The organism is Ruegeria sp. AJ12 (assembly GCF_056536245.1).
In genome coordinates, this window is sequence record NZ_JBQFJJ010000002.1 from 346,030 (window position 1) to 403,700 (window position 57,671).

A 57,671-nucleotide genomic window follows, 5' to 3' on the forward strand; every position below is an offset into this window, starting at 1 on the left:
GGGTGGAGACCAGCTGAGCTTCACCCTGTCGGACAACGTGCATCGGATCTCCGCCACCCGGATCGAAACACTGCCCGAAAATTGCGCCACGGAACAGACCCAGGAGCCGCAAGCCGTGTTCGACGCGTTCAGCGGCTTTCTGTCAGAACATTACAAGCTCTTTGATCTCTATGGCGTCGACTGGAACAGCGCCGTCGAAGACGCGCGGGCCGCCGTAACATCCGATATGAAACAGTCCGAATTGTTTGACCTGTTCACCGGTATGATCGCGGATATCGAAGACGCGCGATTGACGTTAAGAGGCAATGTCGATGGAAGCTATCGGGTGTTCATCTCGCGCGACTACGCATTGGGGGACGCTGTAGAGCGCGCCAAATCAGAGGGTCGAATTCCACCCGACTTTGATTTTGCCGCTGCGCACTGGCAGGACAACGTCATCGCCTCCGTACTGGATAACAAAGGCGCGGCGGTCGGCAACGACCTGATCCGGTACGGCATGGTGTCGGACACAACCGGTTACGTGGCCATCCGGTACCTGTTCGGATTTGCCGGCAGCGGGATCACAGGTGCCTTTCGCGACGCCGAGCCACTGAACGCCGCGCTCGATCAGGTCATCGCGGACCTGCAGGAGGCCGGTGCCGAGACTCTGATCCTGGATCTCAGCACCAATACAGGCGGGACCGATGCGGCCGCGTCCATCATTGCAGGCAGGTTTGCGGCGCAAGATTTCCCGGCATACTCCAAACAGGCGTTGGATTTTCCAGGCGACGTCAGAACAAACGTGACAGTTCCCGCATCCGACCGAACCCGATTTGAAGGCCCGGTTTACGTGCTGACATCCGAACTGACGCGAGGTTCGGCAGAGGTCCTGACAATGGCCCTGCGTGCCCTTCCGAATGTCACACATGTCGGGACGTCCACAAATGGAGCGGTCGCCGGTGTGTTGGAAAAGACCCTGCCGAATGGCTGGATTCTCGGTCTGTCCAACGAGATGTATTTCGATCACAACGGCAATACGTGGGACGGAATCGGGATCGAACCGGATGTCACAGTGGATGTCTTCCCCGTTAAAAAGCTGACCGCAGGGCACCCGCTTGCAGTGGCCACCGTTGTTGATCTGATCGCCGACCGGTCGCGGTTCAAACAATAGCGAGTTCACAAACCCAATGCGGCCCTTGCCAGGGCGATCCCTCAGATCGCCGCAAGGGCCCCTTGCGGGTCTGGCTCTGGAATTCGACGCCGGGCGTCGCGCATGACGGCCAAGGCCAATCCGCTCACGTTCTGAGGAGACTTCGGAACCGTAGAGCCACCAGACTCCAAAGGCCATATATCGAAACAGGCGCGCAAGTACTGCGCGCGCTGTTTAGGAAACCCGAGGTCACCTTGCCCGTAAAAAAAGGCGCTGTACCCCGCCAGATAAACCCACCACACACTCATAACCGCACCACCGTATCGCGCCGCCTCAGCGATCCAAAGGTTTGATCAGCAACAATACGTCGCCCGTGTAGTAAGGCTGACAGGGATGTTCGCGGACCGGTGCCTTGGCCACCTGTTCATATCCCAGCCGCTGGTAGAGGCGGACCGCGCCGGTGTTCTGGCCATAGACCTGAATGCTCATCGCTGCCGACCCGTTCGACACAGCCAGATCCTCGGCGGCTTGCAAAAGGCGGGTACCGGTTCCGGTGCCGCGCTGGCCCGCGAAGACGGCAAGGGCGTTGATGTACCACGTATCGACGGACAGCTTTTCCAACGCGACAAAGGGCGCAATCGGCGCGGGCAGATCGTCAGGATCATCCTCCGACACCGCGTCGATGGCATAGCTCAACACCATGCCCAACGGCGTGTCGTCTTTCTCGGCGATCAGCGCATTGGTGTAGGAAAACCCGCCTTCGGACCTCTGCGCTCTTTCGACACCGACATCCAGAGCTGTTTGCCCGGCACTGCATTGTCGGCTCCACAACCAATTGGGGATGCCTTCCCCTGCAATGTCGATCAGTTTGGCCAAGGATCGGGCGTCCTGCGCAGCGGCCTGCCGGATGGTCGGCATCGAACGAATGTTCATGTTTGATATCCTTTAGGGTTGGAGAATTCCAAAGGCGCGGTCAGGCGGAACACCGCCTGACGCTGACCTTGATCACTTACATTGACGACTTGGGATCGATATCGAAAATCGGACCGACCGGAACGCCGGAGTCCCATTCCAGATGGTCAAACTCATCTGTCACAGGGCGGGCGGACGCAGAAGTACCCGGTGCGGTGTCGCCCCCCAAACCCATCCCATTGGGCTCGAACGCAGCCTGATCCAGCGCCTCGTCCTGAATGCGAAACGAGACATTGACCGTCATCTGATCGCTGAACCCAAGCAGGGTCTGGACCATAGCACTTGTGTGCCCAGAATAGGCTCCGGTCGCCCCCGTGATCGCACGCAGGTTGCCGACATCGGTATCGACGATTTCGGTGCCCTGCGTGATGATCGTATCGCCCGCGTCAAAGGCAAAGACCTGTCGGCTGATGATCCACGCACCCGTCGTCGCATTTGCTCCATCGCCCACGAAATACCCGTCACAGGTCCAGGTGCCTATCACAAGGTCCGGAAATGCCGGGCGCCCGTCTTCCAGAACACCGGCGGTGTCGGCTTTCAGCGTACCCGCCGGATAGATGTAGCCCTGACTGACAAAGGCGTTGCCATGGGCCGGCATCCCGTTCTCGTGCAGCGGTTTGTCGGCCATGAAAATGCGTGTGTGATCCTCGGCCACGTCAAAGGCCATTGGCGCATCGGCCTGCGCGAGACCGGCCAGTGACAGTAACAGCGCAGAGGACGTCAAAAGAGATTTGAACATATGAGTCATCCTTTCAAATAAGACTTTGGTGCCTAAAGTATCAGGCTGCAGACCGGGCATGATCGTGCCCGGCCATGCAGTGCACATGCCGATGATCGGTGCCACAGCAGCCGCCGATCACACGGATGTTCGGAAGGAGCGTCAGAAGCTCTGCGTTCAATTGGCCCAGCTCGACCGGATCGCCATCATCGAGCACTTCGGCCTCATCCAGTTCGGCGTGGCTCATCCGAGACGCGTTTGATCGGATACCACCGATCCGCAGGACCCAGTCCGCGTTCGTGTCCAGCACATCGCGGAAATGATCCGGATGCGCGCAATTGATCATGTAGTAGATCGGGCCGCCGTTTGTGGCCGCGTCAACCTCAGCAATCGCATCGCCCAGTGACTGGCCGGACGGCAGGCACCCATCGGTTTCCAGGGTGAAGGCGATCACTACGGGAATATCGATCTCCTGCGCGGCCCGAACGATGCCGATCGCTTCGCTCGCATGGGTCAGTGTCATGGCGCTGATCATGTCCACACCGGCATTGCCCAAGGCGTGAATTTGCGGCGCATGAATCAGCAAGGCATCCTGCGGGGAAATCAGAGTGTCGGGGGCATATGCATCACCGGCCGGACCCACCAACCCGTTGATCAGGATGGGCAGATCTTCGGTTTCATGCTGGCGGCGCAGATCCAAGACGAATTCGACCGCCTGTTTGTTCGTTTCCATAACCTCCAGAACGGTTTGACCCAGCGGACCGGCCCATGCCGTGCCGGCCCGCCAGGTCGGCGCATCCATGACAAAGCCGCGGCCGGATTGCCGGGCGATACCGATGAATCTCTCAAAATACGCCTTGAGGTCGGCCCGCCCCTGAGCGGTGTCCAAAAGCACGGCCGCCGAAAAACAGGGCAGGTCGTAGCCCTTGTCAAAGATCAAAAATGTCTCGAGCCCTCCGTCCGACAGGAAGAAACGGCGCGTGTCTGTAAGCTGTTGAATTCGCATCAAACCAATCCTTTTCAGTTGATGCCAGTGGAATAACCGCAGACCGCACTCGGCAGATAGTTGCCGCGTGGTCCGGTTGTGTGGAATCCTTTTTTGGCGTATTTTCAGCGGCTAAGCTTGTACGTCGCGCGATTGCAGATCGGCCGGAGGCCGCCTACTGGACTCGCAGTACAGTCAGGAACAGACCATGGATCAGAAAGTGGATACCCGCAGCCGAATCCTCGATATTGCCGAGGCGGCCGTGTTGGAAAAGGGGTTCGAGGCAACGTCGATTGATGAAATCGTTGCCGGGGCGGAAATCTCGCGCGGCGGGTTTTTCTATCACTTCAAGGACAAGAACGCTTTGGCCCGGGCAATGCTGGAGCGTTACATCGAGGTCGAAAACGCGCTGTACGACGATCTGTTTGCCCGGGCGCGGGAACTGAATGACGATCCGTTGCACTGCATGCTGATCGGCCTGAAGCTTCTCGCTGAAATGCTGGAAGAGATGCCTACCGGCCATCCCGGGTGCGTGATCGCCTCAACCGCTTATCAGGATCGTCTCTTCGATGAAGGGGTGCGGGAACTGAACCGGCAGGCCATTCTTGGGTGGCGCAAGCGGTTTCGCGGCATGTTCGAAGAAATCGCCGAGATTTACGAACCCAGAGAGCCGGTGAACATGGACGCATTGGGGGACATGGTGTCCGGTGTGGTGGAAGGCGGTCTGGTTCTGCAGCGCGCCTTGCGGGAACACAACAGTGCCTCGGAACAGATCATGCTGTTCCGCACCTACCTGAAGTTGCTGTTCAGTTCGAAACCCAACTGACGCTCAATCGCTTTCCGCGATCAGCGCTGAACTATTGGAACCTGGGACCTCAGGCGCAGGATCAGAGGCAGAATCGCCGCGACCAGCACGGCGCCCAACAGGAACGGCGCACCGGGAAGGTAGACACCGTCGCCGCTGACAAAATGTTCGAAGACACCCGTCAGGACCAGAGGCGCCGCAACGGCGGCGACGGCGGACAGGGACGCGATCACACCCTGAACCAGCCCCTGCTGGTCCTCGCCCACCCGATTGGCCGCAAATGCGGTCATCAGCGGCGGCGCCATGTCCGAAAGGGCCGCAACCGGCAGGAAAATGGCCACCGCCAGGACCGTGGTAGAGACGCCATAACCGACCATGCCGACAATGCCCGCGAGTATGGCAAAAAGCAGGGTTCGGTAATCTCCAAAATGCCGGGTCAGTTGCGGAAGAACACCGGCCTGAACCACGGCAATCAGGACCCCGTAAGCTGACAGGGTCAACCCGATGGTGAACCCGTCCCAGCCAAAAACCTCGCGACCCCAAAAGGCCCAGAGGGTCGGATAGACCATGTTGGCGAACTCAAAGACAAAGATGCAGACCAGTGGGATCGCAAGACCTGGAACCACAAAGGCGCGTATTATGCTGCCAAACGGATTCAGATCCCTTCTCCCAAAGGGTCGCCGACTTTCATTTTTCAGCGATTCCGGCAGAACAAAGATACCAAAGGCCACGTTCAGCGCTGACAAGAGGGCCGCGATCCAGAAGGGCGCCGTGATGTGCCAGCCCGACGCGACGCCGCCCAGGGCCGGCCCCAGGACAAATCCGATGCCAAAGGCCGCACCGATCATGCCAAACCGTGCCCCACGCTCCTCGGGTTCGGAAATGTCGGCGATATATGCCGTTGCGGTGATGTAAGTGGCCCCTGCCATACCGGCGAGGATCCGGCCCGCAAGCAAGACCCAATAGGTCTGCGCCATCGCCATGATGACATAGTCGATCGTCAGGGTGACCAGTGCTGCAATCAGGATCGGTCGGCGCCCATACGCATCCGACAGGCTGCCGACGATGGGGCCAAACAGGAACATGGCCGCCGCATAGGCCGACATCATGATGCCGCCCCACAATGCCCCTTCGGCGGTGCTGTGGGCGCCGACCCGATCCATCAGATCGGGCATGATGGGAAACACGATGCCGATGCCGATAGCGTCGATCATCAGGGTTGCCAGAATAAAGAGATATGGGCCGCTCAGCTTCATGCGGCCAACCGACACCTGAATTGCCCGACTGGCAAGTCTAAATTCGACGGGTGCCTGAATTCACTTGTCAGCCGCCAGCAAGTCGCTGGCTTTTTCCCCGATCATGATCGCAGGTGCGTTGGTGTTTCCGCTGACGATCTCGGGCATGATCGAACAATCGGCGACCCGCAGGTTCTGGATGCCGTGCACCCTGAGATGAGGGTCAACAACCGCTCCGTTTGACGTCCCCATCGCACAGGTTCCGGTCGGATGGTATATCGAAACCGAGTTGGACCTAGCCCAGTCCAGCGTCCCTTCGTAGTCATCGCAGGACAGATCAGAGGTGGGCCGGAATTCTGTCGAAATCTTCGACGCCAACGGGTTATGCGTGGCGATCTTTCGAGCGATGTTCACCCCGTCAACAAGGGTTCGGCAATCCGCCTCCGTCGACAGGTAGTTGGGAATGATCCTGACGTATTCCGAAGGGTCCGGACCGTTCAAACGCAACTCGCCCCGGCTTTCCGGTCGCAATTGGCAGACCGACATGGTGAAGGCGGAAAACGGATGCACGCCTTCACCCGGGCTGTCTGCGGACCAGGGCTGAACGTGAAACTGGATGTCTGGCGTGTCCGCGTCGGGCCGGGTTTTCAGAAACCCGGTCGCCAGACTGGCCGCCATCGTCATGGGGCCTGCACGGAACAGCGCGTATTTCAGGGCGATCCGCGCCTGGTTGAACAGGCTGCGCACCTCGTCATTCAATGTCGGTTCGTTACATTTGAAGACAAGCCGCGCCTGCAGATGGTCCTGTAAACCCTTGCCGACTCCGGACAGCGCGTGGACCGGCTCGATGCCGTTTTCCTTCAGATGATCCGGGTCTCCGATTCCCGACAGCATCAGGATGTGCGGGGAGTTGATCGCACCACCTGACAGGATGATCTCACGGCGAACCGTCAGTGTTTTCTCGGCACCGGACCGGTCGCGATAGACCAGTCCCGTCGCCTTTTTCCCGTCCATCGCCACCCGCGTCACCAGCGCGTTGGTGATGATATTCAGGTTCTGACGGTTGCGGATCGGCTTGAGGTAGGCAACGGCGGAACTGCACCGGCGTCCGTTTCGCGTGGTGAGCTGAAAATACCCCACCCCTTCCTGATCTGCCCCATTATAATCGGGATTGAACGGATAGCCCGCCGCCTGTGCGGCAGCGACCCAGGCGTCACAGATCGGGCGTTGAATGCGCATGTTTGAAACGGAAAGCGGGCCGCCAACGCCGTGAAATTCGTCCTCGCCCCGTTCCTGATCTTCGCTGCGTTTGAACAATGGCAGGACATCGTCCCAGCCCCAACCGACATTCCCCATCTGCCGCCACCGGTCATAGTCCTCTTTCTGACCCCGGACATAGAGAAGCCCGTTCAGGGACGAAGACCCGCCCAGAACCTTGCCACGCGGCCAATCGATCGACCGTCCGTTCAGCCCCGGGTCCGGTTCCGTGCGATAGCACCAGTCCACCGTCGGATTGTGCATTGTCTTGAAATACCCGACGGGGATGTGAATCCACGGGTTGGTATCGCGCCCACCGGCTTCGAGCAGTGCAACGGATGTATTGGGATCGGCGCTCAGCCGATTGGCGATGACACAGCCCGAAGAACCGGCTCCGACAACTGCATAATCTACCTCCATGACTGTCTCCTCCCAAACGCATTGAAAAAAACTCTATGCAAATTGCCAGAACTATACTAGCCTTTTTTGATACAAAACGTCTCAATAATTGCGAAACGGGAGGTAAGCGATGGAGATCGGTCGAAAACTGAGTGGTATTTCAAGACGGGATTTCTTCCGCGTGGCAGGCCGGTACGGCATTAGTTCCACGCTGTTGGCCGCAGGCGGATTCGGGGGCGCGATGAGCCTCGCCAATCTGGCGCAAGCCGCAGAATCCACTTATGAAAAACGGTTCACGAAAGAACCGAAACACACGCTGAAATTTGGCGCATCCGGGTTCAACACAAGAAACCTTTTGATCGAGCGGGCCGGTGCAATCGAATTTGCGCGCGACCTCGAAGAGCGCACGGATGGCGAGATTCGCATTGAGTTCATCGGCGACAATCAGATCTGCGGACAGCTGAGCTGTGTTGAAAAAACCCAGCAGGGAATCGTGGATATCTATGCCGCGTCGACGCAGAACTCTGCGGGCGGGGCACCTTATCTGAATGTGCTGGACTATGCGTACATGTTCCCCAGCCGGGCAGCACAGTACTACTTCTTCTATCACCCCGCGAGCCAGCGGATCCTGCGTGAGCCGCTCGAAAAGCGGCATGGTCTCAAGTTCCTGTTCACCCATTGTGAGCTGCGCGGCCTGCAAATGGGCTCAACATTCCAGGACAAGCCGACCGTCACCAAACTGGAAGAGCTGTTTGGCACCAAAAACCGTGTGACAGGCACCCAGCTTGGCCGGATCGCGATGCAGCTGCTGAACCTGAACCCGGTTCCGGTTGCCTGGGAAGAAACCCTCGACGCCTTGAAAACGGGCCTGATCGACGGTGCCGAAACCTGGGCCTCGGCAGTGGCCTACGCCAACATGTCGCCTGTCGTGTCGCAGTCCGTGGACCTCAAGTTCTTCTGCGGAACCGAGCATACGTCGATGTCGGCCAAGGTCTTCGACGGGCTTGGCGGCGATTTGCAGGATGCCGTGATGGAGTCGTCTTACTTCACGCAGGCGCTGATTCAGGGTGCCAACGAAGCGGCGCTGCTGAACACCGTCGGCTTCTCTGACCCGCAATTGCCCAACACGATCTTTGCCGAAAACGGGGTGCGCCCGGCCTTCCTGCCGGATGACCAGATCAAGCTGGCCGAAGAGATGTGCGCCCCGAACTACAATCCGGAGCCCTGGGCGGAATGGCGCGAGCGGCTCAACAAATGGGCTGGCGGCATCGACACTTATCAGGAGATCTACGACATCGCGCGCGAGATCCCTGCAGACACCCTGCCGGAAAATGTCGAACCGCGCCGTTGGTGGATGGGCCAGGCCTGATAAAAGCATACAGAACCGGCCCCCGACGGGCCGGTTCCACTAAACACCGACTGGGAGGACGGGGTTCATGTCGTTTTGGGCAGATATCGGCGCCATTTTCAGCGCGTTACTGAGCCGGGATTCGTTCGAGATTCAATCCGCGTTGCGATCCGACGCAGCATGGGTTGTCGGGGCCGTCGTGGCGGCCTTGGGTGGCTATGCGGTGATGATGATTTACCGCGTCTCTCCTTTCATCGAACGCCACTTCGAACGCTCGGTCATGGTGTATTCCTATCTGGCGATTGCCCTGATCATCTTTTGGGGCGTCATCGATCGCTTTGTGTTCAACGATCAGGAACCCTGGTCCACAACCATTCCGCCGCTCCTGTTCATGGTGATGGCGTGGTTCGGGGCCTCCTACAATGTGCGTCTGCGCACCCATCTGAGCTTCAGCGAATTTCGCGGTTCCATGCCGCGCGGGGGCCAATTGGCCTGCCTGATCCTGGATGCCATCCTCTGGTTCATCTTCGCCGTGATCGTGATCGTGACGACATCCCGATTGGTGGCCCTGTCCGCTTCGAATTTCCAGATCGTTCTGGGGACGGACAACATCATGCAATGGTGGTTCCTTCTGACCGCACCCTTGTCCTTCTTTCTGATGGTCGGGCGGGTGTTTCAGAATCTGGCGGACGACCTCCACAACTGGAAAACCGGCGAGCCTTTGATCAAGCAAGCCGTGATTGGGGCAGACTGATGACAGACGGAACCATGGTCACATTGATCTCGCTGGGGGTCACGTTTCTATTCATGCTGGGTGTGCCAGTACTGCTGGTCATCGGCTACTGGGTCATCGGCTGCTCGTTCGTTCTGGGCCTGACGCTCGACAACATGGGCGCCGAGCTGCTGAACGTCTTCAACAAAGGGTTTGCACTGCTGGCGATGCCGCTGTTCATCCTGACGGGGGACCTTATCAACAAGTCGGGCATCGCGCGCAGGCTCAGCGACTTTGCCTATGCCTGTCTGGGGTGGATACGCGGCGGGCTGGCAATGGCGTCGCTTGGCGCCTGCGGCCTGTTTGCTGCGATCTCGGGTTCGAACTCGGCGACCACGGCCACCATCGGATCGATGCTGCACCCCGAAATGGTCAAGGGCGGCTATGATGAACGCTTCAGTGCGGCAACCGCCGCCGCTGGTGGTACGGTCGGGATCATCATCCCGCCGTCGATCATCTTCATCGTCTACGGGTTCCTGATGAACCTGCCGATTTCCGAACTGTTCGTCGCCGGTATCCTGCCCGGAGCCCTGATGGTGATGGGCATGCAGTTCGCCTGCTGGATCATCTGCCGGATCAACGGCTGGGGGTATCTGATCCCGCTGCAACTGAACCGGGTTCTGAAAACAGCGTTTGGCGCATGGCTTGGGTTCTTTGCAATCGGGTTGGTTCTTTGGGGCATTTATACAGGCAAGTTTTCCCCCACCGAAGCAGCCGGTGTCACCGTGGGCTTCTGTGTGATTGCCGGTCTTGTCAGCTATCCGATCAATCGCATCATGGGCGCGCGGGACGATGTGTCTCCGACCGACAAAAGCTTTGCGGAAATGCTGGTGGTCGAAGGGTTCACGATCCCGGAAATCCCATCGATCGTGATCCGGTCAGCGCAGATCACCGGCATTCTTGCGCCGCTGATTGCGATTTCGGTGGTGATGCAGCAAATCCTCTCGTTGCTGGGCGCGCAACAGACCATCGGAGATTTCGTGACCTCGATGGGCGGCTACCACGCGGTGCTGTTCACCTCGATGGTGATCGTCTTCTTCTCGGGTATGGTTCTGGAAAGCCTGCCGGTCACGATCATCCTGGCACCGATCCTTGCGCCGATTGCAGCCTCGGTCGGCATCGATCCGATCCACTTCTCGGTGATCTTCCTTGTCGGTGCATCGATCGGGTTCATCACGCCGCCCTATGGCCTGAACCTCTATGTTGCATCGGGTGTGACCGGCGTTCCTTACTTCCGGTTGCTCAGGTACACGGTGCCTTATCTTGCGGCGTTGCTGTCTGTTTGGATCCTTGTTTCGCTTGTGCCCGATCTGGCCTTGATCCTGTTGCCAAACAAATAGAATGTAGCGGGATGGCCGATACGGACGCACCAGAAAGAGAGACTCAGATCCCAACCAACCTGCGATTGCTTCTGATCCTGGAAGAGGTCGCAAGGCGCGGCGTCGCCGTCAAACCGTCCGATCTGATCGAGTCGCTGGGACTGGCAAAACCAACCGTTCACAGACTGCTTCAGACCGCCGAGGCCGAAGGTTTTCTGCAACGTGATCTGGACGGGCGTTCCTATGGTCCGGGTCCGCGACTGCGGCAGCTATCGGTCAACACGATGTCCGCGGAACACCTGCGCACCGCGCGGCTTGCGATCCTGCGCGGGGTTGCGGATGACATCGGCGAAACCTGCAACCTCGCCATCCCGGACCGCGAAGGCATGATCTATCTCGACCGGGTGGAAACCAAGTGGCCACTGAGGATTCAGTTACCCATCGGAACGCAGGTGCCGTTTCATTGCACGGCCAGCGGAAAGATGTACCTGTCCACGCTACGGAACAAGACGCTGGACGGCTACCTGTCGGCCCGCAAACTTCACGCCCACACGACGCAGACCCTGACCGCACCCGACGCGGTGCGCGATGAAATCAACAGGGTGTCCCGCAACGGGTATTCCACCGATGATGAAGAGTTCATGTCCGGCATGACCGCCATCGCGGTACCGATTCTGGACAGTCGCGAGCGGCTTGTCGCCACGCTGTCGGTTCACGCGCCGGTGCAACGTCATGACATTGACGGGCTGATGCAGTTTCTGGACACCCTGCATCAGGGTGCCCGGAAACTTTCCAGCCTGCTATCCGATTGATCAGTTGAGCCGAGGCTGGTTGATCCCCAAAAAACGGGCGGCCCGCCACCTGCCTACTCGATCTTGCCGGGCAGGCCCAGGTTGCCGGAAGCGACGTCAAACACATCCACCACGCACAAAAGAGGTGCGTGAATGTTGGCGTTGACCCGCAAGGCCGAGGTCACGCCGTCATAGGCCACCCCGCCCAGTTGAACATCGCTGCGGAAACCTGCGTTGACGGCGATCTCAGGGCCGTCGAACAAGGGTGTAAAACCGGGACTGTCGAGGAAGATCGGAAATCCCGGCCATGTTGCCGGCAGTTGAGGCGTTTCGCCCTCCGGAATGTCCCGAACGGCAAGCGCGCCGGGTCCACATGCCTCGGTCGGTGTCAGAACAACCCAGTGGCTGTGCCAGACGTCACCGTCATTTGTCGGGTCCCCATCGTTGTTTTCGTCAAACAGCGGGGTGTCGTCAAAATCCGGGTGGCTGGTCGCTGCCAGCGCCAGAATTCCGGTTCCCTCTTCGAACCCCACGGCAGACGGGTCCAGCGATGTCGGCCAGACATATGCAAACACATCCGATCCGCCAACGGCACCTGTTGCTTCGGGAATGTCCGCGCCAGCGGTTCCGTTTGTCGTCATGTGAAACGTAACGGTGTTGCCAGTGCGATGGACATGGGCGGCCAGAATATCAAAGGATGCGATCTTCGCCGCGTCCGACTCTGAAAGAATGGCGCCCTGCTGATTGATGGCATGGCCATGGGAATGGTCGCCATCCGCAAGCGCGGCCGTACCGAGCAATGCGATGACGGCTGAAATCGGAAAACGTGATTGTGTCATGATCTGTCCTTTCTGATGATTTCGACTCACTATTAATAGCGAGTCGAAACTATTGCAATAGTAATTTCGAGTCGATACATTCTAGCCATGACACCGGATATCGAAATTCGTGACCTCATCAACCGTTTGGCAAGGCTGGATGCGGCCGCGGGATGGGACGGGGATCTGAACCCAACCCAGCGGGCCGCACTTGGGTATCTGTCGCGGGCCAACCGGTTTTCCCGAAGCCCCTCTCATGTGTCGGACTACCTCGGCACAACCCGTGGCACGACCACGCAATCGCTGAAATCGCTGTTGCAAAAGGGCTATGTGACCGAGCAACGTTCGGCACATGACAAACGGGTGATCAGCTACTCATTGACAGCCGCCGGACAAAAGGCGGCTGAGGCTCCTGCCCCGGTGCAAGCGGCAATCACAGCACTTGACGCGGACGACCAAAAGCTGTTGCAGGACCTGCTGACGAAATCTCTGCACACTGTTCTGGCACAAAACAATGGTCGCGACTTCGGGTTGTGCAAATCCTGCATTCATCATCAAAAACAGGATGCGGGCCCGTTTTGCGCGCTGTTGAACGTCTCGCTGTCACCGCATGAAACCAACCAGATTTGTCACGAACAGGAAAGCGCATGACCAAGCCGGACCTTAACGCTCGGATCGACGGCCTCTTTTTTGGGGCGGTTCAGCACAGATGGGAGGGGCGGGACCCGTCCGCAATCGGCAAAACCGCGGTCTCTGGGCCACAGCGCATTGACGACACCGGATTTGTCGGGGACGCGCAGGCGGATCTGGTCAATCACGGTGGCCGGGACAAGGCCATTCATCACTATGCATCGGAACATTATCCATCGTGGAAGGCAGAAGGCGCGATCCCGCCAGACGCCACACCAGCAGCCTTTGGCGAGAATATCGCCACGCACGGCATGACAGAAGAGACGCTGTGCATCGGTGACATCCTGCGCCTCGGGACAGCAACCGTTCAGATCAGCCAGGGCCGCCAACCTTGTTGGAAAGTGTCCGAGCACACGCGGAACAAACGCATGGCCTATCTCTTTCAGAAAACGGGCCGAACCGGTTGGTATTACCGCGTTCTCGAGCATGGCGCGGCAGGCGTTGGTGATGAGGTCCGTTTGTTGGAGCGCCCACAGCCCGGCTGGTCTGTCAAACGGGTCACCGCCGCACGACTGACACGGCGCGTGTCGGACAAAGATGCCGCAATACTGGCCCAGTTGCCCGAACTTGCCATCGGTTGGCGGAAAGCATTTGAAAAAATGGCGTCCGGTGACCGGGACGAGGACACCAGCAGACGGCTCACAGGACATCAATGACAGGCGGGAAGGTTGCCGGGCAGGCTCAAACTCCGACTGGCATCACAAAAACCCCGTGTTCCGCCGAACTGGACCGGCCTATTGATTTTTGTCGCGCGCAAAGAATATGTAAAGCATTGTCAAGATCGCGACGAGGCTCCCTCAGGGTTCGACAGCATGACCAAGATAAAGAACATGGAAGAATTCGCAGCCGTCAGCGGTATCTCGCGGCCAACCGTGTCCAAGTATTTTCACGACCCTGACAGCGTGCGCGCCACAACCCGCGCACGTATCGAAGAAGCGCTGGAGCGGTTTGACTATCGGCCCAACATCTACGCGGTGAACCAGAACCGGAAACTGACCAAGAATATCGGCATCGTGGTCCCATACCTCGCCGATCCGTTCTTTGCCGAGATTGCCAGATATCTGGAACAGAGTTGCATCGCGGCGGGCTATCGCCCTTCGCTATTCAGTTCGCATGGGGAACAAAAGCTGGAAAACGAAATCCTGGACAGCTTGCGATCCCTGAAGCCCGCGGGCGTATTGCTGGCCCCGCTCGGGCGTGCATCGAACCAGTCGCACATCGAATCCTTCTGCCAAAACGTGCCCACGGTGCTGTTCGATAGCAACCTCGAAGGTCTGGGGGCTGCTTTCGTCGGTTCGGACAATTTCAGTTTCGTGTCGCAGACGGTCGAGTATCTGACCCGGACCGGCGCGCCCCCGTCGTTCTTCGAGATGCGCACCCCGGCAAACCCCAACGCCAACAAACGGCGCAAAGCCTATATCGAAGTGATGGAGCGGCTGGGTTTCGAACCCCATGTTGTAAAGATTGATGGCGAAGGCTGGGCGTTCGAAGAAATCGGACGGCAGGGCGCGGCCAAGGCGCTGGATGCCGGCGCGTTCAAAACCAACACGGTGCTGTGCAGCAATGACCGTCTGGCAATCGGCTTTTTGTCAACGTGCTACGAGATGGGGATTCGCGTCGGACGCAAGGATGACTGTACTCTGCGCGTGGCTTCAAACGACGATCATCCCTTTTCCAGATTTACCTGCCCTCCCTGACAACCGCCGCCCATGACTATGACAACGTGGCAGGACGCAGCGTCGAAACCCTGTTTGAACTCATTGAAAATGGGGGAAAATTCGACACAAGAACGGAAACCCTGTTCCCTGCGCGGCTTGTTTTGAGAGATTCCGCATGAGTTTATTTTTACGCGCGTAAAGTTTTTATTGACGCCGCGACAACTTTTACTCTACGCTTCCCGCACGACATCCAAGCTCAGGGAGGACAGGGATGTATCTGAAGAACGCACTTCGTGCGGCGACTGCAATGACTTTCGTCGCAACGGCAGCGGCCCATGCACAAACTATCACAATCGCCACAGTGAACAACGGCGACATGATCCGGATGCAGGGCTATACCGACAATTTCACCGAAGCGACCGGCATTGACGTTGAATGGGTGACGCTGGAAGAGAACGTGCTGCGTCAGCGCGTGACCACCGACATCACCACCAAGGGCGGTCAGTTCGACATCATGACCATCGGCATGTACGAAACCCCGATCTGGGGTGCCAATGGCTGGCTGGTTCCTCTGGATGGGATGTCCGCCGAATATGATGTCGGGGACCTGTTGCCTGCAATGGCCGGCGGCCTGAGCAATGACGGCACGCTCTATGCGGCGCCGTTTTACGGCGAAAGCTCGATGATCATGTACCGCACCGACCTGATGGAAAAGGCCGGATTGGAAATGCCTGAAGGCCCCACATGGCAGTTCATTCGTGAGGCCGCAGCGGCCATGACGGACCGCGACAATGACATCAACGGCATCTGCCTGCGCGGCAAGGCCGGTTGGGGTGAAGGCGGCGCTTTCATCACCGTAACCGCAAACTCGTTCGGCGCGCGCTGGTTCGATGAGGACTGGAAGCCCCAGTTCGATCAGCCTGAGTGGAAAGAGGCTCTGACATTCTTCGTCGACATGATGAACGAATCCGGGCCGGCGGGTTATGCGACCAACGGTTTCAACGAGAACCTGTCGCTTTTCCAGCAGGGCAAATGCGGCATGTGGATCGATGCCACTGTTGCAGCCTCATTCGTGACAAACCCCGATGACTCGACCGTTGCTGACAAGGTCGGCTTCGCTTTGGCACCGAACTCGGAAGGCGTCGACAAGCGCGCCAACTGGTTGTGGGCCTGGGCCCTCGCCATTCCTGCCGGCACACAGCAGGAAGACGCGGCCAAACAGTTCATCGAGTGGGCAACGTCGAAAGACTACATCGAGTTGGTGGCCGAGAATGAAGGCTGGGCCAACGTGCCTCCGGGCGCGCGGACCTCGCTCTATGAGAACGACAACTACAAGGACATTCCATTCGCCAAGATGACGCTGGAGTCGATCCTGCTGGCCGATCCGCAGAACTGCTGCGCCCAGCCGACGCCGTATACCGGCATCCAGTTCGTTGCGATCCCGGAATTCGCAGGCATTGCCACACAGGTCAGCCAGGAATTCTCGGCAGTCTATGCCGGACAACAGACGGTGGATGAAGCCCTTGCCAAAGCGCAGGCCTTCACTGCTGAAGAGATGGAAGCCGCAGGGTACTGAGGCATCCTCCCCAGTGGGGGACAGGTGATCTGTCCCCCGCTCCCCACTTCCACAACTCGCGTTTTTCTCGCAGGCTGAGTTACGCCTGAACAGAGAGGGTTTGCGTAATGGCTACTCAACACTCCCGATCCGTTGCTCGCCTGATGATGGCACCCGCAGTGGTCCTGCTGCTTGGCTGGATGCTCGTGCCGCTGACGATGACGCTGTACTTTTCCTTCAAGAAATACCTGCCGTTGCGGGGCGGAGATCTGGGCTGGGTTGGCTTTGACAACTACATCCGCTTCGTCTCGTCCAGCACATTCTGGCCCGCCGTTCAGGCCACATTGGTGATTGTCGGCGGCGTTCTGATCATCACGATCATTCTGGGCATCCTGCTCGCAATGCTGCTGGATCAGCCGATGTGGGGACAAGGCGTTGTCCGTATCCTTGTGATTGCTCCGTTCTTTGTGATGCCGACCGTCTCGGCATTGGTCTGGAAGAACATGTTCATGGACCCGGTAAACGGCCTGCTGGCGCATCTGTGGCGTTTTTTCGGGGCCGAGCCAATCTCTTGGCTGTCACAGGCCTCGATGCCCTCCATCGTCATCATCGTCTCGTGGCAATGGCTGCCCTTTGCAACGCTGATCCTGCTGACCGCAATTCAGTCGCTGGACAGTGAACAGTTGGAAGCCGCCGAGATGGACGGTGCCCCGCCGCTGAAACGCTTCTATCACATCATCCTGCCACATCTGGGCCGCGCCATCACCATCGTGATCCTGATCCAGACGATCTTCCTGTTGTCGATCTTCGCCGAGATCTTTGTGACCACCGGCGGTGCATTCGGCACTCGCACCCTCACCTACCTGATCTTCCAGCGTGTGCTGGAAAGCCAGAACGTCGGCCTCGGATCAGCCGGAGGTGTCTACGCCATCATCCTTGCCAATATCGTTGCGATCTTCCTGATGCGCATCGTCGGCAAAAACCTGGACGCGTGAGGAGACAGAACCCATGGCCCGCACCGTCACAACACAACGCAAAACCTTCAACACGGCTCTTGCCTGGATCGTCGGTCTGCTGATCTTTTTTCCGATCCTTTGGACCATCCTGACCAGCTTCAAGACCGAGGCGCAGGCGATTGCCAGCCCTCCGATCTTTCTGAACTTCGACTGGACGCTCGAGAACTATGCCATCGTGCAGGAACGCTCGGACTACATGAGGTTCCTGTGGAACTCGGTGATCATCGCCGGCGGGTCAACCATCCTGGGTGTGATCATCGCCGTACCCGCCGCGTGGGCGATGGCATTCGTGCCGTCCAAACGCACCAAGGACATTCTGCTGTGGATGCTGTCCACCAAGATGCTGCCAGCAGTAGGCGTGCTGTACCCGATCTACCTGCTGTTCATTCAGCTGGGGCTGCTGGACAGCCGTGGGGGACTGGTCGTGGTGCTGATGCTGATCAACCTGCCGATCATCGTGTGGATGCTCTACACCTATTTCCGCGAGATACCGGGTGAAATCCTCGAAGCTGCACGAATGGACGGGGCGACGCTGAAAGAGGAAATCCTCTATGTACTGACGCCAATGGCCATTCCCGGCATCGCTTCGACCGTGCTGCTGAACTTCATCCTTGCTTGGAACGAGGCGTTCTGGACCCTCAACCTGACGGCTGTCGACGCGGCACCGCTCACAGCGTTCATCGCCAGCTATTCCAGCCCCGAGGGCCTGTTCTTTGCCAAGCTCAGCGCAGCCTCGACCATGGCAATCGCACCAATCCTGATCCTTGGCTGGTTCAGCCAGAAACAACTTGTCCGCGGCCTGACCTTCGGCGCTGTGAAATAAGGAGCATTCCTCATGGGACGCATACAACTCAAGTCCGTGACCAAAAGCTTCGGCGACGTTGAGGTCATTCCACCGCTGGATCTGACCATCGAGGATGGCGAGTTCACCGTCTTCGTCGGCCCATCGGGCTGTGGCAAGTCCACACTCCTGCGTCTGATCGCTGGGCTGGAAGACATCACCTCGGGCCATATCGAGATCGATGGCACCGATGCCACAGATGTACCCCCGGCCAAGCGTGGCCTGGCGATGGTGTTCCAGTCCTATGCGCTCTACCCGCATATGACGGTGCGCAAGAACATTGCCTTTCCCCTGCGCATGGCCAAGCTGGATCAGACCGAGATCGACCGTCGCGTCGAAGGCGCCGCAAGTGTTCTGAACCTGACCGATTATCTCGACCGGCGTCCGGGGCAGTTGTCCGGTGGTCAGCGCCAGCGGGTCGCCATCGGGCGCGCGATTGTTCGCGAACCGGCGGCGTTCCTGTTTGACGAACCGCTGTCGAACCTTGATGCGGCCCTGCGGGTTGGTATGCGACTGGAAATCAGCGAACTGCACGAACGCCTTGCGACCACGATGATCTACGTGACCCACGATCAGGTCGAGGCGATGACCATGGCCGACAAGATCGTTGTCTTGCAAGCCGGTGTCATTGAACAGGTTGGCAGCCCCCTGGAGCTTTATCGCGCGCCGCGCAACCTGTTTGTGGCGGGCTTCATCGGCTCTCCCAAGATGAACTTTATCGAAGGGGAAGAGGCAGCGAAACACGGCGCTCACACCATCGGCGTCCGCCCGGAACACATTGCTGTGTCGGATACGGAAGGACCGTGGTCCGGTACCGTCAGCGTGTCCGAACATCTCGGCTCGGATACGTTCTTTCATATCCACGAAACCGGGCTGGCCGAAACCGTCACCGTGCGCGCTGACGGCGAAGTGGGGTTTCGCCACGGCGATCGCATCCACCTGACGCCGCGCGCCGATATGATCCATCGCTTTGACGCAAAGGGCCTGCGGATCGAATGACGCGACTGGCGGGCAAAACCGCACTCATCACGGGTGCCGGGCGCGGGATCGGATTGGCTTTCGCAAAGGCCTATGTCGCCGAAGGCGCGCGCGTTGCTCTTGCGGATATCGACATCGCACGGGCCGAACACGCTGCATCCGGCATGGGTGAAGCGGCGATTGCCGTCGAAATGAATGTCACCGAGCAACGCAGCATCGACGCCGCAGTTGCCCGCACCCATGAACATTTCGGACCCATAGACATTCTCATCAACAATGCCGCGATCTTTACCGCCGCGCCGATTACCGAAATCGAACGCGCTGATTATCAACGTGTCTTCGACATCAACGTGTCGGGCACCCTCTTCACCCTGCAGGCCGTGGCACGACACATGATCGAGCATCGGGTCAAGGGTCGCATCATCAACATGGCCTCACAGGCCGGTCGACGGGGCGAGCCGCTGGTCGCGGTCTACTGCGCCAGCAAGGCTGCCATCATCTCGCTGACCCAGTCCGCCGGGCTCAACCTGATTGACCACGGCATCAACGTGAACGCCATCGCCCCCGGTGTCGTGGATGGAGAGCATTGGGACGGCGTTGATGCGTTCTTTGCAAAACACGAAAACAAGGCACCGGGCCAGAAAAAGCGCGAAGTGGCGGCTGCCGTGCCCTATGGCCGCATGGGACGTGCGGAGGATCTGACAGGCATGGCGGTTTTCTCGCGTCAGACGACGCCCGCTACATCGTTGCCCAGACATACAATGTCGATGGCGGGAACTGGATGAGCTGATGGGCGTTTCGGCGAAAACGACTGAACCGGTTCCGCTGCGTCGCAGCCGCCTGTCGGACTTGCCCGCCGCCGTCGGGCGCCCGCGATACCGACTATCCGAGTTGACACCCGGCATCGTGCATATCGGATTGGGCAACTTTCACCGGGCCCATCAGGCCTGGTATCTGCACAGGCTGATGCAACAGGGGCGTGCGCTGGATTGGGCCATCATTGGCGCGGGCGTGCGAAGCTATGACGCCGGAATGCGCGAAAAGCTGTTGGATCAGGAGTGTCTGACGACGTTGATAGAGCTCGATCCGTCCGGCGCGTCAGCCGAAGTGATCGGCGCAATGATCGACTACCTGCCGATTGAGGCGGACAACGCCGCCCTGATCCGGCAGATGTCTGATCCTGCAATCCGCATCGTATCCCTGACCGTGACCGAGGGCGGGTATTTTCTTGATACCGGTTCCGGAGCGCTGGACATCGACCACGAAGACATTCGCCACGATGCCAGAAACCCCGACCATCCGCGCACGGTTTTTGGCGCAATCGTCGCGGCGCTGAAACGGCGCAGGAACGCGGGTGCGACGCCGTTCACGGCGCTGAGTTGCGACAACCTTCAGGGCAACGGTGCCATCCTGCGGAATTGCATTGTCGGGCTGGCGCGCCTGTCCGATCCCACACTGGCCGACTGGATTGATCAGAATGCCGAATTCCCCAATTCAATGGTGGATTGCATCGTCCCCGCCACCACGAACGAGGTTATCGCTCAGGCGAACTCGTTGGGCATCGCGGATCATGCGCCGGTCACCCATGAAAACTTTCGCCAATGGGTGATCGAAGACAGGTTCTGCGCCGGGCGTCCGCCGCTGGAAGACGTGGGTGTGACGCTGACAGACAATGTGCATGCCTACGAAGCCATGAAGCTGCGCATTCTAAATGGCGGTCATCAGCTTCTGGCCAATGTCGGTGAAATCCTCAACGTTCCGACCATCTCGGATTGTATGCAGGACGCGCAGATCACCGGGTTTTTCCGCAAGGTGCAATCCGAGGAAATCACACCTTACGTTCAGGCCGTTCCTGAAACGACCCCGGCGGACTATCTTGAACTGGTCGAACGCCGGTTTACCAATTCCGCGATCCGCGACACAACCCGCCGCGTCGCGTTCGACGGCTCGTCGCGCCACCCCGGATTTCTGGTGCCGTCCCTGCGCGATGCGTTGCGGTCCGAGGCTTCGTTCCAAGGGCTTGCACTGGCCGAAGCCTTCTGGGCCCGGATGTGCGCGGGCACGCGCGAGGATGGCACGGACATTGACCCCAATGACCCGATCTGGCCCGATTTGCAACGGACAGCGCGGGCGGCACGCGAGAACCCCGCGGTTTGGATCAGTCAGACCAGCCTGTATGGCGATATCCATCAGAACCACGCATTCGCGCGCGCCTTCTCAGACTGGTTGCATCGCCTGTGGCGGGATGGCTGCCGAAAAACCCTGGATCAGTATCTCGGTGTTTCGTCCTAGGTCTTTGCGCACCTACCGGTGCAATCGCGGATCAAGCGCAAAACGCTCCTGCTGCACATCGTCAAAATGACCATCCACCCGGTCCGCGTCGAAAATCAGGTTCCAGCTGTGCCGGGACACCGTCGACGGAACCAGCGTAAACAGGTTGTCTTGCAGCAACTGGTCGCCAAAAGCCTGCTGTCCGGGCCCGTGCGCGCCCGGAACAAGCCAGTTTGGGTTTGGCAAGTCATCGGGATTGAGAACATGCACGTCGGACAGCTTGGCCACGCGAGCCGATGTCAGAACATGGGCAGCCGTATCGAGGACCTTGAACCCTTTGTGAACCGCGACCTCGATGATGGCCGTTGACGGGTCAATCGAGGTATAGACGGCCCGTACCCCGCGCGAGTTCCACCGACCGCCCACACGATAGGATCCCTCGCCCGTATTCCATGTGGCCGCATGCCGGTCCTGATCAAGCCGCCAGAACCGAAGCTCACCGGTCCCAAGCGGCGGTGGAAGTGGCGTCACGTATAGACCCCGTACTCCAGTCGCGTCAGGTAGGTCTCGACGGCTTCAGCCCCTGCAGCCGTTGCAAGCAGGTCGATCGGGCGTCGGTTGTCCAGCCCGATTGCAGGCTCAAGAATCCACGCTTCGGCGGCATCCTGCGATCCCATGACATCCGTGGCCTGAGCGATAATCTCGGCAAAGCGCCACGCCCGGCTGCTCTGTTCAGTCGAGAGCATCTTCTGTGTCGTATCAGACCTGCGGCGCTGCAACGTGCGGATGCTGATCCCGATCGCCTTGTTCAGCGCGTCGCCTGTCGACAACACGCGCACACCTTCGACGAGATGAATCAACGATTTCGACGGTATCCCCTCGACAATCAGATCATGCGCATCCAGCGGGTTCCGGACCGTCCGTTTCATGATCTTGCCGCCGCCCAAAAGACGGTACGCCCGCGCTACGTCATTTTCCTGCGCAACCTGAACGTCCTGAGGCACCAGCGGGTCTGTCACTGCATTTGCGACCATCAGCACTTTCCTTTCGTCACGTGTCGCCATTTATATGACACTTGTCGCGAAACTTTTCAAGGGCAGCAATCCGAGATCGGTAACGCATGCGCATTAACTGCCAACCTTCAACCTCTGAGACATGACCCCGTCTTGATCGTCGCCGAGACAGCCTTTATCGCTGTACGGGTTCTGGCGGGTGTCCAGCTCGTGCATTTTTGAAAGGAAACAACATGAAACCGTTGGAAATGCTTCTCAAGAATGCGGCTCAATCGCAGAAGACGATCGTCTTGCCGGAAGGCTCTGACCCCCGTGTGATCGAAGCTGCGCTCGAGGCCAGCGAAAAAGGAATTGCGCGTATCATTCTGGTTGGAAACGAAGAGCTGATCGCCTGTCAGTTTGCCCTCCTCAAAGCCAAGGTTGGGGACGGGATCGAAATCGAGGACCCGGCGACATCGGCGTCCTTCGACGAACTGGCCCTGCTGCTCTACGAATTGCGCAAACACAAGAACATCTCTTTGGAACAGGCCATTCGCGAAGCCCGCAAACCGCATGTATTTGCGGCACTGATGGTCAAGAAAGGGCTCGCCGATGGCACCGTCGGAGGGGCCACGACGACAACCGCCGACATTGTGCGCACCGCCATTCAGATCATCGGGACCAAAGCGGACACCAAGCTGGTCTCGAGCTTTTTCCTGATGATGTTCTGCAAGGATCACCATCCCAAGAAAGGGGCCCATATCTTTGCCGATAGCGGGTTGGTCGTCGATCCCACCGCTCAGGAGATGGCGCAGATTGCAATCGATTCTGCGGGCAGCTTCAAGGCGCTGGTAGGTGATGTGCCGCACGTGGCTATGCTGTCGTTTTCGACCCGTGGCAGTGCAAGCCACGCCGCGGTCTCGAAAGTTGTCGAAGCAACGAAACTTGCGCAGGAAGCTGCGCCTGACCTGCTGATCGATGGTGAGTTGCAATTCGACGCGGCCTTTGTGCCGGATGTGGCCGCGTCCAAGGCGCAGGATTCACCGCTGGGGGGCAACGCCAACGTGTTCATTTTCCCAAATCTCGAAAGCGGCAATATAGCATACAAGGTTGCGCAACGGGTCGGCGGGGCCCTGGCGATCGGGCCTATTCTGCAGGGCCTCGACAAGCCCGCAAACGACCTGTCGCGGGGATGTTCTGCAGAAGACATTCTGCACATGATCGCAGTGACGGCCGCACAGGCGGATGCGCGCGACCCCTAAACCTTCTTCAGGACCAGAAAGGTCATCATACCAATCGGTGGCAGAACCTTTTGCTGTTCCGGGATGAGTGTTTTCTCTTGCAGCACTGTTTCAATTTCGAAATCAGAATGCCATCCGATCGTGTTTGCCAGCGGAGCAAATACGCGTTCAATGGAGGCAAGCAGGCCGCGCTTGCGCTTGAAATGATTGGTAATCACCACTTTGCCGCCCGGTTTGCACACCCGCGCTATTTCGGCCATCACCCTTTCGGGTTCCGGAACAACAGACAGAACATGCATCGCCGCAACTGTATCGAAATGGTCGTCCGGGAAATCGAGCCGGCGGGCATCCATTTGTCGCAACTCCCTGACATGGCTGAGCGTCATGGCTCTGACTTTGTCGCGTGCCTTTTGCAGCATGTCCTCACTAAAGTCGATCCCGGTCACCTGCATCTCGGGTCTGTAATGCTCAAGTGACAATCCGGTGCCCACGCCGACTTCCAGAACACTGCCAGGGTGCCTATTTATGTACTCTACCGCGTGCCGTCGGCCGACATTTGTGATAGCCCCAAACGTCCTGTCGTAGACAGGTGCCCAGCGAGCGTAGGAGGTTTGAACGGCTTTGATGTCCATATCTGATCCTCAACGGTTAGAAGATGTTTTTTTGTCGAGCCACGCCCAGGCGACCATTCCCACATATCCAACGCAAAGCGCGATCAGTGTGGCCCAGGCAAATGTCAGCAGCGCCGCCCCGACAACGGCAACACCTATGAGAAAGAACTTTGCGTTTTCGCGGGAGATCCGCGTGGTCTTGAAAGACCAGGTCGGTATTTGGCTGATGAGCAGCAAACCGATGAGCGCCATATAAACGCAAATCAGAACACTGGGCAGCAATGGAGCATCCGCAAAAGCGAAGGACAGATACATTGGCAACATGACCAGCAGCGCCCCTGCAGGGGCCGGGACCCCCTGGAAATAGGCATTGTTCTGATCGCAGGTCTCGGACTTGCTGCCCACATTGAACCGGGCCAGGCGCATGACGCAGCACACTGAAAAAAACAGAACCGCAAGCCATGCAGCGCTGCGTATATCCTGCAAGGCCCAGAAATAGAGAACGAGCGGCGGGGCCACCCCGAAGTTCAAAAAATCAGCAAGTGAATCGAGCTCTGCCCCGATTTTGCTGTCACTGCTGAGCAGGCGCGCGATACGCCCGTCAAGCCCATCAAGCACACAGGCCGCAATAATCAGCTGTACTGCGAGCACGTAATTGCCCTGAACGCCAAATCTGATTGCCGACAAGCCCGCGCAGATCGCCGTAATGGTCAGCGCATTGGGAAGCAAATGGATGAGCGTGAATCCGGTCTCTTCGTTTTTTGATGGGTCTGCCACTGATCCAGCTACCTACTTTTCTTCGGGCGCGGGCAAACTGGCAAGGACGGTTTCACCTGCAATCATCGTTTGCCCGACACGCACCTGCGGTTCCACGCCATCCGGCAGATAGACATCCAGCCGTGAACCGAAACGGATCAATCCAAATCGCTCTCCGGTTTGAAGCGCGTCGCCGGGTTTCGTGAAACAGACGATCCGTCTGGCCACCAGGCCGGCAATCTGGACAACGGCCAGGTCCTGACCATTTGTCATGCGAACGCGCAAGCTGTTGCGCTCGTTGTCGGCACTGGCCTTGTCCAGGGATGCGTTGAAGAATTTGCCGGGGCGATAGGCAACGGCGGCAATCTCACCTTCAATGGGCACCCGGTTCACATGGCAATTGAAGACACTCATGAACACACTGACACGGGTGAGAGGCGCGTCGGGCATCCCAAGCTCGCTCGGCGGCACCGCCCCTTCGATCATCGAAACCACCCCATCCGCCGGGCTGACGATCAGCCCGTCTTTTGTCGGAGGCACACGTTCCGGATCGCGAAAGAAATAGTAGCACCAGATCGTGAGGCCAACGCCGATCCATCCCAGAATGTCTGACAGCAGAAACAACCCGACCGTTATGGCGGCGAAGATCCCGACAAACCGAATGCCCTCCGGGTGCATTGGTTTGATGAACGTGTCGCGCATGCGCATCGCAAGTTTTCCCTAAGGTAAATCGACGGCACTTTCATAAGTGGATTGGTGTGGAACGCAAGTGTAACGGACGCCATTAACGTGGGTCCTGTGCACCGGCCGACCTGCATAGGTCTGTCCTTCAATACCAGAAACGCAACCGAGATAATGTGGCCCTGCGGAAACGGCCGCTCGAACCGAGCAAATGAGCAGAATCGGTTCGGCTAACGGCGCCTGTAGAAAGGCTCGGAGGGTTTGAATTCGATCATGTCGCCTGTGGGGTCCGCGATATCCAGAAGGGGCACAGTGGTTTGCCGAACAAACGGGTGCAGAGGTCATCCCCACCGAACCCGAGCCCGGTCAGTGGTATTGGAGCTATGGCGTGCCCCTGCCGCATGTGGCAGCACTTGAAATCATCGGACCCACCCCCGAAACATTCCGGTTTTCATCCCATCAAACAGGTGTTGAAGCAGTTTGAAACGCCAACTCCGATCTTCTGGCACCTGGGAACACGGGATTTCGCAACATTCTGCAAAACTTTAAAATCGGCAGGTGCGAAAGTCGAACGCATCGAGCATCTGGACAGTGACACCCCTTATGGCAGACGAACCTATACGCGCGGCGTGTTCGGTCCGGGTTTTCGGTCAACGCGGCCTTGTGCAATTTTCTGGAAGGCCCGTCCGATAAGGCCCGGAGTTGGAACAGGGCCATTGTGTCAGGTGGTGGACTTCAGCCTAACGTCGCCGCGCTGAACCACGTGCTTGAGGCGCTCGGGCTCAAACTACGCGCATTGGAAGGAAAAGAGGGCGTTACAATCCGCCTCAAGACACCCACAGGGGACCTCACACTTTCCGGTGCAATCCCAAAGTTTTCGGGAACAGTATCCAAATGGGCCAACGGGTTGCTGGAACAGGGCGTTTGTCATCCGCCAGGGATGACCTAGGAAATACGCCAGCGCCGCATCGCAAAGAGGCGCTCGTTCCATTCCACGTTCATTTCAGCTTCGGCCGTAATGCATCCGAAAGAGGAGTTTGCAGTCAGTGTCATGGAAACCGTGGCCGTTCCGTCAGGGCGTTCAAAAACCATCCGGTGATCAACGGTCGTCTCTTGCACGGCCGCATCCGACATATCCAAAACATGCAACATGCTGGTTTCATAGCCGAAAACCGTGCCGGTTTCGTGAAAGGCCGTTTTAGCGAGTGGCTGATGCCAACCCGTCTCGACCACGTTCCCACGAACATTGCTCCAACGTTCCAGCTCATTTGGTGAATGGGTAGAGTGTGTTTTCTGTACCGGCAAATCTTGTCGCGGGGGCAAAGGCGTTTGCAAGTCAGTCACCTTGCCCGCGACGACGGGCACCCGCAGCACTCCCATCTCCAGCAGGAGATCTTCAGCTGACGCCGTTGTGAGAATAAGTGGCCAAAGGGACGACGACACTGCCAGCCGGATACGATGCCCCTTACAAACGCGATAAGCCGTTGAATGAAAGCGAATATCCGCAACAAACCTGCCTGCCTTTGCGTTGGTTGGTTTGCGATCCATGTTTTCGTCCAGTGAAAGATTTCGGACGCCATAGCTGATAAGTGCGGCAACATCGTCCGTGTTGACGTCACTGAGCCGCGCTATGATCTGGCCCGGAACATCAGCGCTTTCACCGCTTAAACCAAGAGTAACGGCACCATAGATAACCAAGTCTTCATCCAAGGGGGCCGTTTCGAAAAGCAACGATCTGGAATCGTCTGAGTTTTGGTCAAGGGGCAACCCACCCGAGCGGCCAAAATACCCTGTGTCGCCCGAACTCTGCCCCACCAACGGGTCGGCGGAAATTCTCCAAGGCGGGTTGCCGTTTGCTGAGTTCAGTTCAGACAAGGCCAACTCCTGTGTCACGGTTTCCCCGGGCGTCGGGCCACTTTGGATCCATTTGCCTGATCGTTTTTCCAATATGTCATCCGGCGTATCGAACTCGCGTAGCCAGACACGCAAACGAGGCCAATTCGGGGTTTCTGGGGTGGCCGGTTTCAACCAGTGATCCCACCACTCCAACGCCAACGCCTGAAAACCCATCGCCGGTCCCGGAACCCCATGATCCGGATAGTGGTGTCCCCAGGGTCCGACGACCCCCCAGACCAAGTCAGGTCGCCGATCGACTAAAGACATGACCGAGTTCGAGTAGCGATCGCTCCATCCACCGATGGACAGGATCGGAACGGAAAGTGCATCCGCGTCATGAATGACAGATCCGTGCCGCCAGTACTCACCCCGCCCATCTTCTCGCAGCCAGTTTTCAAGCGGAAAAGAGAGGTTCTCAATTCTCTCGTTCCACACTGTTTTCCAATCTGACCCCACACTTGGCGAGGGCGGCGACGCCAGAATCGAGGGCAAGGTTGCGCCCCACTCGAACGTATCGGACAGAACGCAACCGCCCATGTAATGGATATCATCCTCGAACCGATCATGTGTGGCACAGACGGCAATCACTGCCTTCAGCGGTTCCGGGGCATTGATACTTGCCTGAAGAGATGCGGTGCCGCCCCAGGACGTACCGAACATCCCGACACGGCCGTTGCACCACGGCTGAGCGGCCAACCATTCGATGACTTGCCGCGCATCATCCAGCTCTGCCTTGGAATACATGTCCGGCATATGCCCTTCGCTGTCACCCGAACCGCGCATGTCGACCCGGATGCAGGCATAGCCATGCGCGGCAAAATAGGGATGGTTCCGCTCATCCCGCGCACGCACCATGTCGGTTTTGCGATAGGGGATGTATTCCAGAAGGGCAGGCACAGGCGTCTGCGTCACCGGGCGCCACAGCCGTGCGGCCAATCGCACGCCATCCGACATTTCGATCCATAGATGGTCGGTCTCTGTCACCTCGAAAGGGTTTTTGGTTTGGTCCGTCATTTTGATCTGCAGTCTGCCTTCGGGGTCTGCCCCAGTTCTGCAAATTCAGAATGAACTTGCAACCGAATAGGAAAATTCATTCAAAAATAGAATTTGACTTAAAAATTCTAGTCTGATTTCAATTCATATGGAACACAGCTGCTCACTTCGAACTCAGAGAACCGTATGCCATCGGAAAATGTCATCGCCTTACCGTCCGCAATCTCCTCACTCGGGAGCGAGGTTCGGCAATTGCGCAAAGCCCGTCAGCTTACACTCAAACAACTCAGCAAAGCGGCGGGTATCTCGCTGAGTCACGTGTCGGCGATTGAACGGGGTGTATCCAAGCCTTCGGTCGACGTCTTGCAAACCATCGCCAGCGCGCTGAGCGTCACGCCCGATTGGTTCTTTGCCCGCCGCGCCGGCGCCGGTCCGATGGAGCAGGCCTTTGTCGTGCGCGCCCAGAACCGCCGTGCGCTCAACACCCTGTACGGTCAGGATGCGGCTGAGTTGGGTTATACCGATCAGTTGCTGTCCAGCTCGATCGGCGGTCAGTTCTATATGGGCTTGGCGGTATACGCGCCCCATGCCGCGCGTCCCGAAGAGCCACTGCAAAAGCACGAAGGCGAAGAGCATGGTCTGGTGCTGGAGGGCGAGCTGGAAATGCAGATCGGCGACGAGTTCATAATTCTGCGCGCCGGAGACAGCTACAGTTTCGACGCGCGCATCCCGCATCATGCACGTAACAGGACGGACCGGGTGTGTCGGCTGATCTGGGCGGTCTCGCCGGTGGTCATTCCGAAGGATGTCGTCGCGCCTCGGACTTCGGACGCGGAGTCTTCATCATGAGCCGCGATGTTCTGCTTCAGCCCTATCAGTTGAAACATCTGACCCTGAAAAACCGGATCATGACCACCAGTCACGAACCCGCCTACCCCGAAGACGGCATGCCCAAGGAACGCTATCGCGCCTATCACGAAACGCGTGCCAAAGCGGGTGTTGCGATGACGATGACGGCGGGTTCGGCAATTGTCAGCCGCGACAGTCCGCCGGTGTTCAACAACATCCTGGCTTACAAGGATGAGGTCGTGCGCTGGATGGGTGAACTGTCGGATGCGTGTCACGCGCATGGCTGTGCGGTGATGATCCAGTTGACCCATCTGGGGCGACGCACGGGTTGGAACAAGGGCGATTGGTTACCCTCCTTGTCGCCGTCGCACTATCGCGAACCAGCGCACCGAGCCTTTCCGAAGAAGATCGAGGATTTCGATATCGAGCGTATCGTGACCGACTACGCCGACGCGGCTGAACGGATGCAGGATGCGGGTTTGGATGGGATCGAGTTGCAGGCCTACGGTCACTTGCTCGATCAGTTCTGGTCGCCCCTGACCAACACGATGGATGCACCTTTTGGTGGCAATCTCGACAATCGGCTGCGCTTTGGCTTCATGGTTCTGGACGCGATCCGTGATCGCGTCGGGCCCGATTTCATCGTCGGGGTTCGCTACACGGCCGATGAAGTCGAAAAAGGCGGTATCACCGAGCAAGAAGGGCTCGAAATCGCCCGGAGGCTGCGCGACAGCGGTCAGGTCGACTTTCTGAACGTCATACGAGGGCGCATTCACACGGACCCGGCACTGACCGATGTGATACCGGTGCAAGGCATGAAAAGTGCGCCGCATCTGGATTTCGCTGGGCGGGTGCGGGCGGAGATTGGTATGCCCACCTTCCACGCGTCTCGTATTCCCGATGTCGCGACGGCCCGGCACGCGGTGGCTTCGGGCCTTCTGGATATGGTTGGCATGACCCGCGCGCATATGGCCGATCCGATGATCGTGTCCAAGATTCAAGCCGGACAGGAAGATGACATTCGCCCCTGTGTCGGCGCGACATATTGCCTGGATCGGATCTATCAGGCGGGTGAAGCCTTGTGCATTCACAACCCGGCGACCGGGCGTGAGTTGTCGATGCCGCACATCATCCCAACCGCTGACAAACGCCGCCGGGCAGTCATTGTGGGCGCAGGTCCCGGCGGGCTGGAAGCGGCGCGTGTAGCGGCGGAACGCGGGCACGATGTCACGGTCCTCGAAGCTGCCCCGGAACCCGGTGGACAAGTACGCCTGACCGCGCAATCCAAGCGCCGCGCCGAGATGATCGGGATCATCGACTGGCGCATGGCTCAATGCGCTGCCCGCGACGTGCAATTCCAGTTTAATACCTTTGCCGAAGCCGCGGACGTGACCGCCCTGTCGCCGGACATGGTCGTGATCGCGACGGGTGGATTGCCTGAGACAACGATCCTTGATTCGGGCAACGAGCTTGCGATTTCCGCCTGGGATATCCTGTCGGGTGACGCGCCGCCTGGTGAAAACGTGTTGATCTATGATGATGCGGGCGACCACCCGGCACTGATGGCCGCCGAGGTCATTGCCGCCGCCGGGGCAAAGGTTGAGATCATGACCCGGGATCGCAGTTTCGCACCGGAAGTGATGGCGATGAATCTGGTGCCCTATATGCGGTCCCTGCAGAAAACCGGCGCCCAGTTCACCGTCACCCGAACCCTGAAGGCAATTGAGAAGTCGGGCAACCAACTGCTGGCTCATATCGGGACCGACTATTCAGACCTGGTCGAAAAAAATTACGATCAGGTGGTTGTCAATCAGGGAACTCAACCTCTGGACGACCTCTACTTTGATCTCAAACCCCTGTCGCGCAACCGCGGCGCGCTGGATCAAGACGCGCTTGTTCAAGGCTCGGGCGCTCTTTTTCCGCAGACGAATTCCGACGCGGGTTTTGATCTCTATCGCATCGGCGACGCGGTTTCAGCACGCAACATTCATGCCGCAATCTACGACGCACTTCGAATTGGAATCCGATGGTAGCACGCGCAAAAAACAGCCATTCACCACATAGGGACGTCGTCAATACGAGAAAAAACTACGAAATTTCTTGCGAAAAAGAAACGCTGGCGTAGCATTTCCGTAAGACCGAGCGAGCGAAGGGAGGAATCGTGAGCCAGGGCACATCAAGAAACTATACCCGCACTGCAAGCGAAGAGGGTCTTGCCGCGTTCGGCGCCGAGGTACGTCAACTGCGCAGGGCCCGCCAGATGACTCTGGCCGAGCTTGCCAACAGCAGCGGAGTTTCGATCAGTCATCTCAGCGCAATTGAACGCGGTACGGTGAGCGCGTCATTGAACAAGATATCGCGCATCGCGGCGGCCCTTGGCGTACCCGAAGAATGGTTCTTCAATCACCGTCCCGGCGCGGGCCCGCTGGAACGCGCTTATGTCGTGCGTCAGTCGAACCGTCGCAACCTGAATCTGTTGTATGACGAGCCAATCGAACAATCAGGCTACGCGGATCAGTTGCTGTCCAGTTCCATCGGTGGCGGATTTTGTCTGGGTGTTTCAGACTATCGCCCCTATTCCGAACAGGTGATTGACCAGTATTTCTCGCGCGATGGCGAGATGCACGGGGTCATTATGGAGGGTGAGCTCGAGCTTGTGCTTGAGGATGAGACCGTCACCTTGCGCACCGGCGACAGTTTCAGCTTTCCCGGTGATGTCCTGCACGTCCTTCGCAACGTAACAGACCAACCCGCGCGCATGATCTGGGTGAACTCACCCGTCATCATTCCAAGATTCTCAGCGCTTGGCGCTGATGAGCAACTGCCACAGTCACACAAGAAAAAGAACGGATAACGCCTGCTGGCACCTGAAGTCGCGGGGACACGCCCCGCAAGCAACCAAACCGGACAGATGCCCGGACACGAAGACAAACAGGGAGTAAGCAAATGAGTTCGATTTTCAAAGGGGACGTATCACGGCGATCCGTTCTGGCCGGTGCCGGTGCACTCGGTGCGGCCAGCCTCGCCTTTCCTCATATGGCCGTCAGTGCCGATGGCTCGGTTCTGACCATTCGGTCTTATAGCGACCTGCAGGTTCTGGACCCCGCCTTCTGGCTGGCGCTGCCCGAGGCCGACATCATGCGGTCGATTTATGCCCCGCTGGTGTCAAACCAACAAGGCGACGAATGGAACTGGCGTCCGGTGGCTGTGGAAAGCATTGAACAACTGGACGATCTGACCATCGCCTTCAAACTGCGTGACAATATCGGATTCACGGACGGGTTTGGCCAGATGACGGCTGACGACGTTAAATTCTCGATCGAACGGATTGCTGATCCGGCTAACGAAAGCCCCTATGCTGGTGATTGGGGCGCCCTGAAAGAGGTGGAGGTCAAGGACACGCTCTCAGGCCTGATCCATCTGAACAACAAGTTCGTGCCACTCTGGACAACCACGCTGCCAACACCCGCATCCTGCATCGTTTCAAGAAAGGCGGTCGACGAAATCGGCGGCAAGATCGGATCCGAGCCGGTGGCGCAATCCGGTCAGTACATTCTGACCGAGTGGGTTCCCAAGCAGAAAACCGTACTTAAGCGCAACCCCGACTGGGCCTATGAACCGGGCGGGTATGAGGAAATCCACATCCTGCCCATCGAAGACCCGTCGACCGCAGAACTGGGTTTTGAAGCTGGTGATCTGGACTATACCTGGACGTCGGTATCCTCGCTGCCGCGTCTCAAGGAAAACCCGCCTGCGGGATCGGTTGTCGAGGAAAAACCCTCGCTGGCCTATGTCTGGCTGGGCATGAATCAGGACAATGAAGCGCTTAAAGACGTTCGTATCCGCCGTGCCATCCAGCATGCGATTGACCGTCAAACGGTTGTTGATGCGGCTTACTTCGGCGCTGCAGCCGTGGGCAACGGCATCATTGCGCCTGGACTGCCCGGCAGCCGGGACAGCGTGACCTACGACTATGATCCCGATAAGGCGCGCGAGTTACTGGCAGAAGCAGGCGCCGAGGGTATGACCGTCACTCTGGACATTCTGAACCAATCCGAGCGTCTGACGGCGGCGCAGGTCATTCAGGCCAATCTGGCCGAGGTTGGCGTCACCTGCGAGATAAAACAGAATGACAGTGGTACGTTCTGGACACTGGGGTCCAAGGATGGCGACTACTTCATGAACCTGCAACTTGTGCTCAGCCGGTTCTCGATGAACCCCGACCCAAGCTGGGCGACGGTCTGGTTTACACCGGAACAGGTTGGCGTCTGGAACTGGGAACGGTTCAACAACGAGGAGTACAAGGCACTGCACGACGAGGGCCTTGTCGAAAGCGATCCGGCCAAGCGCGATGAGATCTATAAGAAGATGCAGGGTCTCATGGACGAAAGCGGGTGTTATGTGTTCCTGACGCATGAGGTGGTCGGAGTGATCCACAAAGATACGGTCAATCCGGGTCTCAAGCCGAATGGTGAGCCGTTGCTGCCGCTGTTCAAACCCGCCTGATCCACGCAAACGGGCGGCGCGTGACCGCCGCCCGCACGGCCTTTGGGGGGCGCGTATGCTGAGCTATTTTTTCAAACGGCTTGGGCTGGCTGCGGCGATCGTGTCGGTCGCTATGTTCCTGCTGTTTTGCATGATTTACCTGATCCCCGGCGACCCGGCCTCGGTCGCGCTGGGGCCTCGGGCGACCGAGGAAATGCGCGCCGCCCTGCGTGAGAAGATGGGATTGAACCAGCCAGTTCTGGTTCAGTTCTGGAACTTCTACATCGGGGCATGGACAGGTGATCTGGGAGACGAGGTTCTGTCAGGCCGCCCCGTCACCACGGTCGTGTTCGAGCAACTGCCCTATACGTTGGCGCTGATCGTTGGCGGCATCACGTGGTCCGTGGCTCTGGGCATACCGCTGGGTTGCTGGGCTGCGGTCAGCCGGGGCAGTTGGGCCGACCGCGTTGTCGGTATCCTGTCCGTGGCGGTGATTGCGGTGCCCTCCTTTGTGATCGCGATTTACGCACTGCTGATCTTCGCAGTCGAACTGCGCTGGCTGCCCGCCATCGGGGCGGGCGAACCCGGCGATCTGAGTGATCAGCTGACTCACCTTATCCTGCCCTCGCTGGCGGTCGGATTGGGCTGGGTTGGCTATATCGCCCGCATGGTCCGCGCCTCGATGCTGGAAGTGCTTGAGGCCAGCCATATCCGCACGGCGCGTGCCTTTGGGCTGCCGGACCGAACGATCACCTATCGCTATGCTTTGTCGATCGCGATCCTGCCAACAGTCACATTGCTGGGCGTCGGGATCGGTCAGATGCTCTCATCGGCCGTCTTTGCCGAGATCGTCTTTGCCCGCCCCGGCGTCGGCAAACTGGTCTATGACGCCATCCTGACCCGTAACTTTCCCATCGTGACAGGCACCGTTCTGATCACGACCGTCCTGTTCGTTCTGCTCAACCTGTTGGCAGACCTCATCATCGGAGCTTTGGATCCCCGTGTCAGAAGCAGTTTCTAACCCCGCCCCCGGGCGCATGGCCGAGCTGTGGCGCCCAATCCGCAAAATCCTGCGCGAGCCCTTGGGCGCGTTGGGGTTGTTCCTCGTGCTGTTCGTCATCTTCGGCGCCGTCTTTGCCGATCTGCTGACCGGCTGGGAGCCAACCAAGATCAACCCGCGCGATCGGTTTCAGGCCCCAAGCGGTCAGCACCTGATGGGCACAGACCAACTGGGGCGCGACCTCTTTGCACGCGTGCTCTATGGCGGACGCATCGCGTTGTTTGTCGCTCTGGTCTCGACGGCCGTGTCGCTGGTCATCGGTATCATTCTGGGCCTGATCGCGGGCTACGGGCCGCGTTGGCTGGACAATCTGATGATCTTGTTGTTCGACGCGATGAAGAGCTTTCCAACAGTGATGCTGGCGCTTGCACTGGTGACGCTGATGGGGCCGTCGCTGACCGCCGTGATGGTCGTCGTCGTTCTGGTCACCGTGCCCGGATATGCGCGGATCATCCGCACTCAGACCATCGCGTTGAAAACGTCGGAATATGTCACGGCGGCACAAAGCATGGGGGCGTCATCGGCGCGTATTCTACGGGTGCACATCCTTCCGAACGTGATCGGTCCGCTGGTTATCCTTGCGTCGATGGACATCCCGGTCGTCATTGGCATCGAAGCAGGGATGAGCTTTCTGGGCCTTGGCGTGCGCCCCCCAACCCCAAGTTGGGGGTCAATCCTGAATGACGGGTTCACCAATATCCGCGATACCGCATGGATCGCAATCGCAGGCGGTGTGCCGATCATCATCACCACGCTGGGCTTTACCTTCCTCGGTGAGACGCTGCGGGACGTGTTCGATCCCCGGCTGAAAGGACGCTGATGACCACGCTGCGTATTGACAACCTGAACGTCAGCTTCTCGACCGAAGCCGGGCCTCTGCACGCTTTGAAGAACGTCAGCTTCGATGTGCCTGAAAACCGGATCGTCGGCATTGTCGGAGAATCCGGCTGTGGCAAGTCCACGCTGATCAACGCCATTCTGGGTCTGCTGGCCGACAATGGCAGCATCGACAGCGGCTCGATCCTGTTTGAAGGGCGGGATGAACTGACCACCCTGCCCCCGTCGCGCATGCGGGACCTGCGCGGTCCGCGTATCGCCACCGTGTTTCAGGACCCGATGGGTGCGCTGAACCCGGTGATCTCTGTCGGCAAACAGATGCTGAATATCCAGTACCGCTCGCCCCTGTCCAAAGAAGAAAAGACCGAACGTGCCGTAGAAATGCTGGAACTGGTCCGCATCCCGGATGCTCGCGCGGCCCTGGCGCGTTATCCGCATCAGTTCTCGGGCGGGATGAAACAGCGGATTGCCATTGCCATGGCCCTTATGATGGAGCCTGCTCTGCTAATCGCGGATGAGCCAACGACCGCGCTGGACGCGACGCTTGAAGTGACAACCATCGAGCTGCTCAAGGACCTGCAGCAAAAGATCGGCTGTTCGGTCATGTTCATCTCGCATCACCTTGGGGTCATTGCGGAGCTGTGTGACGATGTGGTGGTGATGTATGCGGGTGAAGTGGTGGAACGCGGCAGCGTCCGGCAGATTTTTCAGGACCCGCGCCACCCCTATACGGCGCGGCTATTGGAATGCGACCCGGCACGGCAAAGTGAGCGTACCCGGCACCTGCCGACGATCCCGGGTGAAATCCCGGATCTCAGGGCAAGGCCTGCGGGGTGCATCTTTGCCAATCGATGCGACCGCGTCAGCGACGTTTGCGCGGCCCCTCCCCCCGACAAGGACATCGGGAATGGTCATATCGCCCGCTGCTTTGTTGCGGACACACCCGCAGAAACCGGAGTGACGGTATGAGCAGCGATCCTATTCTCAAGGTCGAAGACGTACAGGTGTCCTTTCCGGTTGGCGGTTTCGGCCGCCGTGGTGCGATCCTTGGTGTCGCCGGGGTGAGCTTTGAGGTGAGCCGCGGGGAAACCTTTGCACTTGTCGGGGAAAGCGGGTCGGGCAAAACAACGCTTGCGCGGGCCGTGAACGGCCTGCAGGAGATCAGCGCAGGGTCAATCACGTTCGAAGGTCAGCGCATCGATGAACTGGATCGCAGGGCAATGAAACCCGTTCGGCGGCGCATGTCGATGATGTTTCAGGACCCGGTGGGATCACTGTCCCCGCGCATGACCGTTGGCGATCTGGTCACCGAACCCTTCCGCATTCACGGGATCGAGGGCCGAAGCCTGCGGGATGAAGCCGAGCGTCTGCTGACGCTGGTGGGATTGCCGACAAGCTTTGCCGCGCGCTTCCCGCATCAGTTGTCGGGCGGACAGGCCAGGCGGGTCGGTGTGGCGCGCGCGATCGCACTGGATCCGGCGCTGATCATCGCAGATGAACCCACGGCCGGTCTGGATGTGTCGGTGCAGGGCGAGGTGCTGAACCTGCTGAACGATCTGCGCGAACGGCTTGGGCTGGCGATGGTGATCATCACCCACAACCTGCACGTGGTGCATCATGTCGCGGACAGAACCGCCGTTATGTATCTGGGTCGCTTCGTCGAAGCCGGTAACACCGAGGACGTCTTCAGCGCGCCGCAACATCCCTATACCGCCGCACTGTTGTCAGCGAACCCCGAACCCGACCCGGACAAAACCCATGACCGGATCACCCTGCCCGCCGAGGTGCCCTCGTTGTTGGCGAGGCCGTCGGGGTGTGAGTTCCATACCCGCTGTCCCTGGGCACAATCCCGTTGCAGCGTTGATGCGCCGGAACGGCAGATCACGGACGGGCGCGCAATTGCCTGCCACTATCCGCTGGAGCCCGGGGCCCGTCCGCCCGAGCAGAAAGAAAGGGCCTTGTCATGACCGGTATTGAGGTTATCGAGACAGTCTGGATCCCAATGCCAGACGGAACACGACTTGCCGCGCGTTTGTGGTTGCCAGAAGAGGCGAAGGTCAATCCGCTGCCCTGTATCCTCGAATACATCCCCTATCGCCGCCGGGATCGCACACGGATGCGGGATGAAACCATGCATCCGCATTTTGCAGCCGCCGAATACGCGTCAATCCGAGTTGATATCCGGGGTTACGGAGACAGCGAAGGCGTTGCCGAAGACGAATACTCGCATCAGGAAATCCAGGATGGTCATGACATCATCCAATGGATCGCTGATCAGGACTGGTGCGATGGAAATGTCGGGATGTTCGGGAAAAGCTGGGGGGCGTACAACGCATTTCAGGTCGCGGCAACGCGCCCCCCAGCGCTGAAGGCCATCGCACCGGTAATGGGAACGGATGACCGGTGGCGCGAGGACATTCACTTTTACGGTGGCTGTCTGGCCAATGACAATTTCTGGTGGGGCTCGATCATGCAGCTCTACAATGCGATGCCTCCTGATCCCGAGATCGTTGGTGCAGATCGCTGGATCGACATGTGGCGCGACCGGCTGGAAGGGGTCCGCTTCTGGCCCGCCATGTGGCTGGAACACCAAACCCATGACGAGATGTGGCGGCGCGGCTCGATCTGCGAAAACTATTCCGATGTCGAGATTCCGGTCTACTTCTTCGGCGGGTGGATGGATCTGTATCGCGACACGCCGTTCCGCATAGCCGAACATCTCAATGGCCCTGTCAAAATCCTGATGGGGCCTTGGGCGCATCTCTACCCCCATGAAGGAATACCCGGACCGAAAGCTGATTTTGTTGGCGAGGTGATCCGCTTTTGGGACCATTGGCTGAAAGGAAAAGACACTGGCCTGATGGATGAACCACCTCTGCGGTTCTTTCTCCAGGACAGCGCCGCGCCTTCAGGCAGCCACCTGCAACGAACAGGTCGCTGGGTGGAAGAGCCCAGCTGGCCATCGCCCAACGTCACCGAGCAGACCTTTTGGCTGAACCACCAGAGCCTGAACAAAACGTCAGAGCCCGGCGCTGCGATGTCTATCTGCTCCCCACAGACGTTTGGGTCTGCGGCGGGCGACATGTGCTCGTTCGCTATTCCCGGCGATATGGCAGCGGATTGCCGGATCGACGCCGGAGGCGCATTGCAGTTCAAAGCGGCGCCACTCGACAAACCACTCGACGTGTTGGGCCAACCCAGCGTCGACCTGACCGTGTCCGCTGACCGGCCTCAGGGGATTGTCGTCGTATTGCTGGTGGATGAGGCGCCCGATGGTGCGCAAACGCTGATTGCGCGCGGGTTTTGCAACCTCAACCATCGCCACAGCGACACCCAACCGACGCCAATCGAGCCCGGCGAAGACATGTCCGTCGTGGTCCCGCTGTATGGAACCGGCTACCGGGTGCCGGCAGGCCACCGCCTCACGTTGCAGATCGCCTCATGCTATTGGCCGGTCCTTTGGCCTTCACCCGAACCGGTAACGCTGACGATCCGGCCCGGCACGTCCAGGCTCACCCTGCCCGTCCGAACCCAAACCGAAGGCGCAGATGCACCGCGTCCGCTGCCCGAACCACCAGACCCGGATACCGCGCAGCGAAAAACACATGTCCGCAAGGGATCAATGGAACGCTCGGTCCACACGGACCTGACCACCGGAGAGGTGACGCATCGCTTCTTTCTGGATGGTGGTGTTTTTGGTCCGGTCGGGGATTTTCGCCTCGACGACATCGGAACGGTGCTGAGCGACGTGTCCGACCGGCGCTATACGATCCACCCCAACGATCCATTGTCTGCTGTGGCAACCATGGAACAAACCGCCGGTTTCGAACGCAAAAACTGGTCCGCGAAAATCTGGACGTATTCCGAGCAAAAGGCGACGGCGACCGAGTTTCACCTGACGTCACGCCTCAGGGCCTGGTCAGGCGAGGACCTTATCTTTGAAGAAGAAGAAACCTACGTCATTCCCCGCAATGGAATGTGACGAACAGAGATGTCCATCTTACCTGTGGCCATAGGAGATTTCTGATGCCAGCGTTCCTTGAGTTCGGGCCCAACGCCGAAACACACCAACTGACCAAGGGTGGCGTTACCATGCGTGTTGTCACGCAAGGAGATGGACCTCCGGTCGTGTTCGTACCCGGAGGCGATCAAACAGCCGAGGCTTACTCCGAACAGTTCTCGCGTCTCTCCGACACCTATCGCTGCATCACCTATGACCCGAGGGGCGCGGGTGACACGCACTCTCCTCCTCCGCCTTGGACGATGTCGGACTATGCTGCAGATTGCGCTGCGGTGATTGACGCCTTTGCCGGTGGGCAGGCCGCCGTTTGTGGCCTGTCTCTGGGCGGGCTGGTCACACAGCAAACCGCGATAGACTTCCCCAGCAAGGTGCGATTGGCCATCCCCATGGGCACCTCGGCATATATCGACGGGTTTACGCGCGACTGGATGCAGGCCGAGATCGACCTGCGTAAGGATGGCATTACTCTGCCCGAGTACTTCCTGGCACCGCACTACGCCGTTTATGCGTTCCCGGCCAAGGCTCTGCACGAGCCCGAGTTGTGGGAGCAAGTCAAAGAGTCATACACTGATCGCTTTCGGGATCGGGACCCGCAGGCGACCATCGATCAGTGGGAGGCCTGTCTTGAATTTGATTGTCGCGAAGCGCTGAAAACCTGCCCGGTTCCGATGCATGTCATCGCCTTTTCCGAGGATGTCCAAACCGCCCCGATCATGTGCAGAGTTGTCTCCGATCTTGCACCGAAAGGTACTTTTCACGAAATACCCGGGCTGGGTCATGTGTCGATGACCCGCCATAGGCCAGAGATCGTGGCGGCCAAGCTGCGGGACATTTTGACCGCCGAATTGATACAACACTAGCCGGTTGATGGATTAAATGCGAATTGCAGTCGCAGGATTTCAACACGAAACCAACACCTTCGTTGCAAACCCCACGAAGCTGAGCGATTTTGAGCAGGCGGACAGCTGGCCGGCTCTGCTGACGGGGCCGGATGTTTTGGAGGCAACCCGCGGTATGAACCTGCCAATTGCCGGGTTTGCACAGGCTGCGGCTGACCATGACCTTCTCCCTATTCTATGGTGTGCCGCTGAACCGGGCGGCAAGGTGTCCAACCATGCGTTCGAAACTATCTCCAACCGGATCACACAGGCGATTTCTGAGTTAGGGCCGCTGGACGCCGTCTATCTTGATCTGCACGGTGCGATGGTTGCCGAGGCCTTCGATGATGGTGAGGGTGAGTTGCTTGCGCGGGTCCGGCATGTAATTGGCCCTGAAACACTGCTGGTGTCCAGTCTCGACATGCATGCGAATATCACGCAAGAAATGGTGGATCAGGCAGATGCGTTGACGGTTTTTCGTACCTATCCCCATCTGGACATGGCCGAAACCGGGGGGCGCGCATATCGGATGCTCGCGGCCATTTACCAGTGCGGCCGACCGGCAAAAGCATGGCGTCAGGGCGACTATCTTATCCCCCTTCATGCACAACAAACCAGCACGGGGCCAGCACAGAGGCTGTACGGCGCTCTTGAGAAATTCGAGGGACCGGACACGCGTCTGGCGGAAATCGCGTTGGGTTTCACAGCGTCGGACAATCCCGGCACGGGGCCATCGGTTGTCGCCTACGACCCGGATCTGACCGAAGCCGCTGCGATTGTCGAAACACTGTCGGCACAACTGGCAAAGGTTGAACGGGACTTCAACCGCCCCCTGCTCACACCCGCCGAAGCTGTCAGCCGGGCACGACAGGCCCCCATTGGGTGTCCGGTTGTCATTGCCGATGTGCAGGATAATCCTGGTGCAGGGGCATCCTCAGACACAACCTGGCTGCTGCGAGAGCTTGTTCAACAGGATGTTCCGCCTGCACTTCTCGGGCTGATCCACGATCCCGCCCTGGCCGCCAAAGCACATCAAACCGGACCTGGCGCGACATTCGAAGCAGCGATCGGTGGCCGCGGCCCAGGAGACAGCCCGCTACATGCCAGAGTCCAGGTAAAACGGGTCAGCGATGGGCAGTGCCCATACACCGGTGCAATGTATGGCGGCGGTATTGCCACGCTCGGACCCTCGGCAGCCCTGCAGATAGAGAAAACACAGATTCAGATCGTCGTTACAAGTGTTCGGAACCAATGCCTGGACCTGTCCCAGTTTCGACACTTCGAATTAAAGCCGGAGGAGGCCCAGATCTTATGCGTAAAAAGTACGACCCACTTTCGTGCAGATTTTGAACCGATCGCACATGAGGTTTTGCTTTGTGCGGCGCCTGGGCAGTTTCCCTGCTTGTTGCGGCATGCCCACTATTCCAACCTGCGGTCGGGCGTTCGGATCAACCCGACCGATCACATCGGACAGCCCGCCGACCCATGATCAAAGAGTGAACTCACCTGATCGCATGATTTCAGTCCAGGCCGTGCATGTGCGAAAATGTCCATCCCCGACAAAGCCCGACCGGTGTTTCAGCCGATAGAACTGGCCTCGGTCACCCAATCCGCGAACTTCGTCATTGCAGGGGTTGGGGTGCGGTCAGATGGCCATCCCAGATAATATCTTCCTGCGGCTACGGTTGCACCAAAAGGTTGTACCAGGCGGCCTTGTTCGATGTGGTGATTAAACATGCGCACGGGCAGTAAGGCGGCCCCGCCGCCAGATGCGGCCAACTCTGCAAGCGCAACCGAACTATCAAGGACAGGACCATTGACGGGCGGACAGGCAACACCAACCCCCTTGAACCAGTCTGGCCACTCAGAGCTACGATAGCTGCGCAACAGACAGATCTGCCCAAGATCCGGGGGGCTCTGCAACCGAGCGGCCACCGCCGGCGTACACAGCGGTGACAACGGAGCGTCAATCAGCGGCGTCACGTCATGACCCGTCCAACCGCCCTTTCCGAACCGGATCGCCATGTCGAGGCCTTCGCGCAGGATTTCAACGCGATTGTTGTTTGTCGAGACTCTGAGGTCGATCTCCGGGTTGGCCTCGCGGAAGGCATCGAGCCTTGGCAACAGCCAGCCCAGGGCAAAAGTGGTATTTACACCAACATTCAGTACCTCCACATCGCGTCGTCCGCTCAAGCGATCCAGAACACGCGCCATGGCCTCGAACCCCTGTTCGAGAACCGGGAACAACAATAGCCCCTCGTCAGTTGGCGCCAGGCCTTGTGGTGTCCGCAAAAACAGGGTCGCACCAAGACGATCCTCAAGCCGCGCGATCTGGTGGCTGACGGCGGCTTGCGTCACTCTCAATTCGATTGCCGCGCGGGTGAAACTGCCCTGCCGCATGGCAACTTCAAATACTCGAAGAGCGTTCAGTGGCAAATCGGGGCGATCCATACCATTACCTTACCTAATACTGTGCCATAACATTTCTCGTTTGAGCCCGGTGGGCAAGTTGTTTTAGCCAAAGGCGCGACGTCGGAGGACGCCACACATGTATCAGCGCCCCAAAAACGGCGCGCATTCTTGAGAGGAACAAATCATGCGGTTTTCCGCCTTCGTCCTGTCGCGCATTGCGGCAGGTATCACCCTTGGGCTGTCCATCACTCATCCCGTGGCGGCGCAATCCACATTTGAGTCGCTCGCCGCTTCGGCTGCCCAGATCGAATACCGTCTGGATGGAAGGGTTGGAATTGCCTTGGTGGATACCGGAACCGATACATCCTGGTTTCACCGCGCACATGAACGGTTCCTGATGAACAGCATCGTGAAAACGCCGGTCTGTGCAGCGATTTTGGCGCATAGTGAAACTGGCCAGATCTCCTTGTCCGAGCCGCTGCCAATTCATGAAGCTGATCTGTTATCCTATGCGCCGGTCACAGAAAGGCACGTCGGAGAACACATGACGATCTCGGACTTGTGTCTGGCCGCTCTTGATATGAGTGACAATACAGCCGCGAACCTGCTGATCGATCATCTTGGCGGCCCCAAGGCTGTCACGCAGTTTTTCCGCAGCATCGGCGACATGATCAGCCGCCTTGACCGGCGAGAACCGGACCTGAACACCTTTGCCCCAGGCGATCCTCGGGACACCACCTCCCCGGCTGCGATGGCAGAAACGCTGCGGGCTCTTTTGACGGGGGATGCTCTCTCTCCGGCCTCTCGCGACCAACTGGTCGAATGGATGAGCCATGGTGGTGTGACCGGAGCGCTCTTGCGTGATGACGCGCCGACAGACTGGGAAATTTCCGACAAATCCGGCGCCGGCAGTCACACGCGCAACATCGTTGCGCTTGTGACACCCTCTGGACGGGCACCTTGGATTGTCGTCATTTTTATCTCGGACACCGATGTGGATTTCGCGACTCGGAATGCCGCCATTCAGCAGCTCGGAGCAGAGGTCATCGAACTCATACAAAACTAGAAGTCAGCGTCGCCACGGGCCTTCGCCCTGCTCCGAATGCGAGGGCCCCAAGTGTACCGTCCCGAAGATCAACGAGCACAGTGCCAACTCTCCGGTCCCTTACCGCCCTCACGTCCTCCGACACGTCGCACAAAAAGCCCAACAGTATAAAATGAGACCTTCCGTATCCCATTCACACCTGCAAGGAGGCTTTCAAATCAAAATGCCCGCACTTTTGGCCGCATCTCTAAAAGTCCGACCGACAGGCACAGAGCTGCCATCCACAAGCTTCAATCGGATCGTGCGATCAGTCGTGTACCGGCCAGTGACCGCCTCCGTTGCCACCCAGTGCGAGCGATGCACCTGGGTTCCAGCAACGGGTGCAGCCTCGGTGATCGCATCGCGCAATCGCATTGCCACGAGAGATCGACCACGATCGGTCACCACCTCGACATAGTGATCCTGCGCCGCCAATCTGATCAAATTCCCTCGACACGCCCCAGGCAGTCGGCGCAGGATCGGGGCTTCGCCCATCTCCCTGGACATAGATCCGGACGCCAGCCGCACAACTCCGACAATCGCAGTCACGATCAATGCGCTTTGCAGGTAGAGTTCGATGGCAGCCAGCACACCGATCCGGGAACCGAACATGGTCGCAACACCGTAGACCACGAGAGTCGCGGGGACGGCCGCGAACAGGCATGCCAGGATCGTCCAGCCAAGACCATCCAGTTGTCGATGACGTTCGAACATGACGAGAACGAGATGGACCGGCAGCACCGTGCCAAAAACGATCAAAGTCCAGTAGAGCAAGCGCGCCCAAGTCTCGATGCTGATGGCCGTCCCAAATGGACCGGTCAGCCCTGCCAGAAACGAGAGTATCAGCAGAATTCCCAAGTTCCTCCGCGAGCGCAACAATTCACCGGAGGAGGCCAGCATCACCTGCACTGCAGCACTGTTGGCGAAAAACGTACGCATTTCACGAATCCCGGCTTGCAAACCCAATCGGCGGCCTTCCATCCGGGTGTAACGGCGCGAATGGAATTGGGCCGCAAAGCAGGTATAGCATGAATATCAGAAAGCACCCCCTAACCAAGAAGACGCCAGCCATGTGGGCGCTGGTGTTCGCAAATTGGCTTATCACACCCCAAGCGATTGCCTGTTCCACTATGGCCATCGGACCAATCGCAACACCTTTGATCGCCTATAGCTACGATACCTCGGCGACCGGCGCGGGGTATGTCCTTGTCAATCCTGTGGGTGCGACTCGCACATCGATTATGGAAAACAGCACCGCAACCTGGAAGACTCTCTTTGGAAGTGTCAGCTTCAACCAGATGGGTCCGGGTATGCCGGCCGCAGGCGTCAATACGGCGGGCTTGTTCGTCTCGCTCATGTGGAACGATGATGCGCGGTTTCCGTTGGCCACGGGCAACGACATTGTTGGCGAATTGGAACTGATTCAACGCGTCCTTGACCGCGCGGCCACTGTTGAGGAAGCCTTGCACGTTTTCCAGGATACAAGCGTTCGGGCCATGAGCCGCATCCACTACTTTGTCGCTGACGCCACGGGGCGAACGGCTGCGGTGCTGCCAACGACCGACGGATTGGTCGTGGATGTCGACGAGACCATGCCAGTACGGGCGCTGACCAATTCCAGCTACGCGGACTTGCTTGACGCCCTGTCCGACTATGTGGGTTTTGGAGGATTGCTACCGCTGCCGTCTCGCGCCGAGACCTCTCATCCAAACAGCGTGGAACGGTTCGTGCTTGCGGCCTCCGCCTCCCGGGGGCAAGAGCCGGTCGCCACGCAGGACGGGTTCGCTGCCCTAGCGGCAGTGCAAAACCCCGAGACGCGCTGGCAGATCGTCGTCGAACCCAGCGAAGGCGTAATCACACTCCGGCTCGCGGGGCGTGAAGAAGAGTGGCACATTGATATGACTGAAATTGACTATGCCTGCAGCCCAGGCCCCACCGGCCGGAGCCTGAGCCGTCTTCCGCCGCTGCAGGCGGACATTCAGTTCCGGAAGCTCCCCGCCAATGAAGTTGCAGAAACACTATCCGTAGTATTGGAGGGCTTTTCGCATTCCCTTGGACTACCGGCGGAACTGGCTTGGCCTATTGCACAAGCCCAGTTCAGCGCGCTCACCTGTTCAGAGTGAACTGAACTACAGATAGGCATGCACTGCACAGCGACGGCGCGCCAAGATCAACAATGGTACGCCACTCTCGGGAACGCCTCGCGGCATCGGTTGCCTCGGTGTCTGGCCCTTGAGGAACAACGGCAATCCCGGGATTTGTGCAAAACTGACCCACCCCGTGGTCAAGGATGCAGCCCAACCTTTTGCGATCTCGTTACCGAGTGACTTGAGCGCTCCGAGCAATAAGAACATCGGGTTGACTGATCCCACTTCACCGAAAAACGGGATGAGCTAATCCCGCGCCGCGCATAGGTCGAACAAAGTACGGCCACCGCGCAATGACCCCGTAAATCCGACCGCTTTGATGAATGTGTTCTGAACCAGCACACCTCCTAATTTTCTGAAATATGGATACGCGCAGGCACTGACCGATCCTCCAACGACATTTAGCGCATGCTGAAGGTTCTGAAGGTGTAGACGCCCCCGCTGGCCTCGATGTGCCGCTGTGGGTTTGTAAACAACCCAAATGAAGACGCCTATGGAAGAGATTAGGCTCGGAATCCATTGATTTTTGCTTGGCTGCGTGATTCATTGCGCAGCAAGCAAGCGGTGACGATTTCTGATCTCTTCTGGTTAAGCGACGAGCAATTGGCCCGTCTTGAGCCCTACTTTCCCAAATCCCACGGCATGCCTCGCGTCGATGACCGACGCGTCTTGAGAGGCATTATCTTCATCAATCGCAACGGTTTGCGGTGGCGCGATGCATCCAAGGAATATAGCCCACACAAGACCCTTTATAACCGCTGAAAGCGATGGAGCGAGTAGGGCATATTTGCTGAGATGATGATGGGCTTGTCGGCTGACCATGGCGACGAAAAGACGGTCATGATCGATGCAACATATCTCAAGGCTCACCGCACGGCGTCCAGTCTTGCGGTGAAAAAGGGGACGTGGACGCCTGATAGGCCGAACCAAGGGCGGCATGAATACCAAACTGCATGCCATCTGCGACAGCCAGGGCCCGCCCTCTGAACCTTTTCATGACCGCCGGGCAGGTCAGCGATTACACCGGCGCGAAGGCTTTGTTGAGCAGTTTGCCAGCTGTTGATTGGCTACTGGGAGACCGAGGCTATGACGCTGATTGGTTCAGAGAAGCGTTGAAAGACAAGGGGATACGCGCCTGCATCCCCGGTCGAAAACAGCGCAAGAGACCGGTGCGATACGACAAACCGCGCTACAAGCGGCGAAATAGGATCGAGATCATGTTCGGCAGGTTGAAAGGCGGGCGGCGTGTGGCGACAGGCTATGACCGATGCCCCAAGGTCTTCTTATCAGCCATCGCATTGGCCGCACTCGTGATCTACTGGTTATGAGTCCTGACCCTAGAAACTTTGCAACAAAGCCCGCTACGACCGGTGCCCACAAGTCTTTCTGTCTGCCATCGCACTCGCAGCGCTCGTCATTTGCTGGCTATATGTCCAGAACCTCGATATACTGATTTGATCTCTCTCAGATGACAGCCGAGCGCCAATAGGGTTGGCCAGAGCAAATAGGTTTGAACCTCAACGTTTTCTCCAAAGGTAAGGAGGAGAATGGTAAGTAGCAGCCCCACCGGGAGTTTGCCTCGCTCAAACCTTATTGCGTCCAGGGTGACGACCGAGAAATGAACCAGAAACGGTATGAGAAACGCGGCAAATCCGGTCAGGCCTTTGACAAATAATAGCCCGTACCAGGTGTGATGGCTGCCGATCGGCATGTACTCAACAAGATGCGCTCCGGGTCTGACTGTGCCGTGCCCGAAAACCATCGCATCCGATTGCCAGCGCTCATACGCAATGCGCTGCAACGTTTCGCGTACGCGGGTGCTGTCGCCGCGCGCTCCAGGGTTTAATCCAGCCCAGTACTTTTGGCGCCATGTTGTGCGCAAAGGACCTTATGAAGGTCTCGACCGTCACCCGCTACAAGAGCAACGAAAGCACAGAGCTTGCCGGACTGGTGCTTCCGGTCTGGCCGATCAACGAAAGCGCCAGGTATCTTCTTTGCACCCCTTCCAGATTGCCGGGTTGTCCAATCTCCACAAGATCTGCCGTTCCAAACACCTGTTGTGACTTGTCTTTGAATATTCTCAATTGGCGATCAATGTCCAATTGACCAATGCCGTCCGGCAGGCCAAGCGCCCCTTCAAAGACGGCACGCAAAGACGGCGTTCCAATCACGCGAAACCATCGCCCATCGTTTCCACTTATTTGACTGATGGCGACACCCAGATCTCGATCAAGCGCCAGCATCAGCCTCATATCGTTGTCGCGTTGACCGACCGATATCTCAAACTGGCGCTCAATGTAGGAGTTGATGACGGCATCGGTAAATCCTTCGGGATATGCGTATGCCTGCTCACCTGTCTGCAGATTGAGCGCATCATAGAAATGCCTGTAGTTCGCGTCCGGCGCCAATTGATAGGTCGAGAGCGGAGACGTCGGATCACTCGACAGCAGCCTGCGCGTATATCCTGCAGAATTCTCATCCTGAGGGAGATCAAAGAGAGCGATTGCGGCTGACAGTAACCTCGGATCCCCGAAAACAGCATCGATTGTTGTGGGCGGCGTATTGCGCCGCGCAACAGCATCAACCAGCCTATCTATGCGGCTTTGTTTTGCGGGGTCGGGGCGGGCGAGCTGGTCTCCAAAATCGAAAGCACTTGCCAGCGCGACGTATTTTGAGTTCTCGCTTTGATTGATAGCGGAATTTTCATCAAGAGGATCCGCTGTCAGGACGGATCTGAGCAGATCCTTGTCCACCGGTTCAGCGTCCAGCCCAAAAACGGCGAGCGTCGTGTTCAAGAGCACCTCGTTTTCAAGAAAAGCCTCTGCGGATGTCAGGCTGTCTGGGTTTTTCTGCGCAAGCTCTGCAAACGCATAAATTGATGTTTCGTCATCACGACGCCCCACGAAATCAAACGCTCTGGCCAAATCTTGGAAGCGTGGGTCACCAAGCCGATTTGCAAGGGCACCCGGATCGGCCAAGTCGCTGTTTAGAACGTCATTTATCAGCCGTGTGTTATTGATCTGATCTTCCAACCCAAACTGGACCAAAACTGCATTCAGAACTCTGCGGTCGGCGGTCACATCTTCTCCGCGCTTTGCGGCGCGCAGTGTTTCGGCGACCTTGTCCGAAACCTTGCCCCGCAATTGCTGCGGCAGCGTATCGACATTGCCCTGAAAGGCGGACGCAAAGTCGATGTATCGCTGGTCTCCGAGGCGGTTGACCAGCGATGTTTCATCGGAAAGATCGGAGTTCAGAACGCGTTGCAGAAACACTGTCTTGCCAGCGTCGTCCTCAAGGCCGAAAACCTCAAGGGCGCGCGTTAAAAGCCTGTTGTTGGATCGTTGAAAGAGATCGTCAACAGACCCCAGCGCCTGCAGTTGAGGTGAAAGCGTGTCAGCCGCTGTTGACCCTGGCAGGCTTGCACCGGTGCCTGCGCCGAAGTTGAACAGTTGCGCGAGTTCACGGTACCTTGGATCTGCAATCCGGTTGGCCACCGACCTTTGATCATTCAGATCGGACAGCAGAATACTCCGCAACAGACCGGTGTTGTTGATGTCGTCCTCAAGCCCGACAGAGCCTAAAACCACCCGCAGAACCTGACGATCATCAAGCAACTCGTCGACATTTTGTATGTTTGTCAGCCGATTACGGACGGCCTCCAGGTCTCGAGCCACGTCTCCGGTTGCTCTCAAAACGCTTTCTTGCTGATCTCTTGTCCTGTTCAGAAAGGTGAGCGCACCGATACCAGAGCCGGATATAACTGGTAGAAAAGTCATCGCCACCTCTCAAAAATCTAACTTAACCGCTACCGGATTGGTGAAAAATGATTTCAGAACAATTAACTTTGACGCCAGAAAGCACGGATTAAGCAAAAAGTTTCGCGATCTGTTTTGACTTTGTCGGCTGCAGCGAATGGTAGCTTCGTCCCGCACACTGGACTTGTCGCATCGACCCAGGCAATGGCCGCTCAGCGGGACAAAACAGACCTTCATTGACTTCTGAAAATCGCGTCTGTCGATAAACTGGATAACCTCAACAATCTCACCACTTCCAAACCTAAGCTCTGCTGCTGAGCGACTCGCCGAACTGAGCGCGTTTAGCCTCTTTGCAGAACTGAAGGTCGATTTGATCGCTTCCAGGTTATAGGTTGGCTTTCGCTTTTCATTCACGAGTTCTCAACCAACACCATTATGGCGTCTTTTCAAAGGGCACCGCTATGGAGTTTCGCGCCCGTTCTATCGTCAGATCCGTTTCTGCTCCAGAATACCACCGCATGCTACAGCTAACTGGTGTTGCCGTTGACCCGAACACAGGTGCCATTGTAAGCCCCGCTAGAATCAATGCTGGCCGTAAGCAGGTCTGAGGATTTCTGGCCCAAAATCTCAATCCCAACGAGACATGGTCGTCGCATCAACTATGATCCCGTGTTCAGCCATAAGATCAAGCACATTGCGATAGGAAAACCAACAACGACAGTATCAGCGGACCGCCAGCAAAGTCAGTTCTTTAGAGAACCGGTGCTGCTTCAACGGCTTTCTGCACTGCACGTGACTTTTCCTTTCTAGGCTCAGGACCCATTGATTTCCGTTTGGTTGCGTGATTCATCGCGTTCAAAACGGGCAGTGAACATGTCCGATCTTTTCTGGTTAAGTGACGAGTAGATGGCGCGTCTGGAGCCCTTCTTCCCAAAGTGCAACGGCAAACCTCGCGTTGACAGCAGGCGTGTCTTGAGTGGGTTTACCTTTGTCAATCGCAAGGGGTTACGGTGGCGCGATGCACCTAGGGAATATGGACCACACAAGACGCTCTATAATCTTTGGAAGCGATGGAGTGACAAAGGTATCTTTGCCCAGATGTTGGTCGGTCTTGCCGCGGAACACGACGAGCAGAAGACGGTCATGATCCCCTCTGAGGGCATCACTGCGTGATGCCCTGCCGGGCAATGGATGCAACGTGCCTCAAGCCCATCGCACAGCGTCCAGCCTTGCGGTGAAAAAGGGGGACGTGGACGTCTGATCGGGCGCACCAAGGGCGGCATGAATACCAAGCTGCATGCGGTTTGTGACAGATGAGCCATGGTGCGCCATTGGTTCAAGCACAATGGCAAATGACACCCTTTGTATCTGTTTAGTCACCGCCGGTCAGGTCAGCGACTACATCGGTGCAAGGGCATTGGTCAGCCGTCTGCCAATGTCGAATGGTTGCTGGGTGACCGCGGCTATGATGCCGATTGGTTCACAGAAGCGTTGAAAGACAAAGGGATACGCGCGTGCATCCCAGGCCGCAAACAGCGCAAGACAACTGTCCGATACGACAAGTGCCGCTACAAACGCCGCAATCGGATTGAGATCATATTTGGCAGATTGAAGGACTGGCACCGTGTGGTGACACGCTACGACCGTTGCCCCAAGGTCTTCCTTTCAGCCATCGCTCTCGCGGCAATTGTCATTCATTGGCCATGACTCCTGAGCCTAGATCGGCACAGACCAACCACCAATTGGATCAAAACACCCAGAGGCGCAACATACCGACCAAAGTTCGCGACAGAGCCGGCCAAGGTAGTGGCAACGTCAAGGGCTGCGATGGGCCGCGGACGGGGTCAAGATTGTGCAAGTTCAAAGACTCAAAGAGGTTTAACGGGCAAAATTAGGGCAAAATGCGCAATACATCTCGTTTGGAGGTTCCTCAACGATCCTTGTTCAGACCCGCCCTGCCCCATTGGACATCACATTTCAGCCTCAAAAGTGAACGCGTCCGGTTCGAGTTCTTGCCAGAATGCGAAGATCGCGGTTGCGTTGAGACCCGAGCGCCATCCGTGCGCTCGGAAGTGTTCCCGGTCGAGATCATTGTCGAGGCTGCTCATGAACAGGCGCTTGTCTGCGTCACGCTGGGTCGGGTTTCGCCGCGAAACCAAGTCCTCGACAATCGACAGCTTGCGCGCGCGCTCGGCGCGTTCCGCGATGCGCGCGGCGTAGGCCTGGTCTTCCTGCGCCTTTTCAGCGTGGCGGTGTTCCGCTGCGGCAACGGCCTCGGGGCTGGGTTCGGCCTTACGCGTTGCGTCAGGCACGTGATAGTCGTTGCGCAGAGCCGCCGACAGATATCCCAACGTTGACTTCACGCCATCCTGTCCACTCACGTAATCCAGCTTCTGCTGCACGTAATCCTCGCCATGTTCGGCAATCCACTGGCGCGCCAAACGGTCCGACACGCCCTGCTGTCTGAGCAACTTGTAGACTGGCAGATTGCGTACCCCGTCGCTGTCGTCGATCTCGAACATCGCTTTCTGAGGGTTGCCCTTGATCGCAAACCGGATGTCCATGACGGTGCGGCCCTTCTTCTGAAACTCGGGTTTTATCAGAATGTCCGAGCTTTTGTTTACCTCTGCGACCGCTGGTTTGATGATTTTGGCGTTAAGGTGCTTGAAGCTGCTGTAATAGTCGCTGCCATCCACACCCATGAGTTTACGAAACACCTCCAGTGACCACCAGCCCGTCGACCCGGTGCGTACGAAACGATAGCAGTTCTCATACAGGGCCAGACCATGCCCCGAACTGAAATTGCGTTGTATCTGAACATTGATCAGGGCATAGATTTTCGGATCATAGAGCTTCTGCGCCAAGGCAGGCGAATAGGCGTATTCGCAGATACCATTCTTGAGCTTGGCAAAACTCAACAGCGAAGAGACACCCCATTCCTGCCGCCCCTGTTCATCCAGCATGTCCCATTCGGCGACTGTTTCGGCCAACGCTCTGAGGCTGGCGCGCAACGTGTCGAAATCGTTTGAATTGTAACCCACCATCATCGCAAGCGTCCGCGCGTCGATCGTGTGGGTCGCAGCCGATGTCAGGGCGTCATAGGCGTTGAGCAACAGGACGTTCGACAGCTTCCGTTGCAATAACGAAAGCTTGCCGCTGATGTGAATGGCGGCAACGTTCTTTTTGACCGTCTCCCGACGCAGGGCGCCCGAAAGACTGTCCATGTCCAATGTTGTATCCGGCATGATTCTGCCTGACTGCTCGTTTTGATATATGTGCCATGAAAGGTACCCGTGGATCAATCTGTTTTGGGTGCCCAAATACGGGATGGTGGGAATCCCGTAGACAGGTACCTTAACGCTCCGGGTAGCAGGTTATCCACAAAGCCGCGACTCGGATCGAGCCGCAAGGGACTCCCGAAGATCGAAAACAGGCCCCCAAGCGGCCTGATTAGGGTCTGTTGACGGTGTATTCGTAATATCCCGCGAATCGGGACCCGTGTTCCCGGACTCTGGTACCCCTGATCCCGCAAACGGGAACCTTTGATCCTGTATTTGGGCTCTCTTGAAACCGGAAACAGGTGCTCAAGTACACCTTACTATTTGTTTTATAACAATTAAATGGTGGTAAAGATTCTAAACATTCCAAAAAGAATAAACTCTTTGGTGTGCCTCTCTCTCAAATTCATTGCAGTTTCGCGGCGAAACCGTAAGCGATTTAACTCTTCTGTGGAAAAAGCTGACATGAAGGATAGCCGTGCGGTGAAATGTTCGCTACATTTCCGAATATACGCCGCAAAGGCGAACATTATCTGAGGCATCGACAGTGAACAAATCTACGCAACCTCCATTGCCGCCCTATCTGAATCTGGATCCGGAGATCGCGGCGGCAAAGTTGCCTGATCCTATCGGGACATCGCGATTCGCAAAAGCGGCAGCGTTCTGCGCCAAGGGCCGCGAAGACCTCGCCCGTCGGGGATATGCTCCGGACGGCGAAAAGCGCCTGCGCCGGTTTTCTATCTGGGAAATCACAAAGTACCTGATCCCGGTGGCACCAGCGCATCTGCGCCGGGTCCTGAAAGCAAATCCGGAATTGCCACAGGGTGAAGGCGAAGCCGGATCCAAATGGTTTACCCTGGATGAGGTCCTGACCCTGCGCAAGCATTTCGCCGCCGAAGGTGTCAGCACCAAGGAGTATCTGCCCTATCGGCCGGACAACCTGCCCGCCAAGGTCGTGGCTGTGGCGAATTTCAAGGGCGGCGTGGGCAAAACCTCGACCGCAGCGCATCTGGCCATGTCGGCGGCGCTGGACGGTTACAAGGTGCTGGTCGTTGATCTCGACAGCCAGGGGTCGATGACATCGATATTGGGTGGGCGGGTCGCTGACGAGTGGCAAACGGTCTTTCCGCTGATCGCCAAGGATTATGCCCGTGCGGTGCAGGAAGAAAACCGGGTGCGCAATGCGGCCGGTCAGCCGGAGATTCCGCTGGACGAAACCTTGCAGGAGGCGCTGACCACCCTGCCCCGCGACGTTATTCAGAACACGCACTGGCCCAATATAGATCTGATCGGTGCCCAGCTGAACCTGTACTGGGCTGAATTTCAGATCCCGGTTTGGCGCATGGGCCTGCGCAGTTGGCCGCTGTGGGATGGATTGACCAACTTTCTGCAGGACGAAGGTGTGTTGAGCGATTACGACATCGTCATACTCGATACCCCTCCTGCACTTGGGTACCTGACGATCAATGCGCTGGCTGCCGCGGACATCCTGCTCGTGCCGCTTGGGGCGTCATTCCTGGAGTTCGATTCCACGGGTCGGTTCTTTGACATGCTCTACACGACCTTTGCCAGCATCGAGGATGGCGAGAACGCCGCGCAACGGGCGGCGGGTTTACCGGAACTCAAGTTCGAATGGGATGTAGTGCGGGCGATTATCACCCGGTTCGACGCCAGTCAGCAGACCGATATGGCCAACGTGATCCAGGCCTATTTCGGGGATTTCATGAATGCATACCGTCAGGACTACACGGCGCTGGTCGGACAGGCGGGCGAGCAGGTGAACGGCATTTACGAGGCAGATTATCGCGATTTCAACCGGGACACTTACGTGCGAGGGCGGGAGACGTTTGACCGGACGTATGCGGAATTCAAAGAGGTTCTGATCGGGTGCTGGTGGCGCGATGCCCAGATGGGAGGAGAGGCAGATGGCTAAACGCAGAAGACTGAGCGCACCGGACACGGCGGAACTGGAGCAGCTTGAGGCCGGTTTCGCGGCGAAACCGTCGATCAGTCCGTTTGACACAAAATCCGGGCCGCCACCGATCGCGCAGGTTGCGGCCGAGGCGGCCTCGCTGAACGGTATGGCGGGTGTGACCGATAGGGTTGCGCTGGCCAAGGATCAGGGCGACGCAGAGCGGTGGCGCGATGCGCAGGACGCGGGGCTTGTCGCGCAGATGGTGCCGCTGGATCAGATCGATGCCGATTTCATTCGCCGCGACCGGATGGTCGAAGATGAAGAGGCGATGGCGGAACTGCTGGAGTCTTTACGCGTTCATGGATTGCGCACACCAATCGAGGTCACGCAGAATGCAGAAGGCTATGGTCTGATATCCGGCTTCCGGCGTCTGAATGCTTTTCGGCGCCTGTCCGAAACGGATCCGCGATTTGCTGAGATTCCGGCCTTTGTGCGTGACGCCGGGACAGGGCAGGGCGCTTACGTGTCGATGGTCGAAGAGAACGAGCTGCGATCAAACCTCAGCCCGTATGAGCGGGGCCGGATCGCGGTGCTGGCCGCGGGGCAGGGGGTGTTCCCATCCTCAGATGCGGCCATCGATGTTTTGTACGCAGCCGCCTCCAAGGCTAAGCGGTCCAAGGTGCGGGGCTTTGCAATGGTTCACGAAGCCCTGGGGGACTTGCTGCAGCACCCGGTGGCCCTGACGGAAAAGGCGGGGCTTAAACTGGCCGCGGCATTGCGGGATGGGGCCCAATCCGAATTGCGTCAGGCCTTGGCCGGGGCAGGGGAGCTGGACGCAAAATCCGAATGGTCGGTTCTTGATACTGCGCTCAAGGCAGGTCCGGAACCTGAACGAGACAAGTCCCGCGGTGGACGGCCACAACAGGTTCAGCGCTTGGCCCCGCAGATACTGTCGAGCGGCGGCAAGATTGTCTCCGAGGTCTCGGCAGGCGACGTGAGAATTCGTGTTCAGGGTCGTGATCTGACGATAGAAGAGGCGCAGCAACTGGTCGAACAGGTCGCGCGGTATCTCGAGTAGTTTCGCGGCGAAACCACCGAGGGTGAACTGGGTTCAAACGACGGTGCCAGAGGCCGCTGCGATTTTTGATTGTAACGCCGAATGATGCCGATGTCGGAACGTCAGTCATGTAATTTCCAATGTTGTGTGCAAAAAGACGAAATAATGAGCATTATATGCTGCAACCGTGATTTTGATGGAAGGAAAATAAAATGAGCAATGGGAACGGTTTTGACCTCACGCATTGACCCGGGCGGGGCGCACAGGTGTCGGCTAACGTCCCGGTGTCATCCGGATCAGCACAGAAAACCGAAAGCTGCTACCGATCAGGTCTTTGGGGGCTTTGGGGACCCGTTTCGTTCGGGCAACTGCGCTCAGCGCGGCCTGATCGAGAATTGGGTCGCCCGAGGATTGTGTAAGCTGGTGCGAGATCAGGCGCCCGTCGCGTGACACTGTCAGACCCACGGTGGCATCCCCACTGGCTTTGGTGCCACGCGGATAACGTTTGTTGCGTTCAATGCGCGCGCGGATTTTCGCGCCCCACACGGCCTGCAACTGCGCCTTCTGCCCGGGGGAACCGGTGGTCACTTTTGCCGTATCTGTGCCGGCGTGCGCTCCACCACCCGATCCAGCCGAGACTTGCTTGGCGGCCCCAGCCGACGCCACGTCAGATTTGCGGGCCTCTGGTTCGGGCGGTTTCAGCGGTCTTTGCCCTGGTTCAATTTGGGGCTGGGCTTGAACCTCAGGTTCCAGCCGAGGGGGCGGGGGTGTGGTGTCGATTTGCACATCTTCATGTTGCTCCGGTGGTACCATGGCAGTGGTCATCTGAGCACGCGGGGCCTGATCAATCTGAAAATCGGGCACGGTGAGCATGCCGGTTGGCGGGCGTGGCCGCAGTATCAGGTCTTGTTCCGGCGGTGGCTGTATCACCGGTGGACGTTCCCACATACGGACCATCTCCACCACAGTTGGCGCTGCACCCTGAATGGACACCGATGTATCTCCACCGCTACCGCCCGCCGTGATACCTGAGTTCGGTTGGGCTCCAAATGCCATCAGATGCAGCGTGGCAGCGAGGGCCACGAACACAGGAACTTCCAACCAGCGTTTCATTGCGGCATCACCATCAACTCGACTCTGTTCAGCCCAGCCTGTGCCAGATCGCT

The 57,671-nt window shown here is 58.1% G+C and carries 49 protein-coding genes and 5 pseudogenes (2 of these 54 only partly in view); 33 read left to right on the forward strand and 21 right to left on the reverse strand.

All coding sequences use genetic code 11. The annotated features are described in order from the left end of the window. Nucleotides 1-1,150, forward strand: partial view of a S41 family peptidase gene (locus ACR3E0_RS21820; protein ID WP_480481687.1) — the 3' portion only. 254 nt of this gene lie to the left of the window's left edge; only the last 1,150 of its 1,404 coding nucleotides appear in the window; the start codon falls outside the window, past its left edge; it ends in the stop codon at nucleotides 1,148-1,150. A 312-nt stretch (nucleotides 1,151-1,462) separates the two neighbouring features. Here ACR3E0_RS21820 and ACR3E0_RS21825 read toward each other — a convergent pair whose 3' ends face one another. The 3 genes from ACR3E0_RS21825 to ACR3E0_RS21835 form a co-directional block, all read right to left on the reverse strand. Continuing rightward, nucleotides 1,463-2,062, reverse strand: coding sequence for a GNAT family N-acetyltransferase (locus ACR3E0_RS21825; RefSeq protein ID WP_480481689.1), 600 nt, complete (start codon nucleotides 2,060-2,062; stop codon nucleotides 1,463-1,465). 76 nt (nucleotides 2,063-2,138) lie between these two features. Beyond that, nucleotides 2,139-2,840: a hypothetical protein gene (locus ACR3E0_RS21830; RefSeq protein WP_480481691.1), complete on the reverse strand. Its 702-nt coding sequence runs from the start codon at nucleotides 2,838-2,840 to the stop codon at nucleotides 2,139-2,141. 40 nt (nucleotides 2,841-2,880) lie between these two features. Continuing rightward, nucleotides 2,881-3,825, reverse strand: a complete 945-nt coding sequence (locus ACR3E0_RS21835) for a homocysteine S-methyltransferase family protein (protein ID WP_480481693.1) — start codon at nucleotides 3,823-3,825, stop codon at nucleotides 2,881-2,883. A gap of 187 nt (nucleotides 3,826-4,012) precedes the next feature. Between ACR3E0_RS21835 and ACR3E0_RS21840 the strand changes: the two genes are divergently transcribed. Beyond that, nucleotides 4,013-4,630 (forward strand): TetR/AcrR family transcriptional regulator, encoded by a 618-nt coding sequence (locus ACR3E0_RS21840; protein ID WP_480481694.1) that lies wholly within the window; start codon nucleotides 4,013-4,015, stop codon nucleotides 4,628-4,630. A 20-nt stretch (nucleotides 4,631-4,650) separates the two neighbouring features. On the opposite strand, the gene ACR3E0_RS21845 is transcribed toward ACR3E0_RS21840, so the two are convergent. Both ACR3E0_RS21845 and ACR3E0_RS21850 read right to left on the reverse strand, forming a co-directional pair. Beyond that, nucleotides 4,651-5,865, reverse strand: coding sequence for an MFS transporter (locus ACR3E0_RS21845; RefSeq protein WP_480481696.1), 1,215 nt, complete (start codon nucleotides 5,863-5,865; stop codon nucleotides 4,651-4,653). A gap of 60 nt (nucleotides 5,866-5,925) precedes the next feature. Beyond that, nucleotides 5,926-7,521, reverse strand: coding sequence for a GMC family oxidoreductase (locus ACR3E0_RS21850; RefSeq protein ID WP_480481698.1), 1,596 nt, complete (start codon nucleotides 7,519-7,521; stop codon nucleotides 5,926-5,928). A gap of 109 nt (nucleotides 7,522-7,630) precedes the next feature. On the opposite strand from ACR3E0_RS21850, the gene ACR3E0_RS21855 reads away from it, so the two are divergent. The 4 genes from ACR3E0_RS21855 (at nucleotide 7,631) to ACR3E0_RS21870 (ending at nucleotide 11,751) form a co-directional block, all read left to right on the forward strand. Then, entirely contained in the window at nucleotides 7,631-8,869 is a 1,239-nt protein-coding gene (locus tag ACR3E0_RS21855) for a TRAP transporter substrate-binding protein (protein WP_480481700.1), read from the forward strand. A 67-nt stretch (nucleotides 8,870-8,936) separates the two neighbouring features. Further along, on the forward strand, nucleotides 8,937-9,602 hold the full coding sequence (locus tag ACR3E0_RS21860) for a TRAP transporter small permease (protein WP_480481702.1): 666 nt from the start codon (nucleotides 8,937-8,939) through the stop codon (nucleotides 9,600-9,602). Next, nucleotides 9,602-10,960 carry a TRAP transporter large permease gene (locus ACR3E0_RS21865; protein WP_480481703.1) on the forward strand — a complete coding sequence of 453 codons (1,359 nt, stop codon included), beginning with the start codon at nucleotides 9,602-9,604 and terminating at the stop codon, nucleotides 10,958-10,960. The genes ACR3E0_RS21860 and ACR3E0_RS21865 overlap by 1 nt, the downstream gene beginning before the upstream one ends. An 11-nt stretch (nucleotides 10,961-10,971) precedes the next feature. Then, nucleotides 10,972-11,751, forward strand: a complete 780-nt coding sequence (locus tag ACR3E0_RS21870; RefSeq protein ID WP_480481705.1) for an IclR family transcriptional regulator — start codon at nucleotides 10,972-10,974, stop codon at nucleotides 11,749-11,751. 53 nt (nucleotides 11,752-11,804) lie between these two features. Here ACR3E0_RS21870 and ACR3E0_RS21875 read toward each other — a convergent pair whose 3' ends face one another. Further along, on the reverse strand, nucleotides 11,805-12,569 hold the full coding sequence (locus ACR3E0_RS21875; RefSeq protein WP_480481707.1) for a hypothetical protein: 765 nt from the start codon (nucleotides 12,567-12,569) through the stop codon (nucleotides 11,805-11,807). Between the two features lie 87 nt (nucleotides 12,570-12,656). On the opposite strand from ACR3E0_RS21875, the gene ACR3E0_RS21880 reads away from it, so the two are divergent. From ACR3E0_RS21880 to ACR3E0_RS21920, 9 genes and pseudogenes are all read left to right on the forward strand, one after another. Next, on the forward strand, nucleotides 12,657-13,199 hold the full coding sequence (locus tag ACR3E0_RS21880; RefSeq protein WP_480481136.1) for a MarR family winged helix-turn-helix transcriptional regulator: 543 nt from the start codon (nucleotides 12,657-12,659) through the stop codon (nucleotides 13,197-13,199). After that, complete coding sequence (locus ACR3E0_RS21885; RefSeq protein WP_480481138.1) at nucleotides 13,196-13,894, forward strand: MOSC domain-containing protein; 699 nt, start codon at nucleotides 13,196-13,198, stop codon at nucleotides 13,892-13,894. Before ACR3E0_RS21880 ends, ACR3E0_RS21885 begins: the two co-directional genes overlap by 4 nt. Nucleotides 13,895-14,050: 156 nt before the next feature. Further along, nucleotides 14,051-15,075, forward strand: a pseudogene (locus tag ACR3E0_RS21890) (LacI family DNA-binding transcriptional regulator). 92 nt (nucleotides 15,076-15,167) lie between these two features. Continuing rightward, nucleotides 15,168-16,472 (forward strand): ABC transporter substrate-binding protein, encoded by a 1,305-nt coding sequence (locus ACR3E0_RS21895; protein ID WP_480481142.1) that lies wholly within the window; start codon nucleotides 15,168-15,170, stop codon nucleotides 16,470-16,472. 107 nt (nucleotides 16,473-16,579) lie between these two features. Continuing rightward, nucleotides 16,580-17,446, forward strand: coding sequence for a carbohydrate ABC transporter permease (locus tag ACR3E0_RS21900; protein WP_480481143.1), 867 nt, complete (start codon nucleotides 16,580-16,582; stop codon nucleotides 17,444-17,446). Between the two features lie 13 nt (nucleotides 17,447-17,459). Further along, the gene (locus tag ACR3E0_RS21905; protein ID WP_480481145.1) at nucleotides 17,460-18,290 is read left to right on the forward strand and encodes a carbohydrate ABC transporter permease; all 831 of its coding nucleotides are present in this window, start codon (nucleotides 17,460-17,462) and stop codon (nucleotides 18,288-18,290) included. A gap of 12 nt (nucleotides 18,291-18,302) precedes the next feature. Continuing rightward, a complete protein-coding gene (locus tag ACR3E0_RS21910) occupies nucleotides 18,303-19,307 on the forward strand; it encodes an ABC transporter ATP-binding protein (RefSeq protein WP_480481148.1) in 1,005 nt (334 codons plus the stop codon). Further along, nucleotides 19,304-20,076: pseudogene (locus ACR3E0_RS21915) on the forward strand (L-iditol 2-dehydrogenase). Before ACR3E0_RS21910 ends, ACR3E0_RS21915 begins: the two are co-directional and overlap by 4 nt. After that, entirely contained in the window at nucleotides 20,076-21,578 is a 1,503-nt protein-coding gene (locus ACR3E0_RS21920; RefSeq protein WP_480481709.1) for a mannitol dehydrogenase family protein, read from the forward strand. The pseudogene ACR3E0_RS21915 and the gene ACR3E0_RS21920 overlap by 1 nt, the downstream one beginning before the upstream one ends. 12 nt (nucleotides 21,579-21,590) lie before the next feature. Here the strand turns inward: ACR3E0_RS21920 and ACR3E0_RS21925 are convergent, their stop codons facing one another. Continuing rightward, the gene (locus ACR3E0_RS21925) at nucleotides 21,591-22,088 is read right to left on the reverse strand and encodes an RES family NAD+ phosphorylase (protein WP_480481152.1); all 498 of its coding nucleotides are present in this window, start codon (nucleotides 22,086-22,088) and stop codon (nucleotides 21,591-21,593) included. Continuing rightward, a complete protein-coding gene (gene parS, locus ACR3E0_RS21930; protein ID WP_480481711.1) occupies nucleotides 22,085-22,621 on the reverse strand; it encodes a type II RES/Xre toxin-antitoxin system antitoxin in 537 nt (178 codons plus the stop codon). The genes ACR3E0_RS21925 and parS overlap by 4 nt, the downstream gene beginning before the upstream one ends. A gap of 182 nt (nucleotides 22,622-22,803) precedes the next feature. Between parS and pta the strand changes: the two genes are divergently transcribed. Further along, nucleotides 22,804-23,811 (forward strand): phosphate acetyltransferase, encoded by a 1,008-nt coding sequence (gene pta, locus ACR3E0_RS21935; protein WP_480481156.1) that lies wholly within the window; start codon nucleotides 22,804-22,806, stop codon nucleotides 23,809-23,811. Here pta and ACR3E0_RS21940 read toward each other — a convergent pair. The 4 genes from ACR3E0_RS21940 to ACR3E0_RS21955 all read right to left on the reverse strand — a co-directional run bounded on the left by ACR3E0_RS21940 (nucleotide 23,808) and on the right by ACR3E0_RS21955 (nucleotide 28,748). Beyond that, nucleotides 23,808-24,422 (reverse strand): class I SAM-dependent methyltransferase, encoded by a 615-nt coding sequence (locus ACR3E0_RS21940; protein WP_480481158.1) that lies wholly within the window; start codon nucleotides 24,420-24,422, stop codon nucleotides 23,808-23,810. The two genes, pta and ACR3E0_RS21940, sit on opposite strands and share 4 nt — an antisense overlap. A 9-nt stretch (nucleotides 24,423-24,431) precedes the next feature. Then, nucleotides 24,432-25,178 carry a CDP-diacylglycerol--serine O-phosphatidyltransferase gene (gene pssA, locus ACR3E0_RS21945; protein WP_480481160.1) on the reverse strand — a complete coding sequence of 249 codons (747 nt, stop codon included), beginning with the start codon at nucleotides 25,176-25,178 and terminating at the stop codon, nucleotides 24,432-24,434. 12 nt (nucleotides 25,179-25,190) lie between these two features. Continuing rightward, nucleotides 25,191-25,865: a phosphatidylserine decarboxylase gene (locus tag ACR3E0_RS21950; protein WP_480481162.1), complete on the reverse strand. Its 675-nt coding sequence runs from the start codon at nucleotides 25,863-25,865 to the stop codon at nucleotides 25,191-25,193. A gap of 918 nt (nucleotides 25,866-26,783) precedes the next feature. Further along, the gene (locus ACR3E0_RS21955) at nucleotides 26,784-28,748 is read right to left on the reverse strand and encodes a CocE/NonD family hydrolase (protein WP_480481164.1); all 1,965 of its coding nucleotides are present in this window, start codon (nucleotides 28,746-28,748) and stop codon (nucleotides 26,784-26,786) included. Nucleotides 28,749-28,913: 165 nt separating this feature from the next. Here ACR3E0_RS21955 and ACR3E0_RS21960 point away from each other — a divergent pair, with 165 nt between their 5' ends. From ACR3E0_RS21960 to ACR3E0_RS22010, 11 genes are all read left to right on the forward strand, one after another. Then, a complete protein-coding gene (locus ACR3E0_RS21960; RefSeq protein WP_480481166.1) occupies nucleotides 28,914-29,576 on the forward strand; it encodes a helix-turn-helix domain-containing protein in 663 nt (220 codons plus the stop codon). Beyond that, nucleotides 29,573-31,609 carry an oxidoreductase gene (locus ACR3E0_RS21965; protein ID WP_480481713.1) on the forward strand — a complete coding sequence of 679 codons (2,037 nt, stop codon included), beginning with the start codon at nucleotides 29,573-29,575 and terminating at the stop codon, nucleotides 31,607-31,609. Before ACR3E0_RS21960 ends, ACR3E0_RS21965 begins: the two co-directional genes overlap by 4 nt. Before the next feature lie 128 nt (nucleotides 31,610-31,737). Further along, nucleotides 31,738-32,430: a helix-turn-helix domain-containing protein gene (locus ACR3E0_RS21970; protein WP_480481170.1), complete on the forward strand. Its 693-nt coding sequence runs from the start codon at nucleotides 31,738-31,740 to the stop codon at nucleotides 32,428-32,430. Between the two features lie 92 nt (nucleotides 32,431-32,522). After that, the gene (locus ACR3E0_RS21975) at nucleotides 32,523-34,082 is read left to right on the forward strand and encodes an ABC transporter substrate-binding protein (RefSeq protein WP_480481172.1); all 1,560 of its coding nucleotides are present in this window, start codon (nucleotides 32,523-32,525) and stop codon (nucleotides 34,080-34,082) included. A gap of 55 nt (nucleotides 34,083-34,137) precedes the next feature. Further along, the gene (locus ACR3E0_RS21980; RefSeq protein ID WP_480481174.1) at nucleotides 34,138-35,082 is read left to right on the forward strand and encodes an ABC transporter permease; all 945 of its coding nucleotides are present in this window, start codon (nucleotides 34,138-34,140) and stop codon (nucleotides 35,080-35,082) included. A gap of 16 nt (nucleotides 35,083-35,098) precedes the next feature. After that, on the forward strand, nucleotides 35,099-35,941 hold the full coding sequence (locus tag ACR3E0_RS21985) for an ABC transporter permease (protein WP_480481176.1): 843 nt from the start codon (nucleotides 35,099-35,101) through the stop codon (nucleotides 35,939-35,941). Then, complete coding sequence (locus ACR3E0_RS21990) at nucleotides 35,941-36,927, forward strand: ABC transporter ATP-binding protein (RefSeq protein WP_480481178.1); 987 nt, start codon at nucleotides 35,941-35,943, stop codon at nucleotides 36,925-36,927. Before ACR3E0_RS21985 ends, ACR3E0_RS21990 begins: the two co-directional genes overlap by 1 nt. Beyond that, nucleotides 36,924-37,925 carry an ABC transporter ATP-binding protein gene (locus ACR3E0_RS21995; RefSeq protein ID WP_480481180.1) on the forward strand — a complete coding sequence of 334 codons (1,002 nt, stop codon included), beginning with the start codon at nucleotides 36,924-36,926 and terminating at the stop codon, nucleotides 37,923-37,925. Before ACR3E0_RS21990 ends, ACR3E0_RS21995 begins: the two co-directional genes overlap by 4 nt. Then, nucleotides 37,922-39,940, forward strand: a complete 2,019-nt coding sequence (locus ACR3E0_RS22000) for a CocE/NonD family hydrolase (RefSeq protein ID WP_480481182.1) — start codon at nucleotides 37,922-37,924, stop codon at nucleotides 39,938-39,940. The genes ACR3E0_RS21995 and ACR3E0_RS22000 overlap by 4 nt, the downstream gene beginning before the upstream one ends. Nucleotides 39,941-39,984: 44 nt before the next feature. Continuing rightward, the gene (locus ACR3E0_RS22005; protein WP_480481184.1) at nucleotides 39,985-40,839 is read left to right on the forward strand and encodes an alpha/beta fold hydrolase; all 855 of its coding nucleotides are present in this window, start codon (nucleotides 39,985-39,987) and stop codon (nucleotides 40,837-40,839) included. A gap of 16 nt (nucleotides 40,840-40,855) precedes the next feature. Then, a complete protein-coding gene (locus ACR3E0_RS22010) occupies nucleotides 40,856-42,346 on the forward strand; it encodes a M81 family metallopeptidase (RefSeq protein ID WP_480481715.1) in 1,491 nt (496 codons plus the stop codon). 89 nt (nucleotides 42,347-42,435) lie between these two features. Here ACR3E0_RS22010 and ACR3E0_RS22015 read toward each other — a convergent pair whose 3' ends face one another. Beyond that, nucleotides 42,436-43,308, reverse strand: coding sequence for a LysR family transcriptional regulator (locus tag ACR3E0_RS22015; RefSeq protein ID WP_480481190.1), 873 nt, complete (start codon nucleotides 43,306-43,308; stop codon nucleotides 42,436-42,438). A gap of 145 nt (nucleotides 43,309-43,453) precedes the next feature. Here ACR3E0_RS22015 and bla point away from each other — a divergent pair, with 145 nt between their 5' ends. Next, entirely contained in the window at nucleotides 43,454-44,335 is an 882-nt protein-coding gene (gene bla / locus ACR3E0_RS22020) for a class A beta-lactamase (protein WP_480481717.1), read from the forward strand. Nucleotides 44,336-44,527: 192 nt separating this feature from the next. On the opposite strand, the gene ACR3E0_RS22025 is transcribed toward bla, so the two are convergent. Further along, entirely contained in the window at nucleotides 44,528-45,292 is a 765-nt protein-coding gene (locus tag ACR3E0_RS22025) for a LytTR family DNA-binding domain-containing protein (RefSeq protein ID WP_480481194.1), read from the reverse strand. Between the two features lie 89 nt (nucleotides 45,293-45,381). On the opposite strand from ACR3E0_RS22025, the gene ACR3E0_RS22030 reads away from it, so the two are divergent. Next, nucleotides 45,382-46,476: a C45 family peptidase gene (locus tag ACR3E0_RS22030; protein WP_480481196.1), complete on the forward strand. Its 1,095-nt coding sequence runs from the start codon at nucleotides 45,382-45,384 to the stop codon at nucleotides 46,474-46,476. Nucleotides 46,477-46,567: 91 nt separating this feature from the next. Here ACR3E0_RS22030 and ACR3E0_RS22035 read toward each other — a convergent pair. After that, nucleotides 46,568-46,857, reverse strand: a pseudogene (locus ACR3E0_RS22035) (aldehyde dehydrogenase family protein); the annotation flags it as partial. Nucleotides 46,858-47,070: 213 nt separating this feature from the next. Here ACR3E0_RS22035 and ACR3E0_RS22040 point away from each other — a divergent pair. Continuing rightward, nucleotides 47,071-47,828: pseudogene (locus ACR3E0_RS22040) on the forward strand (IS5 family transposase). Between the two features lie 86 nt (nucleotides 47,829-47,914). On the opposite strand, the gene ACR3E0_RS22045 reads toward ACR3E0_RS22040, so the two are convergent. The 3 genes from ACR3E0_RS22045 to ACR3E0_RS22055 form a co-directional block, all read right to left on the reverse strand. Beyond that, nucleotides 47,915-48,382, reverse strand: coding sequence for a hypothetical protein (locus ACR3E0_RS22045; protein ID WP_480481198.1), 468 nt, complete (start codon nucleotides 48,380-48,382; stop codon nucleotides 47,915-47,917). A 31-nt stretch (nucleotides 48,383-48,413) separates the two neighbouring features. Next, nucleotides 48,414-50,174, reverse strand: coding sequence for a DUF1217 domain-containing protein (locus ACR3E0_RS22050; RefSeq protein WP_480481200.1), 1,761 nt, complete (start codon nucleotides 50,172-50,174; stop codon nucleotides 48,414-48,416). Between the two features lie 111 nt (nucleotides 50,175-50,285). After that, nucleotides 50,286-50,669: a type II toxin-antitoxin system MqsR family toxin gene (locus tag ACR3E0_RS22055; RefSeq protein ID WP_480481202.1), complete on the reverse strand. Its 384-nt coding sequence runs from the start codon at nucleotides 50,667-50,669 to the stop codon at nucleotides 50,286-50,288. 492 nt (nucleotides 50,670-51,161) lie between these two features. Between ACR3E0_RS22055 and ACR3E0_RS22060 the strand changes: the two are divergent. Next, nucleotides 51,162-51,962 (forward strand): annotated as a pseudogene (locus ACR3E0_RS22060) (IS5 family transposase). A gap of 263 nt (nucleotides 51,963-52,225) precedes the next feature. On the opposite strand, the gene ACR3E0_RS22065 reads toward ACR3E0_RS22060, so the two are convergent. Then, nucleotides 52,226-53,500: a replication initiation protein gene (locus ACR3E0_RS22065; RefSeq protein ID WP_480481204.1), complete on the reverse strand. Its 1,275-nt coding sequence runs from the start codon at nucleotides 53,498-53,500 to the stop codon at nucleotides 52,226-52,228. Between the two features lie 580 nt (nucleotides 53,501-54,080). Here ACR3E0_RS22065 and ACR3E0_RS22070 point away from each other — a divergent pair. Both ACR3E0_RS22070 and ACR3E0_RS22075 read left to right on the forward strand, forming a co-directional pair. After that, nucleotides 54,081-55,466 carry an AAA family ATPase gene (locus ACR3E0_RS22070; protein WP_480481206.1) on the forward strand — a complete coding sequence of 462 codons (1,386 nt, stop codon included), beginning with the start codon at nucleotides 54,081-54,083 and terminating at the stop codon, nucleotides 55,464-55,466. Further along, on the forward strand, nucleotides 55,459-56,526 hold the full coding sequence (locus ACR3E0_RS22075) for a ParB/RepB/Spo0J family partition protein (RefSeq protein ID WP_480481208.1): 1,068 nt from the start codon (nucleotides 55,459-55,461) through the stop codon (nucleotides 56,524-56,526). Before ACR3E0_RS22070 ends, ACR3E0_RS22075 begins: the two co-directional genes overlap by 8 nt. A 252-nt stretch (nucleotides 56,527-56,778) precedes the next feature. Here the strand turns inward: ACR3E0_RS22075 and ACR3E0_RS22080 are convergent, their stop codons facing one another. Further along, nucleotides 56,779-57,618 carry an energy transducer TonB gene (locus ACR3E0_RS22080; RefSeq protein WP_480481210.1) on the reverse strand — a complete coding sequence of 280 codons (840 nt, stop codon included), beginning with the start codon at nucleotides 57,616-57,618 and terminating at the stop codon, nucleotides 56,779-56,781. Beyond that, nucleotides 57,615-57,671, reverse strand: partial view of an ExbD/TolR family protein gene (locus ACR3E0_RS22085; protein ID WP_480481212.1) — the end only. Its footprint extends 276 nt past the window's final position; only the last 57 of its 333 coding nucleotides appear in the window; its start codon lies beyond the right edge, outside the window — the gene reads right to left on this strand; the stop codon is at nucleotides 57,615-57,617. The genes ACR3E0_RS22080 and ACR3E0_RS22085 overlap by 4 nt, the downstream gene beginning before the upstream one ends.

Coding starts and splice junctions, on each gene's coding strand:
- ACR3E0_RS21825 (WP_480481689.1), bottom strand. CDS start 2,062: ATGAACATTCGTTCGATGCCGACCATCCGGCAGGCCGCTGCGCAGGAC.
- ACR3E0_RS21830 (WP_480481691.1), bottom strand. CDS start 2,840: ATGTTCAAATCTCTTTTGACGTCCTCTGCGCTGTTACTGTCACTGGCC.
- ACR3E0_RS21835 (WP_480481693.1), bottom strand. CDS start 3,825: ATGCGAATTCAACAGCTTACAGACACGCGCCGTTTCTTCCTGTCGGAC.
- ACR3E0_RS21840 (WP_480481694.1), top strand. CDS start 4,013: ATGGATCAGAAAGTGGATACCCGCAGCCGAATCCTCGATATTGCCGAG.
- ACR3E0_RS21845 (WP_480481696.1), bottom strand. CDS start 5,865: ATGAAGCTGAGCGGCCCATATCTCTTTATTCTGGCAACCCTGATGATC.
- ACR3E0_RS21850 (WP_480481698.1), bottom strand. CDS start 7,521: ATGGAGGTAGATTATGCAGTTGTCGGAGCCGGTTCTTCGGGCTGTGTC.
- ACR3E0_RS21855 (WP_480481700.1), top strand. CDS start 7,631: ATGGAGATCGGTCGAAAACTGAGTGGTATTTCAAGACGGGATTTCTTC.
- ACR3E0_RS21860 (WP_480481702.1), top strand. CDS start 8,937: ATGTCGTTTTGGGCAGATATCGGCGCCATTTTCAGCGCGTTACTGAGC.
- ACR3E0_RS21865 (WP_480481703.1), top strand. CDS start 9,602: ATGACAGACGGAACCATGGTCACATTGATCTCGCTGGGGGTCACGTTT.
- ACR3E0_RS21870 (WP_480481705.1), top strand. CDS start 10,972: ATGGCCGATACGGACGCACCAGAAAGAGAGACTCAGATCCCAACCAAC.
- ACR3E0_RS21875 (WP_480481707.1), bottom strand. CDS start 12,569: ATGACACAATCACGTTTTCCGATTTCAGCCGTCATCGCATTGCTCGGT.
- ACR3E0_RS21880 (WP_480481136.1), top strand. CDS start 12,657: ATGACACCGGATATCGAAATTCGTGACCTCATCAACCGTTTGGCAAGG.
- ACR3E0_RS21885 (WP_480481138.1), top strand. CDS start 13,196: ATGACCAAGCCGGACCTTAACGCTCGGATCGACGGCCTCTTTTTTGGG.
- ACR3E0_RS21895 (WP_480481142.1), top strand. CDS start 15,168: ATGTATCTGAAGAACGCACTTCGTGCGGCGACTGCAATGACTTTCGTC.
- ACR3E0_RS21900 (WP_480481143.1), top strand. CDS start 16,580: ATGGCTACTCAACACTCCCGATCCGTTGCTCGCCTGATGATGGCACCC.
- ACR3E0_RS21905 (WP_480481145.1), top strand. CDS start 17,460: ATGGCCCGCACCGTCACAACACAACGCAAAACCTTCAACACGGCTCTT.
- ACR3E0_RS21910 (WP_480481148.1), top strand. CDS start 18,303: ATGGGACGCATACAACTCAAGTCCGTGACCAAAAGCTTCGGCGACGTT.
- ACR3E0_RS21920 (WP_480481709.1), top strand. CDS start 20,076: ATGGGCGTTTCGGCGAAAACGACTGAACCGGTTCCGCTGCGTCGCAGC.
- parS (WP_480481711.1), bottom strand. CDS start 22,621: ATGGCGACACGTGACGAAAGGAAAGTGCTGATGGTCGCAAATGCAGTG.
- pta (WP_480481156.1), top strand. CDS start 22,804: ATGAAACCGTTGGAAATGCTTCTCAAGAATGCGGCTCAATCGCAGAAG.
- ACR3E0_RS21940 (WP_480481158.1), bottom strand. CDS start 24,422: ATGGACATCAAAGCCGTTCAAACCTCCTACGCTCGCTGGGCACCTGTC.
- ACR3E0_RS21950 (WP_480481162.1), bottom strand. CDS start 25,865: ATGCGCATGCGCGACACGTTCATCAAACCAATGCACCCGGAGGGCATT.
- ACR3E0_RS21955 (WP_480481164.1), bottom strand. CDS start 28,748: ATGACGGACCAAACCAAAAACCCTTTCGAGGTGACAGAGACCGACCAT.
- ACR3E0_RS21960 (WP_480481166.1), top strand. CDS start 28,914: ATGCCATCGGAAAATGTCATCGCCTTACCGTCCGCAATCTCCTCACTC.
- ACR3E0_RS21965 (WP_480481713.1), top strand. CDS start 29,573: ATGAGCCGCGATGTTCTGCTTCAGCCCTATCAGTTGAAACATCTGACC.
- ACR3E0_RS21975 (WP_480481172.1), top strand. CDS start 32,523: ATGAGTTCGATTTTCAAAGGGGACGTATCACGGCGATCCGTTCTGGCC.
- ACR3E0_RS21980 (WP_480481174.1), top strand. CDS start 34,138: ATGCTGAGCTATTTTTTCAAACGGCTTGGGCTGGCTGCGGCGATCGTG.
- ACR3E0_RS21985 (WP_480481176.1), top strand. CDS start 35,099: ATGGCCGAGCTGTGGCGCCCAATCCGCAAAATCCTGCGCGAGCCCTTG.
- ACR3E0_RS21990 (WP_480481178.1), top strand. CDS start 35,941: ATGACCACGCTGCGTATTGACAACCTGAACGTCAGCTTCTCGACCGAA.
- ACR3E0_RS21995 (WP_480481180.1), top strand. CDS start 36,924: ATGAGCAGCGATCCTATTCTCAAGGTCGAAGACGTACAGGTGTCCTTT.
- ACR3E0_RS22000 (WP_480481182.1), top strand. CDS start 37,922: ATGACCGGTATTGAGGTTATCGAGACAGTCTGGATCCCAATGCCAGAC.
- ACR3E0_RS22005 (WP_480481184.1), top strand. CDS start 39,985: ATGCCAGCGTTCCTTGAGTTCGGGCCCAACGCCGAAACACACCAACTG.
- ACR3E0_RS22010 (WP_480481715.1), top strand. CDS start 40,856: ATGCGAATTGCAGTCGCAGGATTTCAACACGAAACCAACACCTTCGTT.
- ACR3E0_RS22015 (WP_480481190.1), bottom strand. CDS start 43,308: ATGGATCGCCCCGATTTGCCACTGAACGCTCTTCGAGTATTTGAAGTT.
- bla (WP_480481717.1), top strand. CDS start 43,454: ATGCGGTTTTCCGCCTTCGTCCTGTCGCGCATTGCGGCAGGTATCACC.
- ACR3E0_RS22025 (WP_480481194.1), bottom strand. CDS start 45,292: ATGCGTACGTTTTTCGCCAACAGTGCTGCAGTGCAGGTGATGCTGGCC.
- ACR3E0_RS22030 (WP_480481196.1), top strand. CDS start 45,382: ATGAATATCAGAAAGCACCCCCTAACCAAGAAGACGCCAGCCATGTGG.
- ACR3E0_RS22065 (WP_480481204.1), bottom strand. CDS start 53,500: ATGCCGGATACAACATTGGACATGGACAGTCTTTCGGGCGCCCTGCGT.
- ACR3E0_RS22075 (WP_480481208.1), top strand. CDS start 55,459: ATGGCTAAACGCAGAAGACTGAGCGCACCGGACACGGCGGAACTGGAG.
- ACR3E0_RS22080 (WP_480481210.1), bottom strand. CDS start 57,618: ATGAAACGCTGGTTGGAAGTTCCTGTGTTCGTGGCCCTCGCTGCCACG.